The following is a 41,168-nucleotide window of genomic DNA, read 5'->3' as shown; positions in this document are numbered from 1 at the left end:
TTGGTAACCCGTTGTTATCGTCGTGGGGCAAGCTTGGTCGCGATTATTTTGAGCAATTGGTGCAGCTGGATGCCCGTTGGATTGATGGCTTTATAGATGAATTTGACAATACGCTATTAGGCCAAGTACAAAGCGAAATTTATCAATTGGCCTTTAAAGGTGAATCACTAACCGATAACAAAGCGTGGTTTATCAACGACGAAGGCAAACTGCCGGTGAGCGCAACCGACAGCAGTATTACCTTAAGCGATTGCCACACACCGCTGAGAGAAGTCGAACGCTTGCACGACTATTTACTTAATTTATTTAATCAAAACCCGGCGCTTACCCCCAAAGATATTATTGTGATGATGCCCGATGTAGGCAGCTACAGCCCTTATATTGAGGCGGTGTTTGGCGGCGCGCAAGGCAGTCGTTATATTCCTTATGCACTGGCCGATTTAGCCATAGAGCAAGAAAAGCCCGTGCTCAGCTCATTCGCCAGTTTAGCCAATTTGCCGTTTTCGCGTTTTGGTGTGTCTGATATTCTCGATTTGTTACAAGTTAGCCAAATTGCCGAAAAGTTTGCTCTAGAGCCTCACGAGTACGAGCAAATACAGTATTGGCTAGAGCGCGTTGGGGTTAAATGGGGGTTAAACGCTGAACATAAACAGCATTTTGACTTGCCAGCTATCGAATTAAATACCTGGCAACATGGCTTAAACCGCTTATTACTCGGTATCGCACAGCGCGACGAACAGTGCCCGTTTAACGGCATTTATAGCGCGGATGAAGTCGAGGGCATGGCGCTGGATACACTCAATAAGCTGGTGCATTTTATTGATGTACTACAGCACTTTAAAGCGCAATTGACTCCCGATGATACGCTGGTGAATAAAGCGCATATTTTAGGCGAGTTACTCAATGCCATTTACAGCAGCGAAAGCGACGACAGCTGGGATTTACTGGTACTGCAAAATGTACTTGAAGACCTACAAAAACACCATGAAAATGGCGATTACCGCCAACCGGTGTCGCAGCGCATAGTGAGCTATTTAATTAAACAGGGGATTCAAGAAAAAGGTGTAGGGCAACGCTTTTTGGTGGGGCAAGTTAACTTTTGTACCCTAATGCCGATGCGCGCGGTGCCTTTTAAAGTGGTGTGTATGTTAGGGCTAAACGATGCCGACTACCCAAGAACCGTGCAACCGATTGGTTTTGATTTAGTGCCGCACTCTAAAAAACAAAAAGGTGACCGGTCACGTAAATTAGATGACCGTTACCTGTTTTTAGAAGCGCTACTCAGTGCCCGCGACAATTTGTACATCAGTTACATAGGTCGCTCCTGCTTTGACAACCAGCCGCGTATGCCATCAACGTTAGTTAGTGAGTTACTTGAGTATATTGGCCGCAGCTTTACCCTTGAAGGTGATACCAGCAAAAAACTGCCACACTGTTTGATACATCAACAGCATTTACAGCCGTTTAATCAGCGTTATTATTTGGCCGATGCACAAAACCAAGGGCAAGTAAGCGATCACAGTTACAACCCAATTTGGTTGCCGCGCACAGCGATAGCGCCGTTACCAACCACTGAACTAGACGTGGCGGCACCTACACAATTAGAACTTGATGTGTTGATACGCAGCGTATGCCACGCACAAGAGAGTTTTTATCAGCAAACACTCGGGTTACGTTTGCCACAATTTAACGAAGTGGCCAAAGATGAAGAACCCTTTAGCCTAGATGCGCTACGACGCTATTTTTACCTTGATGAAATACTTGAAGCTAACATTAATCAGCACGCCATAAGTAGTGAACAACTGCTGCAACGCGGCGAGCTGCCGCAAGCCAATGTCGGCAGCTTAATTTACGAGACGATGCAGCACCGCGTTGATGCGCTAGCAGGGCAAGTAAAAGAGCATATTAAAGGCGGAAAAAGCGAGCCATTCGAGGTGGCCTTGGTCATTGAAAACACTAAAATAGAGGGTTGGTTAAATCATTTATATTTACACAAACAAGTGTTTTACCGCAGTGCCAGTATTAAAGCGAAAGACTTAATTAAAGGCTTTATTTATCATTTAGCCGCACAAAGTTGTGGGCAACAAATAGACACCCTGATATTGGGGCTGGATAAACAAGTTAGCTTTGCAGCGATGAGTAAAGCCGATGCCGATTTACTCCTCGCCGATTGGTTTGCGTTATACCGAGCACTACGCAAACAGCCCGTGGCGTTTTTTCCGGTTAGTGGCTACGAATACATTAAAACTGGTGGCGATATGGCAAAAGCAATCAGTAAGTTTAGCCCGCAATACATAGGGCGCGGCGAGGGGGAAGACCCTTACATTCGTTTAACAACCGAGTCGCTACTTGATTGCCAAGACGAATTTATAAGCTGGAGCGAGACATTGCTCGCGCCGCTATTGGCACACGCAAAGGAGAGCAGTTATGCAAGCGCTTGATCCACTCATTATGTCACTCACTGGGCAAAGCTTAATTGAAGCCAGCGCCGGTACCGGTAAAACCTACACCATCACCGGTTTATATTTACGTTATTTATTAGGCATGCAGCTACCCGAAGAGCCAACTGCAGCAGCGAATACGCCGCTGAGTGTGGAGCAAATACTGGTGGTGACCTTTACCGATGCCGCCACGCAAGAAATAAAAGATCGAGTGCGAAGCCGAATCATAGCCGCACGCGATGCACTGCTTGGGCAACAGCCAAACGATGAGTTAATTGCAAGCGTGATAGCGGCAGTTAAAGATAAACATCGCGCCTTTGACTTACTCGATGCAGCGGCTAAATCAATGGACGAAGCGGCCATATTTACTATTCATGGCTTTTGTCAGAGGATGCTAAAACAGCACGCGTTTGAATCGGGTGTTGCGTTTAATCTAGAGTTTATTTTAGATGAGCGCGACATATTACTCGACACCATTAAAGACTTTTGGCGTACATTTGTATACCCACTAGATAAACAAAAAACGGCGGCGGTTTTAGAGGTATTTGCTGCCCCCGAAGCACTTTTTAGCCATGTGGCAAGTATATTAAATAAAGCCAATGCGCAGATAACGCCGCAAATAAATTTAGCCGACGTCTGGCAAGCGCGCGATGACTATTTAATGCGGGTGCCTAAATTTAAACAAGCCTGTATAGAGCAAGAGTTTATAGCAGCAGTGCAAGCCTCGGGGTTGAGTGGCGCTAAAACCCCTGGGCGTAAGGGGAGTCTTGCCGCGCTTGAAGCGTTTTGTTACGGCAGCGATGCATTTTTTGAATTTGGCACCAATAAATACTCGTTTGAAGTATGGAGCAGTGACAGCTTAACTGATGTCAGTAATTATAAAAAAAATCAGCCATTATTTAGTCACCCATTAATTAGTGAATTTGATCAACTAGCAGCACTCAATAACACGCTTAATCGCGGCCTTAAAATTGCCCTAGTGCAACACGCCGCGCGTTGGGTAAAACAGGCCATAGTAAAGCGTAAGCAAGAGCAAAGTGTGATCACCCCCGACGACTTACTACGCAATTTGCACAGCGCGCTTAACAGCGAGCAAGGTGACGTGCTGGCGCAAAAAATAGCGCAGTTATTTCCGGTCGCGATGATAGATGAATTTCAAGATACCGATCCTGTTCAGTACGGTATTTTTAGTAAAATTTACCGCCAAACCAATACCACATTAGCCATGATTGGCGACCCTAAACAAGCTATTTATGGCTTTCGCGGCGCGGATATTTTTACTTATATTGGCGCCAAAGAGGCGGTGCAAAAACAGCAGCAGTTTACCTTAGGCACTAACTTTCGCTCCAGTAGCGATGTGGTTAATTGCGTCAATAGTCTATTTGCCAAACACGACAATAGCTTTATTTATAACGAAGCGATTCCCTTTAATGCGGTGGCGGCAAAAGGCAAAAAAGCCGATGCTGCCTTTTTAATTGATGGACAACCTGCCACAGCGTTAGAGTTTAGTGTATTTGTTGATGAACCAGCCGATGAAGAAAATAAGCCTACCAGTAAAGGCGTGGGGCAAGCACAGTTAGCCACTCATTTTGCTAATAAAGTGGTGCAGTTATTAGAAAAAGCCGACAACGGCCGCGCGTGTATTGGCAGTACTCCCGTCACCGCTGCTGATATTTGTATTTTGGTACGCGACCGAATAGAAGCGCAATTGATGAAAAAAGCACTCAGTGCAGCCAATATTGCCAGTGTGTATTTATCGCGCGACAGCGTGTTTAGCCAAGAGTTAAGCCATCACCTGCTTAATTTTTTAACCGCGTTGCATGGGCAATATAATGAAGCGTATTTGCGCGGCGTTTTGGCCGGGCCGTTATTTTGTTTAACCCATAACGAAATATATGCTTTAGCCGATGATGAAGCACAATGGCAAGAATACCTGAACTTTTTTGCCCAGCTTAGCCATATATGGCACAAGCAAGGCGCTATGGCGATGTTAGAGCGCTTAATGAGCCACAATCAACTGAGTGCAAAATGGCAGGGGTTAGGCTATAACGTCGAGCGTTGGTTGACCGATTTTAGACACTTAGGTGAAATATTACAGCAAAAACAAATAGAGCTTGAGGGCACACTGCGATTATTACGTTGGTTTGCACAAAAGGTGAGCCAACAAGATGGCGAAACCGTGCAAGTACGCTTAGAAAGTGATGCTAACTTAGTGAAAATAGTAACTATGCATGCGTCTAAGGGGCTGGAATACCCGTTGGTATTTATGCCGTTTGCCAGTGGCTATCGCGAAACCAAAGAAGCGCTGTACCATCACAACGGTGAACTTATTTACGATTTAACAAACAGTGAAGATGCACTGCAACAAGCAGAGCAAGAGCGCTTAGCCGAAGATTTACGCTTATTATATGTGGCACTTACGCGAGCAGTGCATTATTGCGCTTTGGGAATGTATAACATGGGGCAAGGGCAAAGCCGGCGGTTAGCAATACAAAGCAGCGCTTTAGGGCACGTGTTATTTGCAGGGCTGGAGATCACCAGTAGTCAAACGTGGCGAGCGCACCTAGCGGAGTTTTGTTTGCAGCATACAGCGATGCGCTACGAAAGCTTTACCGCAGCGCAGTTGCAAGACCAAGGTGTGCTTAACTTAACCAGTCACGAAAGCGCAGAGCAAGATTTAACAATTAATAAAGTCACCGCGCAAATTGAGCGCGACTGGCGGGCAACCAGCTTTAGTGCGTTAAGCTTTAAAAAACACAGCGAGCAATTAGCGCCTGGGCGCAGTGACGAAGATCACGATAAAGATGAATTTGCCGTACAACAAGACGAGTTGCCATCGCCGTACAGTTTTCCTAAAGGGGCAAAGCCGGGAAGTTGCTTACACGAAATTTTTGAGCAAATAGATTTTACCAGCCCAATCACGCACCCAACTAACGCGGAGCAAAATTTAGCACAAGTGGTGCAACGTTGCCTTGAAAAGTACCACATCAGCGAGCAGTGGCAACAGGTGACTGAGCAATGGGTGCTCGACGTATTGGCATGCTCGCTTGATGGTAATGAGCTCACTTTAAGTAAGCTTACCCCGCAAGACTGTTTAGTGGAAATGGAGTTTAATTTACCCCCTGCCAGCCTAAGCGCACCTCAGCTGAATGAAACCTTGGTCAAACACTTTGGCTTTACGCAAAGTCACTTGGATTTTTCACAGGTAAAAGGGCTATTAAAAGGCTTTATCGATTTAATATTTTGCTACCAAGGTAAATATTATATTTTAGATTATAAATCTAATTATTTAGGCAATCATGGCGCTGATTATCAGCCAGAGTCATTAGAGCAGGCAATGAGCAGCCATCAATACCACTTACAATATTTAATTTATACTGTGGCACTGCACCGCTTATTAAAACAACGGCTGGCAGATTACAGCATTGAAACGCATTTAGGTGGCGTGTATTACACCTTTTTGCGCGGCATGCCAGCAGGGCAAGGGGTGTTTTTCAATAAGTTGACGGCGCAACAAGTGATGATTTTAGATGGTTTGTTTAGCCAAGGAGCGATGGTATGAGTGACTTGAATCAGCAAGGCAATTTATTTGCAGGCTTGGACGATGAGGCCGGTAATGAGGTAACAGCACAAGAAGCTCACACGATAACGCACATACCGCTGCTTGAATATTTAGTGAATGAAAAACGCATACGCGTGGTAGATGTAAAGCTGGCAGAGCTATTATGTGCGAATCACCCTGAGCCAGCGCCAAATGCATTATTTTATATTATTTTACTTTTGTGTTCGGCTCAGCAAAGTCAGCATAGCTGCTTAACGTTACACGAGGTTGATTGGGCAAACCCGTTTAAGTTACGCCACAGTGATGTAAACAAAGCACAGGGTCAAGTGCCCGATTGCATAACCCCGTTTGCCGATGACTTTAGCGCCGAGCACGCGGCCCATTATTTACACACGCAACATTGTGTAGGCGCAGGGCAACCGCTGCAATTATTTAAGCAACGGCTGTACTTTGCGCGCTTAGCCGAATATGAACAGACACTGGCAATGCGTTTATTAGCGATGAGCGAACGTAAATTGAATATAGACAGTGAGTTACTGGCTGAACTACTTGATGGTTATTTTCCTACTAATAGCGCGCAGCACATTGATTGGCAAAAAGTGGCGTGTGCGATGGCGGCCACCAAAGGCTTTAGTGTGATCACGGGCGGTCCGGGCACCGGTAAAACGACCACAGTTACCAAGCTGCTGGCCATCTTACAATCGTTATATAAAACCGCACCACTGAACATTAAGCTGGTGGCACCCACAGGTAAAGCCGCGGCGCGTTTAAGCGAGTCTATTTTGGGGGCGAAAGCAAAACTGCATGATACTCCCGAAGCTATTAAAGCCTTGATCCCCGGTAGCGCGCAAACCATCCACCGCTTATTAGGGGTAAAGCCATTTACCAATAAGTTTCGCCATAATGCCGCAAACTTGCTGCACCTAGACGTGTTAATTATTGATGAAGCCTCGATGGTCGACTTATCATTAATGGCAAAGTTAATAGAAGCCTTACCCCAGCACGCACGATTAATTTTACTCGGTGATAAAGATCAGCTGGCATCGGTAGATACCGGCAGTGTGATGAGCGATTTATGTCAAGGTTTAGTGCTAGGGCAGACGCCTAACTACTCTGCCGCGCGTTGTGAACAATTAAATAACCTGTGTTTTAATGGTGAGGAAAAATTATCCGCTCAGCAAGGTAGTGCGTTTAAATTAGCCGATTGCATTGCTTTTTTACAGCACAGTTACCGCTTTGATACCGCAAGTGGCATTGGCCAATTGGCGTTGGCGGTAAATACCAATAACACTGGCTTGTTACATTACGTGGAGCAAGAAAGTCGCGAAGGGCGCTTTAACGACCTAGTGTTAGATTATGACTTGGTAGCGACCCCCATTGAAAAGCTGGTTAATAGTGCGGCTGCTAAATACACTGCGTATTTAACCTTAATTCAGCAAAAATCCAGTGTAGCCGAGGTACACAAAGCGTTTGCCAGTTATCAGCTATTGGCCGCGGTGCGCGAAGGCGATTACGGGGTGAATAGTTTAAACCAGCGCATAGAGCGCGCGTTACAGCGCCAAGGGCTGATAAGCGTTAGTCCAAACCAACGCCATTATGTGGGTATGCCGATTATGGTGAGTCAAAACGATTACCAGCTTAAACTGTTTAATGGTGATATTGGGATTTTAATGCCCGATGACAGTGGCCAACTTAAGGCGATATTTATCGATGAGCAGGGCAAGCAGCGGGCCTTTTCGCCAGCGCGATTGCCCGCACACGATAAAGTATATGTGATGACGATACATAAATCCCAAGGCTCGGAGTTTAATTACACCGCCATGGTGTTACCGCCATTAAAACAGGCAAATGTGGGAGTAAATCGACAATTAGTGTATACCGGGATCACCCGCGCTAAACACACCTTTGAGCTGGTGGCAGATAAAAAAGTATTGTTACTGGCAATGAATAAAAGCGTGTCGCGGGCATCGGGGCTGCATGCACGTTTGCAGCAATAATTGCTAAAAACTGTGTGCTAGCAGTGCTTTTTCGTTCGCCATTAAAAAGGGTTTGCTGCTGCAAACCCTTGTTGCTTTGTAGGTTATTAAATCTAGTACAGTGTTCCTGTATTTAGCTAGCTTGGTCTATTTATTGATTAACCGGCGACCATGCAGGTAATGCTTTTTCCAGTGGTTTATGCAGTTTAGGAAAACTCTGCTTTGCAGCATACTGCACTTTACCGCCGACAACGGTTAACTCTGCTTCGGTTTTAAGGAGTTTGTTTTCTGCGACCGTTAAAATATCGTGGTTTAGCATAGCAAAGTCTGCGTACATACCCGCTGCAATTTGCCCTTTTAGCACTTCCTCACCTGAAAAATACGCACTGCCTTGAGTGAAAACCTGTAATGCGGTTAGCCTGTCTAGAGTATTGGTTTTATCGTACAGGGTATAACCGCCAACTGTTTTACCCGATACCGCCCAATAATACGTCGCCCATGGATTAAAGCTAGCAACGCGGGTACCATCAGTGCCAAAACCTACTGGTATGCCCATAGCGAGCATTTTTTTAATCGGAGGGGTACGTTTAGTTTGTTGTTTACCATACCGTTTGGCAAAGTCTTCCCCTGCAAACGCCATACGGCCTTGCACTGCAATAGCACCGCCTAATTTTTTGATCCGCGCGAGATTTTTATCTGACACCGTTTCGGCATGATCAATAATCCAGCGCACTTTATTCAAGGGCTGTGTTTTATTAATTTTTTCAAATACGGTTAACATGCGATCAATTGATTGATCGTAGGTAGCATGAATTCTAAACGGCCAACCTTTGCAATAGGTGTAAACGTACTACATCTTCTAATTCAGCTTCTGCATCGGCTGCAAGCTCAGGGCGCCCAGATGTGAAGTTTTCATAATCAGAGGCACTCCAAGCCAGTAGCTCACCACCGCCTTCAATAACATAGCCATTATCCATGTGCGCGTGTAGATCTTGATCCGCGTTATAATTGCTCATCCATTGCGTAAAGCTTTGAATTTCTTTGTTTGGCGTTTGCGGAAATAAATAGTTAGATACGCGAATAGGTAGCTCACCGGTAACCGCTAACGCGGTAGACGCTTGGTAATTTTCAGGGAAAGTGTGACCACCGCCGCCGGCATCAATCACGCTGGTAACGCCTAAGCTTAATAACTTATTGTAAAAGTGTTTACTGGAGTTTAGTTGCTCGGCGGCTGATAACTGCGGTAATGCAGCAATCGTTTTATATAAAATCATTGGATTAGGATCAGCGACTAAGCGCCCAGTGAGCTCACCGTTGGCGTCTTTTTCATAGTAACTGCCTTTCGGTGCAACGCTATCTTTAGTGATGCCTAATACCTCCATGGCTTTTTGATTTAGTACGCCACCAGAGTATAAGTGCAAGACAAATACAGGGGTATTGGGTGCTGCTGCGGTTAATTCAGCTGAGGTTGGCAAACGCTTTTCTTTAAATTGGTACGGGCTCCAGCCGCCAATAACACGTACCCATTGGCCTTTAGGCGTTACTTTTGCATTTTGCTTTATCATTTCCAGGCCAGTGGCCAAAGAGTCTATCCCTTCCCAGCGGGTTTCTAAGTTATAAAATCGGCCACCACGTACCACATGTAAATGTGAGTCGTTAAGACCTGGGATAATACGACGACCTTGCGCGTCAATAACCAGCGTGTCGGCGGTTTTATCTTTTAACAAAGCATCTTTATCATTAGTTAATTTTTCAAAGCGGCCATCAGTAACCGAAAAAGCACTGAATTTTTTACCGTCATATGTATCAATTTTACTATTGTAAACAATCATGTCGGCGGCAAGTGTATTAAAAGCGATAGTTGAACCAAGAGCGACTGAAAGTAAACTTTTAATTAGTTTCATATCGTATTCCTTACGTTAAATTATTGCTGTGAGCCGGCATTACGCCCAGCTTGGGATGAATAAAACAGTGCTAAATCTTTAATATCTTGATCTGATAGAGCACTGGCATTGGCGCGCATAATAAAAGCCATTCCGCCTTTACGTTCGCCGCCACGATACGCTTTTAATGCGTATTCAAGGTACTCAGCATTTTGTCCGGCTAGGTTTGGGTTGCTAGTAATGGGTGCAATACCAAATTCGCCATGGCAGCCCATACATTGTTGGGACAATTGCTTTGCTCTTGCTAGGCTTTGTGCTTGTGCCGTGGTACTCACTTCCTCACTGGCATAAAGAGAAGATGAGAGAACTAATGCTAATAATGGAATGATTTTCATGCTGCTCTCCAAACAAAAGGCCACATAAGTGGCCTTTAATAATTGATAAAACTAGTGACCTTCTTTTGCATTAAACATCTCAGTTGCGTAAATAAGGCCTAAACCGTAACCACCTGCATGGTCTTTAGCGATATTGGTTACGTCAGCATAGGTACCTGTGCGTGCCCAGTCACGTTGGAGTTCTAGCATATATTGTAGCCACGTGATTGGTTTTGCACCTGCTTGAACCATACGTAATACTGCCATGTCGTGCGCTTCTTTACTTACACCGCCCGATGCATCGGTTACAAAAAACACTTCATAGCCTTCATCAATTGCAGAGAGTACAGGGCCTACACCACATACTTCGGTCCATAATGCAGAGATAACAATTTTATTTTTCTTAAACGATTTTACTTTGTCAGTTACGCGTTTATCTTCCCACGTGTTCATTGTTGTACGATCGATCGGTGTTTGATTAGGGAATACCGCTTGTACTTCTGGAAAAATTGGCCCACTGAAAGACTTTGCCGCAACGGTTGTTAAAATAGTAGGTACGTTAAATGCCTTAGCAGCTTTAGCTAAACCCGTTACATTGTTACGTACGCTTTCAACGGTGTGCGAGCGTGTAGCAAATGCCATTTGTGGTTGATGGTCAATTAAAATTAACGAGTGGTTGTCTGGCGTTAACATGCTTTTTGATGGCTCACCAGCAAAAGCTGAAGTGCACGTTGCTGCAACTAAACTTAGGCCCACAGCTAGCGTTTTTAATGCTTTATTAATATTTAACATAACTTTTTCCTATTCATTGGTTGATAACAGAGTGTCACTTTGTTTTGACATTTAAATAATAGGTTCACTTTTAACTATTGTACATTTGTAAGATTCGCATTATTCATTCTTAAAAATAGAATGTTATGTATATAGCCAAGAATAATGTCTGTGAGTGACGAGTGCATAGTTAAATAAGAATGTTCACTATAGCGCAGCTGGATAAAAGAATATGTGATTAGCTGCAAGCGGGTGAAGGGCTGCTAAGGAGTGATTAATTGTTACTGGGAAAGGGTTTGCAAGCTGACAAACCCTTTATGGTGCTGTGCGTGACTAGCTTAAGTTAATAGTAACGACGTCTGCGCTGGCGTCTTCGTCTTGCTGCGCATTTAGTGGCACTTTTGGAATGTCGGGTTTATCAAGGGCAATATCGCCTCCATCAATCACTTCACCGGTTTGCAGGTTAGCAAAATCAAATAACTGATTATCAGCTAAGTGTGATGGCACCACATTTTGTAACGCAGTAAAAATACTTTCGATACGTCCAGGGTGCTCTTTATCCCAGGTAGCCAGCATCGCTTTAGTATGTTTACGCTGTAGGTTTTCTTGTGAGCCGCATAAATTACACGGAATAATAGGGTAGCCTTGTGAAAACGCGTATTGACTGATATCGGCTTCTTTACAATAAGCTAATGGGCGAATCACCATGTGTTCACCATTATCGCTCATTAATTTTGCCGGCATACTTTTTAATTTGCCGCCGTAAAACATGTTTAAAAACAAGGTTTCTATCATGTCGTCGCGGTGATGGCCTAAGGCAATTTTAGTCGCGCCTAGCTCTTTAGCGGTGCGGTACAAAATACCACGACGTAAGCGTGAACACAGGGAACAGGTTGTTTTACCCTCAGGTATAATATCGGTAACTATGCTGTAGGTGTCTTCTTCAACAATTTTATATTCAACACCTAGATTATCTAAGTATTCAGGTAAAACATGGTCTGGAAAACCAGGTTGCTTTTGATCGAGATTAACCACAAACAGGTCAAACTTAATTGGGGCAACGCGTTTTAAATGTTGCAACATATCGAGCATGGTATAGCTATCTTTACCGCCCGAGAGGCACACCATAATACGATCGCCTTCTTCAATCATGTTAAAGTCCATGACTGCTTGACCCGTTTGGCGGCGTAAACGCTTTTGTAGCTTATTTGCGTTAAATTGAGCTTTAGCTTGATCTGAGTGTGACAATTACGCCCCCTAATAAAACAATACAGCAAAGTTATTTGCTAAAAATAAAGGGGCGTATTATACCCGAACTACCTGAAGATGCGAGTTTAGGGTGTAATAAAAAGCCGATTTAACCCCCAGCGGTTTAATATTTTAACGGCTGTGGTCGATTGCTTTGTTACTCTTTAGCCAGTGGGCTTTTATAGCCATCGGGTTTGAGTGCCAGTACATCACAATCTAGGCTGTCAATCACGTGCTCTGCCGTATTGCCTACTAGCGCAGCGCTTAACCCAGTGCGTCCTACGGTGCCAATAACCACTAACTCGCTGTTTAAGCGCTTAGCCACATCGGGGATCACATCTTCTGGCAGACCTTCTTCAATGAAACATTGCTGCTCAGTTAAGTTAAACTCATGGCCTAATGCATGGGTGGATTCTATATGGTGTTTTTTTACAGATTCGTTATAGAGCCCAGGGTTAAACTCAGGGATTTCTATAGCAATATTAACCGGTGTGGCTGGGTAGGCGTTCACTAAGTTTAGCTGCGCGTTTGCCAGCTCGGCGATAAATTGTGCGTCTTTGATAATGCGTTTGTTGAGTGCTAAATGCTGCTCGTTCTCGCTCACGGCATTAACCGCGGCTAAAATATTCCCTTGTTCTGGCCAGCTCATTTGTTTTACAAACAGGACTGGGCTTGGACATTTACGCACTAAGTGCCAATCAGTGGGGGTAAAAATTACCGATTTGAGGGTGCCGTGCGGGTGAGTGCCTTTTATCACTAAATCGAACTGTTGTTCTATAACGGTATTAATGATTGCTTCGTAAGGGCGGTTATGCCAAATAACTTGTGTCTCTATTGTGATGTTTTTATAGGGAGAGACTAAATCTTTTAGCCAGAGCTGGCGATCGTTAAGCACTGCTTTACGCATAGCCTCGCGCTCGTCGCTCGACAGCATAGTGGTCATTTCATAAGAAAAATCGTACACCGTCATAAAGGCGGTAATAGTGGCGCCTGACTTTTTAGCTAAATCAATAGAGCGCGCTAAACCGTGTTGATCATCTTTTGTGGGATCAATAACCGCCAGAATGCGTTTAATAGTATTCATGTGATACTCCATTTTTATAACAGGTCCACTTTGAGTGTAACCTAAATACAAAACAGTGAAAGAAATAGCACAAAAATTGTTGTTCTAAATCAAATTATTTAATTCAACTTAGTTGATGTAACAGGTTTTATTAAATTGCAGTGATCAACGCGGTTTAACAATGGCCGCGGCTTTAGCCAGCGCTTCGTTATTTAAAATAGTAATCAGCTTACCTTCTACTTTAATTAACTCTGCTTTTTGAAAGCGGCTTAATAACCGACTTATGGTTTCTACAGTGAGGCCTAAGTAATTACCTATTTCGCCGCGGGTCATGGTAAAGCGAAATTCTTTACGGGAAAAACCACGCTCAGCAAAGCGTTCAGAGAGGTTATAAATAAAGCTTGCAAGGCGCTGCTCGGCTGACTTTTTATTCAGCAATAAGAGCATTTCCTGATCATAGGAAATTTCGCTGCTCATTAAACGCATTATTTGTTTGCGCAGTTTGGGCAATTTACCGGCGAGTTCGTCAAGGGTATCAAATGGGATTTCGCACACCATGGAGGTTTCTAATGCTTGAGAAAAGCTTTGATGAGTTTGGGTGTTGATAGCATCAAAGCCCACCAAATCACCGGCTAAATGAAACCCAGTTACTTGCTCTTCACCTTGCTCAGATAAAGTATAGGATTTAAACGAGCCAGAGCGTACAGCATAAATAGCGTTTAAGGGGGTGCCCAGTTCAAATAAATAGTCGCCTTTGTGCAGCGGCTTTTTACGCTCAATAATTTCGTCAAGTGTATCCATTTCTTGACCATTAAGTGAAAAGGGTAAACACAACTGACTGATACTACAGTTGGTACAGCTTATGGCACAGTCAGTTTTAGTACGACCTTGAAAAAAGCTCATTTATTCAATCCATTAAAATTTTAAGCCAGGGAACGATCTGTATTATTGCACTAGCTTATCGGTTGCAATGATCAGTAAATAGATAGCATACCAAATAATCAGGCTGCCTAACACCAGTCGCGTCCAGGGGTGATTAAATAAAGTGGTTAACTTTTGCGCCGCGATGCCGACGGTGATCATTGCTGGAAATGTGCCCAAGGCAAAACACAGCATCACTAATGCGCCATCGAGTGCATTAGCACTGGTCATTGCCCATGTTAATGCAGAATAGACTAAACCACAGGGCAACCAGCCCCATAACGCGCCATAACCTAACGCTTTAAAAGGGGAATTAATCGGCATTAAATATTTATTTAGCTTAACTAAGTGCTGCCATACGAGTGTTTTACCCAGGCGTTCGAGCCACTGTAAGCTGGCCGCTAAGCGCATAATATAAATGCCGACCAATAGCATAAAAATACCCGCCATAAAGGACAAGGCTAAAGAAAAGCTCGAGTTTTGTTTGGCAAACTGGCTGCTAATACCCGCTACTAGCGCACCGGCAAGCATATAACTGCTGGCTCGGCCTATATTATAGGCAAACGAATAACTGAAGGTGCGGCGTTTATTGCTCGCCAATTGCAATGAGCTGGCAATGCCACCACACATGGCGATACAGTGGCCGCTGCCAAGTAACCCCATTAAAAAGGCACTGATAAAAATAGGCTCAATCATTACTGTTTTTATGTTGCTCTTTATCGTCTTCAAACAAAATGCTGTGGCCTTGTTTGTTTAGATCAGAAAATTGCTCGCCTTTCACGGCCCAAAAAAATACCCCAATCGCAATCAGCACAAATAAAATAGCTATAGGGACTAAAATGTAAATTATGCTCATAACTTTAATAGCCTTAGTGAATTACAAATCACAATAATAGAGCTTGCCGACATACCGATTGCGGCCATCCACGGGGCAACTAAGCCCATTGCCGCCAGCGGTAATATAGATCCATTATAGAGCAAAGAAAGCGTTAAGTTTTGCTTAATAATACGCCGAGTTTTTTTAGCCACCGTGAGTAACTGTTCAATAGAGGCCAAATCGCTATTAAGTAACACCACATCGGCACTATTTTTTGAAATGTCGGCGCCGGTTTCCATGGCAATGGATAGGTGGGCACTGGCAAATACCGGGCTATCGTTAACACCATCGCCGACCATAGCTACTACCTCACCTTGTGCTGCCCATTGCTCTACCGCGGTTTGTTTGTCTTGCGGGCTACAACTTGACTGTACGCTGTGTAATTTCAGTTTTTGGGCAATACGTTGTCCAGCATCTGAGGCATCACCCGTTAGCATATGGCACCTTAAATTCTGGCTGTGTAACTTATTGATCACGGTGCTTGCATCCGCTTTTATTTTATCAACAAAGTAAAAGCGCGCCACGGCTTGCTGGTTAATATACAAGGTGGCTTGCGCATTGGTTTTTTTACTATTAAACCAACCACTTTTGCCAATTGCGTAGTGAGTACCGTTGTGCTCTGCACTGATCCCTCGCCCTGGGTGTAATTGAATGTTGTCGAGTTTATGGCCAGGGACTTTGTAATCACTAAATGCACGCGCGATTGGGTGTTCCGAATAGCTTTCGAGTTGGGCGGCAATTTCAAGTACTTGAGTTTTTGTGTATGCATCGTTAAGCACATCAACAGCATCTAAACTGAACCGCCCCTGGGTGAGGGTACCGGTTTTATCAAACGCAAATAACGTAATTTTTGAGAGTGTTTCAAGTACATGCGCTTGTTTTATCAAAATACCTTTACGGGTTAGGTTTGCCACCGCGCAGGTTAAGGCTGTAGGAATGGCTAAACTTAATGCACACGGGCAGGTGGCTACGAGCACTGATATTGTGATCCAAAATGCTTGCTCAGGTGCAATTTGGTACCAACCAAACGCGGTGATAGAGGCAAATAGCAGTAATATCGCGACAAACCATTGTGCCACTTTATCGGTAATTTCTACCAGTTTAGGACGCTTGGTTAATGCAGTATGCTGCAAACGAATAATTTGATTGAGCAGGGTGCTCTGACCGATTTTATTGATTTTAATTTCAATAATACCGTCGTGGTTGACCGTACCGGCAAACACACTGTGGTTGATAAATTTGTTAACCGGTAAATGCTCACCGGTCATCATGGATTCATCCACGGTGGTTTTACCTTTAATTAAAATACCGTCGGCGGGGATTGTTTCGCCCGCTTTAATCAAAATGGTATCGTTTAACTTAAGCTTTTTAGCCGCAATAATATGTTCTTGGCCATGTTCATCTATGGTACGCGCAGTCAGTGGTAATAGCTTTTGTAAGTTGGCGGTGTATTCACTGGCTTTTAATCGTGCTCTAAACTCTAAATATTTACCTAATAATAATAAAAAGGTAAACATACAAATAGATTCAAAATACACTTCGCCCACGCCCATTACTGTGGCATAGCAGCTAGCCAAGTAGGCGCCAAAAATAGCCAGCGAGACGGGTAAGTCCATGTTTAACTGTTTAGCTTTTAGGCCGTGAATGGCATTGGTTAAAAATGGTAAGGCGCTGTATAAAATAACCGGCGAGGCCAACACTAGACTGATCCAGCGAAAGTACTGTTCAAAATTACTTTCCATACCGGAAAACATGCCAAAATACATAGCAAACGCAAACATCATCACTTGCATGGTCATTAACCCTGCCACACCTAAGCGGCGAACATAGGCTTTTGCTGTGTGTTGTTTTTGTTGTGCTTCTAAATCGGATTGAAAGGGGTAAGCTTTGTAGCCAACTTTAGCCAGTGCGGTAATGATTTCACTGAGCGCTGTCACTGACTTATCCCATTGGATCATGGCGCGATTGGTTGAGGTATTTACATCGACGCGTTTAATACTCTGCAGGTTTAATAATTGTTTTTCAATTAGCCACGCACATGCCGCGCAGGTTATGCCTTCTACGCTCAGTAATACCTCAGAAATATCATTACTGGTGCTAATGAATTCGTCTTGAATATCTGCATTATCGTAACTTTTGATAAAAGCTAGTTGCTCAGGCACTAACTGCTCTACTTTACCGGCCTCTACGGTGCGGTATTTGTAATAGTCGGTCATGCCTTGAGCAATAATATTTTGTGCCACAGCCTGACAGCCAATACAACACATTGGCTGTTGCGTGTTATCAATTACCACATGGGCGTTAAACCCGTTAGGTACACTTTCAAGGCAATGAAAGCAACGTATAGACATACTTAATACTACTTATAATTAGGCGTAACTAAAACAGCAAGGGAGGTGGGTAAGGTAATGTTTTCTTTTAGCTTCCAGCTTCCATCTATGGGCTCTATAAATACCGAGTACGCGCCGTCGGTGAAGCCGTCTAGCAAAGCGGTAAACTCTTGCTTCGCATTAGGCGTTAACGTGGCGCTAAAGTCATGCGCTTTTATGGTGCGATGATAAAACGACAGTTTTAATGCATGGATATTACTGCTATCGCCTTTGGTGAATCTAAAACTAACACGCTCAGCGGTGACGTTCAGTTCACCGTGTAAATATAACGCTTTGGCTTTATTGAACTTAGTAAGCTCTAAGTTAATGGCTTTGCCTTTTTTATAGTAATCGTCAACGACCATGTCCGGGCCATTACCAATCGCGGTAATAAATAAAGAAATACAACCAATAATCGCGACTAGCGGGAAAAAGATTAAAACCCAAGGCCAGAAATTTTTATACCACGGAGTTGCTTGCATAATGACTCTAAACTTAATGTTGGTGGCGCTATATTATAATAAATATAACCAAAAGACTAAAAAAAAGCCTCCGACTGGAGGCTTTTTTGATTTGGATTAATCTATTGATATTAAAAGATTAAATATTCGTTAACGGGTTACTGTTTTGCTTGTGATAAGTTGTAAACGTAAGCCGTTAGTAAGTGAATTTTATCTTCACCTAAAATATCTTTCCATGCTGGCATCACACCGGCACGACCGTTTATAAGGGTTTCTTCAACAGCACGTTGCGAACCACCATATAACCAGATGTTGTCGGTTAGGTTAGGTGCGCCAAACGGTAAGTTATGCGCAACAGATCCTTTACCGTCGGCACCATGACACGCGGCACACATAGCAAACTTAGCAGCGCCTGCAGCAGCATCTTTTTGGTTAACGGTACGCCCTGATAGACTAAGTACGTGAGCGGTCATCTCTTTAACACCTTGCTCACCTAATGCATCACCCCAAGGTGGCATTGCGGCTACGCGGCCATAAAGTAATGTTTCTTTAATTTTATCGGGTGTACCACCATATAACCAATCATCATCAGTTAGGTTAGGGAACCCCGTACCACCACGTGCGTCTGAACCATGACACTGTGCACAGTTTTGTGCGAACAAGCGTTGGCCAATTTCAATCGCTAATTGACCTTGTGTTTGCTCATGTTTTTCGCCATTACTCAGTGCTACTTGCTGTGCAGCATCACCCGCTAATTTAGACTCAACTAAGTCTAATACAGGTATTTGCGCAAGTTCATTGAAGATAGGGCCAAAACGCTCTTCTGCCGCGCGATATTCAGCGTCTAGCTTAACGAAGCGACCTTCTTCTTGAGCCTGCTCAACTGCTTTTTTAGATTCAGCTAAAGAGGTAATACCTTGGTTAGAGCTAGTCCATTTACCTAAGCCTTCCCAGTTACCTAAACCAGGGTAGGCCGCTAAATAGTACACTGACCAAATAAACGTTGCGAAGAACATATAAGTCCACCATTTAGGCAGTGGGTTATTTAGTTCTGTAATGCCATCATATTCATGTCCGCAGTCTTCACCTTCAGGCACACCCGCGTAGTTTTTTAAATTCCACACTAGCAAACCGAATAAAATGAAAAGACATGCTAGGGTTAATACAATAACCCAAATACTCCAAAAGCTAGTCATTTTTCAGACTCCTTTTCCTCGTTAGAGAGTGTGTTGTTGTGTTTTTTTTCATCTTCAAAAATGACATTAGCAGCGTCTTTAAAACGTGTTTTACTCCGTTTGCTGTACGCCCATGCAACAATCACAATAAATAGTACTAAAATTACCAGAGTCAAAATGCCTCTGTATGTTCCGTAATCCATAATTAATTACTTCAAGTGGGTGCCAAGTTGTTGCAAATAAGCGATAAGGGCTTGCATTTCTGTTGCACCTTTACCGTCATTCATTGCTTCAACTTTAGCAACATCAGCGATTAGTTCTTCATCGCTGCCATACCCTAAACCATTGTAACGGTCAGTACGGCTGTCGATGCCAAATTTATCACGGAAAATTTTAAGTTTATCTAGAGTCAAGCTAGTGTCTAGCGTGTTCTCTGCTAACCAAGGAAAACCAGGCATGTTTGACTCAGGAACCACAGCGCGTGGGTCTACTAAGTGCGCATAGTGCCAATCGTCAGAGTAACGGTTACCAACACGGGCAAGATCAGGACCAGTACGTTTTGAGCCCCAAAGGAAAGGGTGATCCCAAACAGACTCGCCAGCAACAGAGTAATGACCGTAACGCTCAACTTCGTCGCGGAATGGGCGGATCATCTGTGAGTGACAGTTAGAACAGCCTTCACGCACGTAAATGTCTCGGCCTTCCATTTCCAGCGCTGTTAATGGGCGCAGCCCATCAACAGGTTTTGTTGTATCGTCTTGGAACATTAGTGGTGTAATTTCAACTAGTGCGCCAAAGCTGATTGCGAACACAGTTAAGATGGCCATTAAGCCGATATTCTTCTCAACTATTTCGTGTTTATTTTGTGAATTTTTATTGCTCATTATCTCACTCCGTTACGCTAATTGTGCTTGTTCGTCTAGTTGCAACGAATCATTTTTCGCTGCCACTGTACGATAAACGTTATAAGCCATAACTAGCATACCTGTTACGATGAATACACCGCCTAAGAAGCGCATAACATAGAAAGGATGAGAAGCCTCTAAAGACTGTACAAAGCTATACATTAATGTGCCATCAGAGTTAACTGCACGCCACATTAGACCTTGCATAACACCTGAAATCCACATTGCGACTATGTATAAAACAACACCAACTGTGTGTAACCAGAAGTGGGTATTGACTAATTTAATGCTGTACATACGGCCTTGTGAGAATAACGCCGGAATTAAGTGGTAAATGGCACCAATAGAAATCATGGCAACCCAACCTAATGCACCCGAGTGTACGTGGCCAACAGTCCAGTCAGTGTAGTGCGAAAGCGCGTTTACAGATTTAATTGCCATCATTGGACCTTCAAAGGTAGACATACCGTAGAAAGATAATGAAACAACTAAGAAACGTAGTACCGGATCAGTACGTAGCTTATGCCATGCACCCGATAAAGTCATAATCCCGTTGATCATGCCACCCCAAGATGGAACGAATAGGATAATTGACATAACCATACCTAAACTTTGCGTCCAATCAGGCAACGCAGTGTAATGTAGGTGGTGAGGACCTGCCCAAATATAAAGAGAAATAAGTGCCCAAAAGTGCACCACAGATAAACGGTAAGAATAAACCGGACGACCCGCTTGCTTAGGAACAAAGTAATACATCATACCCAAGAAACCAGCGGTTAGTAGGAAACCAACGGCATTATGTCCGTACCACCACTGTACCATGGCATCAACCGCACCAGCATAAATAGAGTACGACTTTGTTAACGACACCGGCACTGCCATGCTATTTACAATGTGTAAAATGGCAACCGTAATGATAAAGCCAGCATAGAACCAGTTTGCTACATAAATATGCGACACTTTACGCTTTGCAATTGTGCCCATAAAGACTATTGCATAGGTTATCCATACTACGGCGATTAAAATATCAATCGGCCACTCAAGCTCTGCATATTCTTTAGAGCTGGTATAGCCTAAAGGCAGTGTAATAACGGCAAGTACAATTACCAACTGCCAGCCCCAAAAAGTAAAGGCGGCGAGTTTGTCAGAGAGAAGACGCGTTTGACAGGTACGTTGTACGACATAATACGATGTCGCAAAAAGTGCACTGGTGCCAAATGCGAAAATTACGGCGTTCGTGTGTAACGGACGTAGTCGAGAGTATGTTAACCATGGTGTATCAAAGTTTAGTGCTGGCCAAGCTAGTTGGGCAGCAATCAGAACCCCAATACTCATGCCAACGATGCCCCAAATCACTGTCATAATAGCGAATTGGCGTACAACCTTATAGTTGTACTCAGTTTGTGATGCTACTGTTTGGCTCATTTTCTGGCTTCCGCTGCAATAAATGCGTTTAGAAATGAATTACCCACTTAAAAAAGTGGGGCCTACTATTATTTTAAGAGAGTGCGACCTAAAACGCTCAAAACGTGATTGTTTTAGAAAACAGACTCAAAAAACCCTTATTTTTTTTGCGGTGGAAATGATAAAATTTTTGGCTTTAAAAAGATAGGTCAATTACATAATATTATGACATCAATCAAACTTTGGCGACTAGTTGTTCACTTTTTGACGGGGTTTGCTTTTTATTTGTAGCAAAATTGTAATTATATGGTTGTGGGTCTTTAAAACAGCCTAAGCTGTGTTTTTTTCATGTTTGAGTGGTGCTATGGTGCGTTTTAAGTTGGCTTTGCTGTTTTTACTTTGTCTTTTAATGGGCTGTGATCAATTAAGCGCCACTGATGAGCCGTTGCCAAAAAACAGCGCGTGTGCAGCCGGCGCCCCGTGTACTTTTAGCAATGGTGTTAAAGTGTGGTTGAGTGATGCCGCACTGTCCCCAGAAACCCCTTTTTCTATTTTTGCTAAACTGCCTGCAGGTTTCGTTATTACCGATGCTAAATTGGAAGGGGTGACCATGTATATGGGTTTTATTCCGCAGCAATTTAAACGCCAAGGTAATGTGTGGCAAAGCGATACTATGGTGGGAATTTGCGCCGAAAACAACATGCTGTGGAAATTAGCGCTCACCATAACTAATAACACCTCACTGCAAAGCAGCACAGTCTATTATTATTTTTACGTCAATTATTAATGCTATGAACTTTTAGTCGCCTTTGTTAAAGGCTGCTGTATGGGTGACTCTGTGCTCACTAACCCTTGCCAGTGGCCAACCAAGACTTGGGTTGTGGCGCTGTGTAATTAGTTGTATGCCCGTAAAACCTTCCTTTTCAACCTCCTTTCACTGTTTTGCAGGCATTCGCTGCGACCCGCTGGCAGTGTGTTACCTCAAACGAGATCTAGCGTAGCTGGCCCTTAGTCGATTGTTTGTATAAACACATCATGGCGGCTTGCTTATTTGCAGTTATTGCAATACGCGTTAGCAATAAGTGAGCGGCAAGCTGCTTTATAAACGCATCCATCCAAACAGCTACACTCTATTATATGACTGGTTTATAGCAGTCAAAATACGTCAGCATAGACAGATTCATTAATCTACTTATATAACAGCTATTTCAAACATCTTTCCATTAACAGCCATAAATACACTAAATCAGACTGGTTAGTTACACCAGCTGCATAAATATAGTTATCAATTAACAGCGAGTTTTACAGTTTTAATAACCTGCTGTGATTAAGATGTTAATTTGCCTGATATAGGTACAAAATCCCGCTAATTACATTAAGTTACAAAGTTGCTTGGTTTGGTTTCAGTTGTGCTTTTAATGTAACAGTTGTTTGTTATTATTCTGTTTTTGTTGTGTTTTTTATAATTAACACTGAAACAATGCGTAACGTTTGTACCTGTTTTAGTGTGGTGATATTTTTGCTGTTTTATCAATAAACAGGTGTTAAGTTTTCGTTCAGTTTAATGCGCCTAAGTTGCGGTTGCTGACTCACTATTCATATAAAAGTGAGCATTACCATTTAGGTAAATTTTCAACAAGTAGGGTTCATCCATGAAAAAAACAACTCTTGGCTTAGCTGTAATTGCAGCAATCCCAATGTTCTCAAGTGTACAAGTGTTAGCGGCAGACGAAGCGGCTACATCAATTGAAAAGATTCAAGTAACGGGTTCTCGCATTAAGCGCGCAGATATGGAAACCGCTAGCCCAGTTACTATCATTGGTGCAGATGATATTGCTTCAACTGGCGCAGTGTCAGTTGATGCAGTATTGCAAAAAATGACCGCTACTGGCGGTGCAATGACTAACCCTGGCATTAATAATGGTTCTGGTGGCAACGCATCTATTGATTTACGTGGTTTAGGCTCGCAGCGTACTTTGGTACTGGTAAATGGTCGTCGTATGATCAATTCAGGTACTGGCGCAGCCTCAACGGTTGATTTAAATACTATTCCTGTTTCAATGATTAAGCACATTGAAGTGTTAAAAGATGGCGCGTCAGCGGTATACGGTACCGATGCGGTGGCAGGTGTTGTAAACATTATTCTAAAAGACAACTTTGAAGGTTTAGATTTAAACCTTAAGTCGGCTATTACCACAGAAGGTGATGCAGATGAAACGTCTTTTGATATCACAATGGGCGGCAGCTTCGGCCGTGGTAATGTTGTAGTTGGTTTACAATACACAGACCGTGGTGAAGCTTCTCAAGCAGATCGTTCTTTCTCAGAATGTCCTTTATCTGAGACAGAAGACGGCAGTGCGTTATACTGTTCTGGTTCTTCTTACACACCTAATGGACATGTGTGGTCTGGTGATGAATCGTTACAAGGTGAAGCGGGTAACGGTTGGCATGACTTTAGTGCCGCAGATCGTTACAACTACTCAAAAGACAGCTATTTGTACACCCCTATGCGCCGTTTGAACTTAACAGGGCTAGGTAGTTTCGATTTAACAGACGAAACACGCCTTTACTCAGAGTTCACTTATTCAAAGCGTTGGTCACAACAACAAATGGCACCACAGCCAGTCTGGTTTGATTTCACGTACCAACCTTGGATGGGAGATTCACTACTTAGCCATAATGTAAATTATGGGGATGATGTATCTTACGGCCGTCGTATGACAGATACCGGCACGCGTGATTTTTCGCAAGTTGTCGATACTGTTCGTACCGTTGTAGGCGCTGTTGGTTACCTAGATAATGGCTTTGAGTGGGATACTTCGGTGATCTTTGGTCGTAATGACTCTGTAGATCGTTTGAGCAACTTACACAATATGGGCTCTATCCAAGGTGCAATTGAAACTGAAGAGTTCAATCCATTAGCGCAAAAATCTTGGTCAGGTACTGAGTTTAATAATTATATCTACACTGAGCAAAATTCAGGCGGCAGCCAGTTGTTAATGTTCACAGCATCACTTGCTGGTGAACTAATGGAAGTGCCTGCGGGTTATGTAGGTTTTGCTGCAGGCTTAGAACGTCGTGAAGAAAAAGCATGGTACATCCCTGATTCAATTACATCACAAGGTTTAGCAAACGATCCTCGTGTTGAACCAACAGGTGGCCGTTTTGATGTAAACGAAGCTTATTTAGAGTTAGCGATTCCGTTGCTCAGTGATGCGTTCTTAGCGCAAAATGTTGAGCTAAGCACTGCAATTCGTGCATTCGATTACAGCACTTTTGGTTCAGATGAAACATGGAAGTTAGGTTTAACATGGCGTGTAAACGAAGAACTGATGCTTCGTGGTGTACGTTCAACAGCATTCAGAGCTCCTACGGTAGCCGAGTTGTATTCAGGTGACTCACCTTCATATGAGCAGGTAAGCTTCCCTAATGCACAAGACCAAGCTGAAGTCACAGTGGGTGGTAACCAAGCATTAACTCCTGAACTTGCAAGCACAGTGACGGTAGGTTTTGTATACGAGCCAGAATGGTTCGAAGGCTTTTCAATGACGCTAGATTACTACGACATTGAAATTGAAAATGCTATTGCAACTGTAAATAATCAATTTATCGTAGATTCTTGTTTAGTATCACCGTCAGGTGAATTAGCCAACCAAGACACCACCTTGTGTCAGTCTGCTAATATCAATTTTAACGAAAATACTGGCCGAATTACGTTTAACAACCAATTACAAAACGTTGGTTTTGAACAAACTAAAGGGTACGATTTAAACTTAAACTATACCTTTGATGCAGCTGGACTTGCGTGGAATACATCTTTAGACGTCACATATTTAGATGAGTACACGGTTGATGTTGTTGAGTCGAGCATCGACTACGCAGGGTTAATTACATCTGGAATAGGTGGGTATGCAGATGTTAAAGCAAACTTTGAACTGAGTGTTAAAGGTGATGCGTGGACGGCTAACTATAAAGCACGTTACATTGCCGGAATGGATAGCTACAGCTGTTTAGATAGTGAAGCGTGTTATGCACCAACAACGCCATCAGTTGTGTACCATGACATCAGCGGTTCTTACATCATCAATGACACTGTTTCTGTATCTGCAGGGGTTAACAACTTATTTGATAAGCAACCTCCGTACTACTCAGGTAACAACGACTCAAACACTGACCCGTACACTTATGACGTGTTAGGTCGTCGTTTATTTGCCGGTGTAAACGTTAAGTTTTAATTAGCAACTAAACCGTTACTAAGGCCTAGTTTTTACTAGGCCTTTTTTATTGAACAAAATGCAGCGGACACGTACACTTAGGAGGTTAATTACAAGGAGATTTAATTGTTAAAGCAAGATGAGAATTTATCTTTTGTTATTGAACCGCAGTTGAGCCAACGCTCAGAGCAGCGCCTTGATTTATACTTTTCTATTCCCAACGAAATGGGCGTAAATGCACAAACACTCAGTGAAGAATCCTATTTTAATAATCAATTTAAATCGTATTTAGCCTATAACGCTATTAATATTCACTTACCATTGGTACGTAGCCGTTTTGTAAGTAAAAACAAAGGTGAGCAACAAGATTATCGCTTAAACCTTAATTTATATTGTTACCAAGTACGGCTTGCGATTGATGCGGATATTAAAGAAACCCTGAAAATAGCCGACAGCAACGAATTTTATCAGCGCGCTGGTGAACTGTGCGAGCAAAGCCAAAGTCTATTAAGAAAACTAAGACGTTATACTCCAGAAGATGAAAAACTGATCTCATTTTACACCAATGCCGACAACTACTTAAGTTGGCAAATAGAGCAGTCGTTTTTAAAGTTACTGGATGAAGGGCCGCGTAGCAGCGATCATGCTAAAGAGCGCAGCGATCTGATTAATTTTTGCAAAGCAGAAAACAGTTATCGTGAAGAGCAAAAATACAACTCAGAATCAACGCTAAAAGATGCCAATCGCATCACCAACAAAATGCGGTTATTACAACGTTTAATTGAACATGGTGTTATTTTACAACGTCAAACACGTTACCTAAACAGCTATTTAAAACGCTTAGTAAAGGGCTCGGTTACAGCGGTGATCATGGCTCTGGTGATGGTGGTTATACTCAATGCGCGCGCTACATTTACTGAGGTCACGGCGACATTAATCCTCATTTTAGGGGTGATCTACGGTCTGCGGGAAATATTTAAAGAAGACATTACGCGTATTATTTGGCGCGCAATCGTACGGGGACGACCCAAGTGGCGCTTTATATTTCGTAATAGCGTGACTAAAGATAAAGTGGCCAGTCAGTTTATTTGGTTAGAGTACATTCGCTTTAAAAATATTCCCAAAGAGGTGCGGGCTATTTTTTCTAAGCGCCGCCAACAAAATAAACTGGCTGCACAGTGGTTACATTTTGCTAGTGAAACTCGCGTCAATGCCAAAGAGTTTTTACCCGGTTACGACAGTTTGCACCAAACCTTGCACTTTAGTATGGCGCCTTTTTCACGCTATCTAAAAAAAGGGGAAGGTAAGCTCTATCATTTAGAAAGCAATAAAGTCTCGAAACAAGCTGTGGAGCGCCGCTATCAATTAAACATGGTGCTGGTGCAGACTGATCGCGATAACAAGCTCTACCAACGTTATAAAATAACTATGAACCGCAGTAAAATCGTCAATATAGAGCTTATTTACAGTAGTGATAAAGTAACAAAGGAGTGATACAGTCGCTGTATTACTCCTTGGGAACAGCCATTTAGTTAGTTTTTAGCTAAGCCTTTTTTACTATATAAGGTGACCTTGTCAGATACTAGGGTAATTTCAATATTTTTACTGTCATCGCCCCAAATGCAGTTGGTATGTAAGGTTTTTTCTATGCAGTTGTCAGGGCTGCCTAAAAAGGTTTCTACCTCAGCTTTATCCATACCCACTTTGATTTTATCGTAGTTTTCAAGGTTTACTTTAGAGCAGGCCGCAAGGCTTAATGCAGCAGCAATAATCAGTAATTTTTTCATTATTATTCCCTATTAGTGTGTGTTTAATGATTGAATTTACGTATTTGTACTATCATCCCCATACGTGGATGATCTAAATAGTGTACTTCGCCACTAATAACACGCCTAAACTGTGAAAAGCGGGCAGACTCTATCTCGCCATTTTCAAGTTGTTGACTAATGTCAAAACTAGCGGTAATAAATAAGTAATGGCGCAAATGAATTTTAAATAACCCCTCTAACTCCCATTTACTTAGTGGCTCAGCAGGTTGTTCAAAATAGTTATTTTTTGTGGCCACTAAACTAATAAAGTCTGGGTTTTCATAACTGCTAGGCGCTGTATTTAGCGCAGTTTTTATATTTTTGCCAGCGAACAAAACCATACTTGGGGCACGCGACTTACTTGCACCAGCAAATCGCCAGCCTGTATGTAATAGCGGTGTGAGGCCTTTGCGAACCAGCGCCTGACGCTGACTATTAAACTGTAATTGCTCTGCGGATAATAGGTAGGTTTGTTGCATTGATTCTTGGCTCGGCGCCAAAGGCGTTAGCGGCAGCGTGTCATAGCTTTGCATCAAGTCAGTACTGTTATTGCACACCCCAGACTGCGGATTAGTATTGACCAGCGAATCGGTGAAGGTCTGCTGTTGAAAGCGCTTATCGCCATCAATACAGGCTTGCATGGCTTGCTTAGTATACAGCGGGGTGAGTAAATCAAGGGTGTTTGTATCGGTTATAGCCGGTTGTTTTAAACTAAAGTCTTCTTGTAAGTAGGGGGCAGGGCGTTGCTTAAATATTAATACTTCGACCTCAAACCAGCGCTCTGCAAAGGCGGTGCTGCTAAATAAGCAGCATAAAATTATAAGCGTTTTTTTTAGCAACATTAATGGCTAACCTTTTTTTCGAAATCTGCAATCATTGCAGTGACCATTTTTAAGCGTTCGCGGGCATTTGCCTCACTAATAACAAAGCGCAATTTATTTGCGCCATCCATTTTGTACACCTGCGGTGCACTTTGTATCAAGCCGATGATGAAGCTAGGATTAACCTTGGTATTTTGGCTAAATTCAAAGTAGCCCCCTTTTGGGTTAGCCTCAATTTTAGTAATGCCTAAATGACTCGCTTGTAACTTAAGTTGCTGCAAGCTAAATAAGTTTTTCGCGGCATCAGGTAATAGCCCAAAACGGTCTATAAGCTCGACCTGCAGTTCGTCCATATCAGCAAGACTAGCACAACTTGCAATGCGCTTGTACATACCTAATCGTGCATTAACATCGTGTATGTAATCATCGGGCAATAACGCGGGTAGTTTTAAATCTACCTCAGTTTGTTTTTGTAACAGATTATCTAGGGTAGGCTCTTTGCCATTGCGTAGTGCGTTAACCGCTTGTTCTAGCATTTCCATATATAAACTAAAGCCAATGGTTTGCATTTGCCCCGATTGATCGTCGCCAAGTAGCTCACCGGCACCCCGAATTTCTAAATCGTGCGTCGCTAAGGCAAACCCTGCACCTAAATCTTCTAACGATTCAATGGCTTCTAGACGTTTCAAGGCGTCTTTAGACAGCGCTTTAGGATCGCCGGTTAATAAGTACGCGTACGCTTGGTGATGGCTGCGACCTACGCGGCCACGTAATTGGTGCAACTGGGCTAAGCCAAGCTTATCGGCTCTGTCCATAATAATGGTATTGGCGGTGGGCACGTCAATGCCGGTTTCTATTATGGTGGTGCACACCAACACATTGTATTTTTGATGATAAAAGTCGGTCATTATTTGCTCAAGCTCTTGCTCGCGCATTTGCCCATGTGCACTGGTGACACTGGCTTCAGGTACCCATTCACTAATTTCTTGGGCGACACGCTCAATGGTGTCAACATTATTATGTAAAAAGTAAACCTGACCACCGCGTTTAATTTCTCGCAGTACTGCTTCACGTATTAATTCTTCATCGCGCTGGCGGACAAAGGTTTTAACCGCTAAGCGTTTCGCCGGCGGTGTGGCTATTATCGATAAGTCGCGCATGCCGCTCATTGCCATATTTAAGGTACGCGGAATAGGGGTGGCAGTGAGCGTGAGAATATCAACATCGGCGCGCAGTGCTTTAATTTTTTCTTTTTGACGCACCCCAAAGCGGTGTTCTTCATCAACTATGAGTAAGCCTAAGTCTTTAAAGTGAATGTCTTTTTGAATCAGCTTATGGGTACCGATAACAATATCAAGCTTGCCATTAGCCATATTTTCTAAGGTATCTTTTTGCTCTTTAGGCGAATTAAAACGCGACAACACGCCCACTTCGATAGGAAAATCTGCAAAGCGGTCTTTAAAGTTTTCAAAGTGTTGTTGCGCAAGTAGCGTAGTAGGCACCAATACCGCGACTTGTTTATTGTCATTTACCGCAACAAATGCAGCGCGCATGGCCACTTCGGTTTTACCAAACCCCACATCGCCACAGACTAACCTATCCATTGCCAGTTTTGATTGCATGTCACCTAAGACAGCGTCGATGGCGTTACGTTGATCGTCGGTTTCTTCAAACGGAAAGCTGTCACTAAACTGACGGTACGCGGGGGCATCTAAGGCAAATTTGTTACCGGGCTTGGCTTGGCGCTGCGCGTAGATATCAAGCAGTTCAGCGGCCACATCGCGGACTTTTTCGGCGGCGCGTTTTTTGGCTTTTTCCCATGCATCGGAGCCTAATTTGTGCAGTGGGGCACTGGCTTCTTCACCGCCCGAATAGCGGCTCAGCATATGCAGCGCCGATACGGGCACATAAAGCTTTGCCTCGCCGGCGTAGGTTATGGTAACAAATTCTGTCACTACTCCGGCCGCGTCTATGGTTTGTAACCCTTGATAACGCCCCACACCGTGGTCGAGATGCACCACAGGTTGGCCTGCTTTGAGCTCGGCTAAATTACGAATTAATGCATCTTGGCTGGCTTCATATTTGTGTTTACGGCGCCGGCGCTGCGATACCTTTATACCTAGCAACTCTTGCTCGGTGATAATAGACAAACTCGGCTTAGTGCCAAGCACCACACTTTGCTCAAGAGGGCTTACAATTAAGCCTACATCACTGTCACTTTGCGTAAACTGCGCAAAGCTGGCAAATTCTTTAAATTTTAAACCGCTTGGCTTTAAAATACTGAGTAATGACTCACGCCGACCATCCGATTCAACACTGAGTAGAATGCGGCCTTGTTGCTTTTTTTGTGCCGCAACGTAATTAATAAATGCGCCATACGGTTCATGCAGCTTATGATCGATGCGAACGCTAGGAAGCTCGCTCACGGTTAAATTTTTATTGCCTGCTTTGGTGCCTAATTTGGCTTGAGATAAGCGAATACGCGCATAATTGCCTAAATTAGAAAACAGCTCATTAATGGGCTGATACAGCTCAGCAGGAGGCAGTAATGGACGCAGTGGGTCGACGCGACGATTTTCATAACGCACATTGACATCGTGCCAAAAGCCCTCGGCTGCATGCTCTAAATCACCCAGTTGCATGACTGTGGTTGATTCCGGCAAGTAATCAAAAATGGTGGCTAACTGCTCAAAAAATAGCGGCATGTAATACTCAATACCCGCTGGCCAATTTCCTTTACTGACTTGCATGTAAACTGAGTCTTGCTGCGCGCTGGCACCAAACTTTTCGCGGTACGCTATTCTAAAGCGTTCAATATCGGCGTCGTTAGTGGGAAATTCATGGGCAGGCAGGAGTTCAATTTTTGCAACTTTTTCGTCTGAACGCTGCGTTTCTACATCAAACAAGCGAATGCTGTCGAGTTCATCATCAAAAAAGTCTAATCGAAACGGATGTGGGCTGCCCATCGGGTATAAGTCGACTATAGAGCCGCGTATGGCATATTCGCCATGCTCCATCACTTGCTGAACATTTAAATAGCCAGCTTGTTGTAAATTATTACGAAAGTTATGGGTATCGAGTTTGTCGCCTACTTTAAAATTGATGGTAGAGCCGTATATAAACGATGCAGGCGCGGTGCGCAGCATCAAGGTAGATACCGGCACAATTAACACACTGTGTTGTTCTTTTTTTAGCGTATTTAAAGTGGCTAATCGCGCAGAGATAATATCTTGATGGGGTGAAAAATGGTCGTAAGGCAACGTTTCCCAATCGGGGAACACCATCACCGGGTTGTCAGGAAGTAAATAGTCCAGCTCGGTTTCTAGCCGCAGGGCGCTTGGCGTGTCAGGGGTGACAATTAATACTAAGTTATCTTGCTGTTTAACACCCTCAGCGATAGCAATACTTAAACCACTGCCACTGAGCTGCCCCCATTGAATTTTATCTTTTTGAGATTTTACCCAAGGCAAGGCTGCCCATTGCTCAAACGCCATTCATTACTCCATTTATTAATAGCCCCTGCATCTACAGGGGCGGTATTAGTATTACCTAAGCTGCGTATTTAGTCGCGGTATATTTTAGTGAGGTCTTGGTAATGATCAATGCGACGGTCGCGTAAATATGGCCAAATACGCCTTACATTTTCGCTGCGCTGCTGATCAAGCTCTACCACTAAAACTTGCTCGTCATGGTTATTTGCTTCACTGAGCATTTCGCCTTGAGGGCCGGCAATAAATGAGTTGCCCCAAAATTGAATGCCTGCGCTTTGTCCGCTTGGATCCACCTCGTGGCCAACGCGGTTACAACTAATGACCGGTACGCCGTTTGCGACCGCATGGGCACGCTGGCTAATCACCCAGGCATCCTTTTGACGGGTTTGTTCGCCATTATCATCGCGTGGATCCCAGCCAATAGCAGTCGGGTATATAAGTAACTCAGCACCCGCCATCGCCATTAAACGTGCGGCTTCAGGAAACCATTGATCCCAACACACCAGTACACCTAATTTCCCCACCGACGTTTGAATGGGCTCAAACCCTAAATCACCGGGTGTAAAGTAAAACTTTTCGTAAAAGCCCGGATCATCAGGAATGTGCATTTTACGGTATTTACCGGCAATGCTGCCGTCATTTTCCAACACCACAGCGGTATTGTGGTAAAGGCCTGTAGCACGCTTTTCAAATAATGAGGCAACAATGACGATGCCAAGTTCTTTTGCAAGCTCACCGAGAGTGGTGGTGCTAGGCCCTGGAATGGTTTCCGCTAAGTCAAACACGTCAACGTCTTCGGTTTGACAAAAGTACAGGCTACAGTGCAGCTCTTGTAGCACCACAAGCTGTGCGCCTTGCGCTGCAGCGCTACGAATGGCAGTGATTGATTTTGCCATATTGTGCGCAGTATCATCACTGTTGCTTTGTTGCACTAAAGCAACGCTTAATTGTGCCGGGCTAGTCATTGAGCTGCTCCAGTTAAAAATCCACGAGGCAGTTGCATCGTAATACAATGCAAGCTACCAAATTGTTCAATAATAGGTAGGCAATTAACGCCAATTATCGTGTGTTCAGGGTATGCTTTTTGTACTTGCGCTAACGCCAGCTCGTCGTTGCTATCGTTATAAACAGGGACGAGAACCGCGTTATTGATGATTAAATAGTTAGCGTAAGTGGCCGGTAAACGGGTATTTTCATCGTCGTACACCGCTTTTGTCCAAGGTAAAGCAATTAATCTATATGGGGTGTTATCGGCTGTTTTAAAGCGTTGCAGTTGTGTTTCCATCGCCTTTAACGCACTAAAATGCTCATCGTTTTCATCATCGCATTGCACGTATACTAAGGTATTATTTGGCGCAAAGCGCACTAAAGTATCAATGTGGCTGTCGGTATCATCACCGGCTAAGTAGCCATGGTCGACCCATAAAAAGTCAGTGGCGCCTAAATGGTTTTGCAGCACCGCTTCAATTTCAGTTTGACTTAAATTGGGGTTACGGTTTTTATTAAGCAAACACTCACGGGTGGTTAGCAGCACACCGTGCTCGTTTATTTCGATGCCGCCGCCCTCAAGCACCATATCCAGCGCTTGATACTGGTTTTTAGCAGCGCTCAGCGCAGTTACTAAACTAGCATTAATTTGATTATCGAGGTGACTGGCAAACTTATTGCCCCAGCCATTAAAGGTAAAATCATAAATTTTAAGCTGGTTGGGGTCATCGATAGCCGCGCAAGTCAATGGGCCGTGATCGCGTGCCCAGGTATCGTTACTTGGTGTGACGACAAAATGAACGCGATTTAAATTGACATCGTAGTCGCCAAGTAGGCTCACAATATGAGTTTTAAGCGCGTCATTGTGAGCAACAATTACCAATTGTTGCTGTGCAGTAATGTGCTGTGCAAGTTCACAATAAACAGGCTCAACTCGTGCTAAATTATCGGCCCAATCGGTGTTTTTATGTGGCCACGTAAGCATAACAGCGTCTTGCTCGGCCCATTCAGGTAAAAGTCTAAAGTTCATGAGTCATTGATACAAATTAAGGTGGTGGTAGTTTAGCAGTTTGACGCAACTCAAGTCACTCGGAAATACGCGTTTTAGCGCTAAATCACAGTGACTGTTTATCACCACTTAAAGTTAATTATCACGCTGCGTATCATCAAGTTGTTCTGGCTGTTGACGCTTTTTTAGCTGGCGTGTTTGAGCATGTAAACTCGCTCTGACTATCAGTTCTTGATCACTGTCTCTAATGGCTGTAAATAACAGGGTATACTGATAATGCTCATTATCTTTTTTTTCTACCGCAACCACTTCACAGTAACAGTAAACCGCCGATGCTTCATAATGGAGAAATAATTTTGTTCTAAACGCTTGGCCAATGGCGTATACCTCTGAGGAGGTAAAACGAATCCCCCCTCCACCATAGCTGTCGCATTCAATGGCGTTATCTTGTGCTTGCTCAGAAGCTAAAATATGACTCATTATTAAATCTATTTTACGTGATTGCGCTTGTAAGAACGCCGCCAGTTCTTGCGCCATATCACCTAAGTTACGCAGTGGCCGTAACGAGCTTTGTTCCAGTTCACTTACTTCATTGGCCAGTTTAAACAGCGGTGGAATATCATTTTCAAGCGCTAATTGAGTGTTGGGTACGTGTTCCTCGCTTACGGCACATAAGTTTACGCGAATACTTTCATCAATTTGAAAGTATTGTTCAAACTCACTTAATCTTTGGCTCTTCATACTCTTCTCCACAACGCTTTATCATTAATAATAGCGCTGATAGTGTTAAATTACTAGCATCTACACTGTGGCGTATAGCGATAAAAACTTTGTTTATATTCGCTTTTTTTTAGTTTATAAACGCATAACATGGCCACGCATTTATTAAAAGTTGTGGGCGGGAACCATAGTTATTAATAGCTAAACTTGATAGTTACACTGTTTGTTTGAGTATCGTGTACTTTTAATAATGCGTGATCATCACTCGCGCAGGCAGATTGTAGGCGGCTGACAGCAAACGCGTCAGCGGCGAATGCTCAGTAGCGTAATGTTACGCTACTGAGGTAACTAATAAGTAACTATAAATTAACAAATTAGCTTGTAATTAATGTGAAAATTAGTCATCTTTACACACTTATGTTGACATGATCATAACAAGGGATGAAGTTAAGATGGCACGAGGACTAAAGTTAGCCACCACATTTACAGAGTTGTCTTCACAGTTACGGCGGTTCGTTTCGCGCATTGTGTTACCCGATGATGTAGAAGACATTTTACAAGAAACCTTTGTTAAGAGTTATGAAGCGGGTTTAAAGCAAGATATTCAATTTACGCGAGGCTACATGCTTAAAACGGCAAAGCACCTTGCGCTTAATCATATCGCTAAATGGGACAACAAGTTTAGCGATTCACTTTGTCACGATAGTGAACTCCCTCAGTTACTCAAATCGATGCAATTAGAAGATGAATACACCTCTAAAGAGCGGTTTTTATTGTTTTGCCGTGCCACTGAGCAACTAACCAGTACAGTGCGTAAATGTTTTATATTAAAGAAAGTATATGGCATGAGCCAAAAAGAAATCGCCCAGCAAGTTAATTTGAGTCAAAGTACTGTTGAAAAGCATATTGCCAAAGGCTTATTACATACCATGTTATATATGCGAGAGCACACTCATTGCGATATAACGCAGCAACATCAGCAGGCAGTGAATGAGCAAAAGCCAGCAACTATGAGGGCTGTAAAATGAGTAATATTCATCAATTTAGCTCAAAAGAGTTAATTTTAAAAACAGCTGCAGAGTGGGTAAGCGCCATAGATCGCGGCTTGAGTGCACCAGAGCAAGAGCAATTTAAATTGTGGATGTTACAAAGTAGTGCCCATCAAGATGCGGTGTATGAGCTTGCACAATTATGGGATGAGCTCAGCGTACTGGAAGAATTAAGCGCTTTATTTCCCAATAAAGCTAAAAGTCAGGCTAACAGCAGATGGGCTCTATCGTATGGTATTGCAGCAAGTTTATTTGCCGCGTTTATGCTGTGTAGTTATTTATTGTTTAACTTAGAAAGTGGTTATCATCAGGCGCAAGCCAAGGTTAATTACAGCAAAATATATAAAACTAAAGTGGGTGAGCAAGCCACTTATGTATTGCCCGATGGCACCATAGTACAGCTAAATACCAATAGTTTATTAGAAGTGGCCTATAGCAAAGGGCGACGCCAACTCATTTTAAGCCGCGGGGAAGGGCGCTTTAATGTGGCTAAGGATGCGTTGCGACCATTTAGTGTGATAGCGGGCGATAAAAGCTTTACCGCGCTTGGCACGGTATTTAATGTGCAGCGCACCAGCGACTCAGATTTAGAGTTGGTGGTTACCGAAGGTAAAGTGATGATCACCGCCCCTAATGTTGCGGTGCAAGCGAACGACTTTGAGAGTTACCAATTAGCCGATAATAACACGCAAAAAGTGCGCCAAATCAATGCTAATATCGTGATTTCAGGCGAAAAAGCGGTGATTAAAAAAAGTGTTACCGCGCCGATAAAACGCTTGTCAGCGGATGATGTGCAGCGCGATTTAGCATGGCAAAATGGCATGCTTATTTTTAGCGGCGAACATTTAAGTGAGGCACTTAATGAGGTTAGCCGCTACACCGCAACACGGTTTGAGCTTTCAAACACAGAGCTGGCTAATATTAAAGTGGCAGGGGTGTTTAAGGCTGGTGATGTTGCTGGGTTACTTGAGAGTTTAAAAACAAATTTTTCAATTGATCATGAACGCTTAGGCGAGCATGTTGTGAGCCTAAAACGACAAAGCAAGTCATAACGCAGCAATGCAGACTCTGCTAATACTGAATTAAGTTGCAATCATGAGTGTTAAGTGTAAAAAAAATATTAATAAAAAAAGTCAACGTAATAGCGGATTTATGTTTGCCAACTGTTTATATAAGTTGCGCAGTAACCAAATGCATTTATTGTGTGGTTTGAGTGTGCTTACCTTAGCTTTTTTTAGTTTGAGTGTGCACGCCAATAAGCAGACCACCGGGCAAATGGTGCAATTTGATATTGAAGCGCAACGAGCAGACAAAGCGTTAATTGAATTTGCCAAGCAAACCAAGCAAACCGTGATGTTTTCTTACGAGTTGGCTAAACAGTATGATGCAAATTCAGTGTATGGCTTTTACACCCAATTACATGCTCTGGAGGCATTGTTGGACGGTACAGGGCTCGATGCGGTGATGGATCAAAATGGTTTACTGAGTATAAAACTCAAACAAATCAATAGGAAAAACAACAACATGATGAAGCTTTCAGGCGTTAGTGCAGCAATATTGCCAGCACTACTTGCAGTAAACACACAAGGCGTCAATGCCGCTGAAGTGGTTGCAGATGAAAAGATAGAAAAAATTGCCATTGTGGGTAGTCGTGTCGCAGGGCGTTCTGTAGAAGACTTACCGGTGCCGGTTGATATTTTAAGCGCTGAAGCACTCGAAAATACCGGTCAAACCGAAGTCGGTAGAATGCTGCAAGCGATTGCACCCTCGTTTAACTTTTCAAGCTCTTCTATTAGTGACGGCACCGATGCGCTGCGCCCTGCAACGCTACGCGGCTTAGGACCGGATCAAACCTTAGTGCTTATTAATGGTAAACGCCGCCATCAAGCGAGCATCATACATATTAATACATCGGTAGGCCGCGGCACGGCGGGCACCGATATGAATGCGATTCCAGCCTCAGCAATTAAACGTATTGAAGTGCTGCGCGATGGCGCGGCAGCACAATATGGCTCTGATGCCATTGCCGGTGTGATAAACATTGTGCTTAAAGATGGCAGTGAAGGCGGTAAGGCAGCTATCAATTATGGTGAGTACTCAGAAGGTGATGGCGAAACCGTTAATATTGATTTTAATAAAGGCTTTGCATTAGGTGATAACGGCTACGTTAATACCACACTAAACTATCGTGACCGCGCACCGACTAACCGCGCAGGCTTACATGGCTCGTGTCAGTTTTACGGCTGTACCGAGCAAAGCGATGGTACGCTACTGGCCGGTGATCCACGAGAATTAACCGCACCCCGCGATACCTTTAGAATTGGTGATGCCGACTCGCAGCAATTTGGTTTAACGGTGAATACCGGTTATGAACTCGGTAATGGTGAGCTGTATGGCTTTATTACTTATTCAACGCGAGATAACGAGTCGGCAGCGTTTTTCCGTCATAACGCCAATGCTGGCGGTAACCCGGTACTGCAAGATAATGATGCCACTATTAAAGCCGGCTTCTTACCGAAAATAAATACCACTATCGACGATATTTCGTATAACTTTGGTTATAAAACGTTATTTGATAACGATGCGAGCTTAGATTTATCGTATACCTACGGTGAAAACAGCATAGATTACACCACCAGCGATACTATTAACGCGTCGTACGCGAACTTTTTACGTTATGACCAAGGCTTAACTGCAGCCGATATTCGTGCAACCATTCCGCGTGAAGCCTATGCCTATGGTATGGAGCTGTCGCTACAAACAATTAATTTAGATTTTACACAAAACTTTGATGACTACTCACTGGCGATGGGCGCGGAAATTCGCACTGATGAATACCGTATATTAGAGGGCAGTGAATATGCTTATCGTGATTACGACACTAACAATGGTGTTAACATTTATGCTGGTCAAAGTGGCGGTGTAGGCAGTGAAAATGCCTCGGGCGGTACGCAAGGCTTTGGTGGGTCATCTCCGGCTTCTTCGGTGGATGAGTCGCGCGATGTGATTTCGTTTTACTTAGATGCTGAAACTTACCTGATTGATGATGTAATTATTTCCGGTGCATTACGCTACGATAACTACAAAGGCTTTGGCGATACGGTTAACTTTAAGCTTGCGGGTAATTGGTCGGTCACGGAAGATATTTCCCTGCGTGGAGCGCTGAGTTCAGGTTTTAGAGCACCGTCAATGCAACAGTTGTACTTTAATAATATTAGTACACAGTTTGTGGTTAACGATGCAGGCAACTTAGTGGCAGAAGAGGTGGGAACGTTTAGAAATGACTCAACCTTGGCACAAAGTTTAGGTATTCCAAAACTAACCGAAGAAAAATCGCAAAACCGCAGCTTAGGTATTGTGTATAACGTAACCGATAACATTAACCTGACGGTAGATTATTACGCGATTGATATTGACGACCGTATTGTTATTAGTAATCGCTTAGGCAAAGGGTTGTCATCTAGCCTGGATGCTGCATTACTCAGCTCGGGGGCCGGTGCAGGGCAGTTTTTCCTAAATGGGGCTGATACCGAAACCGAAGGCGTTGATATTGTTGCTACCTGGAACACCGAAGGCTTAGGTGGCACACTCGACTTTACCTTTGCAGCGAACTTTACTAAAACCGATGTGGTGTCGTTATTCACCCCTGCAGGTTCAGGTTTAGAAACTGTACCGGTTGAGGACGTATTCTCTGATCAAGAAATTTCAATAATCGAAGAATGGCAACCTGAAGACCGCATTAACTTAAGTGCGCTATACCAGCGTGATAACTGGACTGTGAACCTGTCGCTTAACCGCTTTGGTGAATACACAGTAGAAGACGGTGGTCGCCAGACCTACGGTGCAGAAATTTTAACCGATGTTAAAGTGAATTACTTTGTTACTGACAATTTATCGGTGAATATTGGTGCCAATAACTTATTTGATGTGTACCCAGATGAAAACACTATAGGTAACTCACGCACGGGTACCATAGTCGATGGCGATGGTAATGTGGTTGTTAGCAGCCCAGGTGTATTTAAATACTCGCGTCGTTCAGCGCCATTTGGCTTTAACGGCGCGTACTACTACCTAGGTGCCGAGTACCGTTTTTAATATATAACACTCCCATTTGTTATTTTTAAGGGCCGCTAGGCCCTTTTTTTATGCCGCAGTAAAGTGGCTTGTCATAAAAGCTTCACTGTTTTTAATGGCCAAAATCATCAATAATATCTGGACTAGACCAGATTAAGTGAGATGATTAATGACTAACTATTTACTATTAACGCCGGGCCCTTTAACCACCACTGACACCGTCAAGCAGGCGATGCTTAAAGATTGGTGTACCTGGGATGATGATTATAATCGTGACATAGTGCAAACTATTCGTAGCAAATTGGTATCGCTTGCAACATCCCAGCCCGGTTACACCAGTGTGCTAATGCAAGGCAGTGGCACTGCTAGCGTAGAATCGGCATTGGGAAGCCTTATTCCAACCTCGGGTAAATTGCTGGTGATTAATAATGGCGCTTACGGTAAGCGGATGGCTGAAATTGCCGCCTATTTAGCAATTGACTGTCATGTTTTAAATTACCCAGAAACAGCACTGCCAGATGTTGATGATATTGACACTATTTTAACCAACGACCCTACTATTAGCCATATTGCCATGGTGCACTGTGAAACCACCACCGGCATGCTCAATCCGATTCAAGCAATAGGGCAGCTTGCTAAAAAGCATCAAAAGGTGTTTATAGTGGATGCAATGAGCAGTTTTGGCGGTATTCCATTTGATTTAGCCGATTGGCACATAGATGTAATGATAAGCTCTGCGAATAAATGTATTCAGGGGGTACCTGGTTTTGGCTTTGTGGTGTGTAAACAAAGTATTATTGAACAAAGTGCAGGCATTGCGCGCTCATTATCACTGGATTTATATCAACAGTGGTTATGCATGGAGCAACACAGCGGTAAATGGCGTTTCACCTCACCGACTCATGTGGTACGGGCATTTTATCAGGCATTACAGGAGCTTGATGAAGAAGGGGGGATCGCAGCGCGCTATAAACGATACACGCAAAGCCAAAAAGCACTCGTGGCGGGGATGAAAAAACGTGGCTTTGAGCCGCTATTAAATGAGCAATTACATTCACCCATTATTACTTCATTTTTTTCACCTAGCGCTGAGCATTATGATTTTAAGTCTTTTTATACCGCATTAAAGCGCGAAGGCTTTGTTATTTATCCGGGTAAAGTATCTAATGCGGATTGCTTTCGCATCGGCAATATTGGCGCAGTGAATGAAGCCGATATACAGCGTTTACTTGAGGCGGTGGCAAAAAACCAATATTGGCAAAATTAAAGTTAATCTGTTCACCCGTGCAAGCGCTGTTCAACGTGCATTGAACAGCGCTTTTTTATTGCCCCTCTACCACCATCTCAATGGCATTATGTAACCAGTACTCAATGTTATAATCGACTAACAGCGAGTGCTCATCAAAACGTTGGCGGATCACTTTTAAGCATGGGGTACCGCTGTTTTTTTCCAGTAAGTTGCTCACCTCATCAGGTAATACCGTCACACTAATAATACTTTTTTCGTTAACGACATTAGTGGCGTACTGCGTGGCCATAATCTCGGTTATCGAGCTATCTAACGG

Annotated in this window: 32 protein-coding genes; 10 read left to right on the top strand and 22 right to left on the bottom strand. The window is 43.4% G+C overall.

The window, feature by feature from the left end; translation table 11 throughout:
- The 3 genes from recC to recD form a co-directional block, all read left to right on the top strand.
- Positions 1–2,441: exodeoxyribonuclease V subunit gamma (gene recC / locus ABYB02_RS02470; RefSeq protein ID WP_372760733.1), on the top strand; the 2,441-nt coding region annotated here is incomplete at its 5' end.
- The gene (gene recB / locus ABYB02_RS02465) at positions 2,428–6,003 is read left to right on the top strand and encodes an exodeoxyribonuclease V subunit beta (RefSeq protein ID WP_372760731.1); all 3,576 of its coding nucleotides are present in this window, start codon (positions 2,428–2,430) and stop codon (positions 6,001–6,003) included. The genes recC and recB, both read left to right, overlap by 14 nt.
- Entirely contained in the window at positions 6,000–8,000 is a 2,001-nt protein-coding gene (gene recD / locus ABYB02_RS02460; protein WP_372760729.1) for an exodeoxyribonuclease V subunit alpha, read from the top strand. The genes recB and recD overlap by 4 nt, the downstream gene beginning before the upstream one ends.
- A 130-nt stretch (positions 8,001–8,130) precedes the next feature.
- Here the strand turns inward: recD and ABYB02_RS02455 are convergent, their stop codons facing one another.
- The 15 genes from ABYB02_RS02455 to ccoN form a co-directional block, all read right to left on the bottom strand.
- The gene (locus ABYB02_RS02455; protein ID WP_372760727.1) at positions 8,131–8,760 is read right to left on the bottom strand and encodes an amidohydrolase family protein; all 630 of its coding nucleotides are present in this window, start codon (positions 8,758–8,760) and stop codon (positions 8,131–8,133) included.
- 34 nt (positions 8,761–8,794) lie between these two features.
- Entirely contained in the window at positions 8,795–9,883 is a 1,089-nt protein-coding gene (locus ABYB02_RS02450) for an amidohydrolase family protein (RefSeq protein WP_372760725.1), read from the bottom strand.
- 20 nt (positions 9,884–9,903) lie between these two features.
- A complete protein-coding gene (locus tag ABYB02_RS02445; RefSeq protein ID WP_372760723.1) occupies positions 9,904–10,257 on the bottom strand; it encodes a cytochrome c in 354 nt (117 codons plus the stop codon).
- 51 nt (positions 10,258–10,308) lie between these two features.
- Positions 10,309–11,028, bottom strand: coding sequence for a hydrolase (locus tag ABYB02_RS02440; protein WP_372760721.1), 720 nt, complete (start codon positions 11,026–11,028; stop codon positions 10,309–10,311).
- Between the two features lie 312 nt (positions 11,029–11,340).
- Positions 11,341–12,255: a tRNA 2-thiocytidine(32) synthetase TtcA gene (gene ttcA, locus ABYB02_RS02435; protein ID WP_372760719.1), complete on the bottom strand. Its 915-nt coding sequence runs from the start codon at positions 12,253–12,255 to the stop codon at positions 11,341–11,343.
- Between the two features lie 157 nt (positions 12,256–12,412).
- A complete protein-coding gene (gene uspE, locus ABYB02_RS02430) occupies positions 12,413–13,339 on the bottom strand; it encodes a universal stress protein UspE (RefSeq protein ID WP_372760717.1) in 927 nt (308 codons plus the stop codon).
- Between the two features lie 144 nt (positions 13,340–13,483).
- Entirely contained in the window at positions 13,484–14,221 is a 738-nt protein-coding gene (locus tag ABYB02_RS02425) for an FNR family transcription factor (protein WP_372760715.1), read from the bottom strand.
- Positions 14,222–14,263: 42 nt separating this feature from the next.
- A complete protein-coding gene (locus ABYB02_RS02420) occupies positions 14,264–14,935 on the bottom strand; it encodes a sulfite exporter TauE/SafE family protein (protein ID WP_372760713.1) in 672 nt (223 codons plus the stop codon).
- Positions 14,928–15,095, bottom strand: a complete 168-nt coding sequence (ccoS, locus tag ABYB02_RS02415) for a cbb3-type cytochrome oxidase assembly protein CcoS (RefSeq protein WP_372760711.1) — start codon at positions 15,093–15,095, stop codon at positions 14,928–14,930. Before ccoS ends, ABYB02_RS02420 begins: the two co-directional genes overlap by 8 nt.
- Positions 15,092–17,467: a heavy metal translocating P-type ATPase gene (locus ABYB02_RS02410; RefSeq protein ID WP_372760709.1), complete on the bottom strand. Its 2,376-nt coding sequence runs from the start codon at positions 17,465–17,467 to the stop codon at positions 15,092–15,094. The genes ccoS and ABYB02_RS02410 overlap by 4 nt, the downstream gene beginning before the upstream one ends.
- Before the next feature lie 8 nt (positions 17,468–17,475).
- Entirely contained in the window at positions 17,476–17,967 is a 492-nt protein-coding gene (locus tag ABYB02_RS02405) for a FixH family protein (RefSeq protein ID WP_372760707.1), read from the bottom strand.
- A 137-nt stretch (positions 17,968–18,104) separates the two neighbouring features.
- Complete coding sequence (gene ccoP / locus ABYB02_RS02400; protein WP_372760705.1) at positions 18,105–19,142, bottom strand: cytochrome-c oxidase, cbb3-type subunit III; 1,038 nt, start codon at positions 19,140–19,142, stop codon at positions 18,105–18,107.
- Complete coding sequence (locus ABYB02_RS02395) at positions 19,139–19,324, bottom strand: cbb3-type cytochrome oxidase subunit 3 (RefSeq protein WP_372760703.1); 186 nt, start codon at positions 19,322–19,324, stop codon at positions 19,139–19,141. Before ABYB02_RS02395 ends, ccoP begins: the two co-directional genes overlap by 4 nt.
- Before the next feature lie 6 nt (positions 19,325–19,330).
- Positions 19,331–20,005: a cytochrome-c oxidase, cbb3-type subunit II gene (gene ccoO, locus ABYB02_RS02390; RefSeq protein WP_372760701.1), complete on the bottom strand. Its 675-nt coding sequence runs from the start codon at positions 20,003–20,005 to the stop codon at positions 19,331–19,333.
- 12 nt (positions 20,006–20,017) lie between these two features.
- Positions 20,018–21,451 carry a cytochrome-c oxidase, cbb3-type subunit I gene (gene ccoN / locus ABYB02_RS02385; protein WP_372760699.1) on the bottom strand — a complete coding sequence of 478 codons (1,434 nt, stop codon included), beginning with the start codon at positions 21,449–21,451 and terminating at the stop codon, positions 20,018–20,020.
- Between the two features lie 343 nt (positions 21,452–21,794).
- Here ccoN and ABYB02_RS02380 point away from each other — a divergent pair, with 343 nt between their 5' ends.
- The 3 genes from ABYB02_RS02380 (at position 21,795) to ABYB02_RS02370 (ending at position 27,138) form a co-directional block, all read left to right on the top strand.
- A complete protein-coding gene (locus tag ABYB02_RS02380) occupies positions 21,795–22,217 on the top strand; it encodes a hypothetical protein (protein WP_372760697.1) in 423 nt (140 codons plus the stop codon).
- An 865-nt stretch (positions 22,218–23,082) separates the two neighbouring features.
- A complete protein-coding gene (locus tag ABYB02_RS02375) occupies positions 23,083–25,665 on the top strand; it encodes a TonB-dependent receptor (RefSeq protein ID WP_372760695.1) in 2,583 nt (860 codons plus the stop codon).
- 105 nt (positions 25,666–25,770) lie between these two features.
- Positions 25,771–27,138 (top strand): hypothetical protein, encoded by a 1,368-nt coding sequence (locus ABYB02_RS02370; protein WP_372760693.1) that lies wholly within the window; start codon positions 25,771–25,773, stop codon positions 27,136–27,138.
- Between the two features lie 38 nt (positions 27,139–27,176).
- Here ABYB02_RS02370 and ABYB02_RS02365 read toward each other — a convergent pair whose 3' ends face one another.
- From ABYB02_RS02365 to ABYB02_RS02340, 6 genes are all read right to left on the bottom strand, one after another.
- Positions 27,177–27,431, bottom strand: a complete 255-nt coding sequence (locus ABYB02_RS02365) for a DUF3862 domain-containing protein (RefSeq protein WP_372760691.1) — start codon at positions 27,429–27,431, stop codon at positions 27,177–27,179.
- A gap of 23 nt (positions 27,432–27,454) precedes the next feature.
- Positions 27,455–28,294 carry a peptidoglycan binding protein CsiV gene (locus ABYB02_RS02360; RefSeq protein ID WP_372760689.1) on the bottom strand — a complete coding sequence of 280 codons (840 nt, stop codon included), beginning with the start codon at positions 28,292–28,294 and terminating at the stop codon, positions 27,455–27,457.
- Entirely contained in the window at positions 28,294–31,767 is a 3,474-nt protein-coding gene (gene mfd, locus ABYB02_RS02355) for a transcription-repair coupling factor (RefSeq protein ID WP_372760687.1), read from the bottom strand. The genes ABYB02_RS02360 and mfd overlap by 1 nt, the downstream gene beginning before the upstream one ends.
- A 68-nt stretch (positions 31,768–31,835) precedes the next feature.
- The gene (locus tag ABYB02_RS02350) at positions 31,836–32,729 is read right to left on the bottom strand and encodes a carbon-nitrogen hydrolase (protein WP_372760685.1); all 894 of its coding nucleotides are present in this window, start codon (positions 32,727–32,729) and stop codon (positions 31,836–31,838) included.
- The gene (locus ABYB02_RS02345; RefSeq protein ID WP_372760683.1) at positions 32,726–33,781 is read right to left on the bottom strand and encodes an agmatine/peptidylarginine deiminase; all 1,056 of its coding nucleotides are present in this window, start codon (positions 33,779–33,781) and stop codon (positions 32,726–32,728) included. Before ABYB02_RS02345 ends, ABYB02_RS02350 begins: the two co-directional genes overlap by 4 nt.
- A gap of 114 nt (positions 33,782–33,895) precedes the next feature.
- On the bottom strand, positions 33,896–34,501 hold the full coding sequence (locus tag ABYB02_RS02340; RefSeq protein ID WP_372760681.1) for a PilZ domain-containing protein: 606 nt from the start codon (positions 34,499–34,501) through the stop codon (positions 33,896–33,898).
- A gap of 431 nt (positions 34,502–34,932) precedes the next feature.
- Between ABYB02_RS02340 and ABYB02_RS02335 the strand changes: the two genes are divergently transcribed.
- The 4 genes from ABYB02_RS02335 (at position 34,933) to phnW (ending at position 40,870) form a co-directional block, all read left to right on the top strand.
- On the top strand, positions 34,933–35,508 hold the full coding sequence (locus ABYB02_RS02335) for an RNA polymerase sigma factor (protein ID WP_372760679.1): 576 nt from the start codon (positions 34,933–34,935) through the stop codon (positions 35,506–35,508).
- Complete coding sequence (locus ABYB02_RS02330) at positions 35,505–36,581, top strand: FecR family protein (RefSeq protein ID WP_372760677.1); 1,077 nt, start codon at positions 35,505–35,507, stop codon at positions 36,579–36,581. Before ABYB02_RS02335 ends, ABYB02_RS02330 begins: the two co-directional genes overlap by 4 nt.
- Positions 36,582–36,681: 100 nt before the next feature.
- Positions 36,682–39,624: a TonB-dependent receptor plug domain-containing protein gene (locus ABYB02_RS02325; RefSeq protein ID WP_372760735.1), complete on the top strand. Its 2,943-nt coding sequence runs from the start codon at positions 36,682–36,684 to the stop codon at positions 39,622–39,624.
- 148 nt (positions 39,625–39,772) lie between these two features.
- Positions 39,773–40,870: a 2-aminoethylphosphonate--pyruvate transaminase gene (phnW, locus tag ABYB02_RS02320; RefSeq protein ID WP_372760675.1), complete on the top strand. Its 1,098-nt coding sequence runs from the start codon at positions 39,773–39,775 to the stop codon at positions 40,868–40,870.
- 55 nt (positions 40,871–40,925) lie between these two features.
- Here phnW and ABYB02_RS02315 read toward each other — a convergent pair.
- Positions 40,926–41,168: UTRA domain-containing protein (locus ABYB02_RS02315; RefSeq protein WP_372760673.1), on the bottom strand; the 243-nt coding region annotated here is incomplete at its 5' end.

Source organism: Pseudoalteromonas sp., from assembly GCF_041613455.1.
Taxonomy (GTDB): Bacteria; Pseudomonadota; Gammaproteobacteria; order Enterobacterales; family Alteromonadaceae; genus Pseudoalteromonas.
This window is presented reverse-complemented; position numbering and strand designations above follow the sequence as displayed.

What these genes read in the sequence shown, in the direction of transcription:
- ABYB02_RS02365 (WP_372760691.1), bottom strand. Translation starts at nt 27,431, where the DNA reads ATGAAAAAATTACTGATTATTGCTGCTGCATTAAGCCTTGCGGCCTGC.
- ABYB02_RS02410 (WP_372760709.1), bottom strand. Translation starts at nt 17,467, where the DNA reads ATGTCTATACGTTGCTTTCATTGCCTTGAAAGTGTACCTAACGGGTTT.
- ABYB02_RS02350 (WP_372760685.1), bottom strand. Translation starts at nt 32,729, where the DNA reads ATGACTAGCCCGGCACAATTAAGCGTTGCTTTAGTGCAACAAAGCAAC.
- ccoO (WP_372760701.1), bottom strand. Translation starts at nt 20,005, where the DNA reads ATGAGCAATAAAAATTCACAAAATAAACACGAAATAGTTGAGAAGAAT.
- ABYB02_RS02440 (WP_372760721.1), bottom strand. Translation starts at nt 11,028, where the DNA reads ATGTTAAATATTAATAAAGCATTAAAAACGCTAGCTGTGGGCCTAAGT.
- ABYB02_RS02405 (WP_372760707.1), bottom strand. Translation starts at nt 17,967, where the DNA reads ATGCAAGCAACTCCGTGGTATAAAAATTTCTGGCCTTGGGTTTTAATC.
- ABYB02_RS02380 (WP_372760697.1), top strand. Translation starts at nt 21,795, where the DNA reads ATGGTGCGTTTTAAGTTGGCTTTGCTGTTTTTACTTTGTCTTTTAATG.
- ABYB02_RS02330 (WP_372760677.1), top strand. Translation starts at nt 35,505, where the DNA reads ATGAGTAATATTCATCAATTTAGCTCAAAAGAGTTAATTTTAAAAACA.
- ccoP (WP_372760705.1), bottom strand. Translation starts at nt 19,142, where the DNA reads ATGACTAGCTTTTGGAGTATTTGGGTTATTGTATTAACCCTAGCATGT.
- recB (WP_372760731.1), top strand. Translation starts at nt 2,428, where the DNA reads ATGCAAGCGCTTGATCCACTCATTATGTCACTCACTGGGCAAAGCTTA.
- ABYB02_RS02395 (WP_372760703.1), bottom strand. Translation starts at nt 19,324, where the DNA reads ATGGATTACGGAACATACAGAGGCATTTTGACTCTGGTAATTTTAGTA.
- ABYB02_RS02360 (WP_372760689.1), bottom strand. Translation starts at nt 28,294, where the DNA reads ATGTTGCTAAAAAAAACGCTTATAATTTTATGCTGCTTATTTAGCAGC.
- recD (WP_372760729.1), top strand. Translation starts at nt 6,000, where the DNA reads ATGAGTGACTTGAATCAGCAAGGCAATTTATTTGCAGGCTTGGACGAT.
- ABYB02_RS02425 (WP_372760715.1), bottom strand. Translation starts at nt 14,221, where the DNA reads ATGAGCTTTTTTCAAGGTCGTACTAAAACTGACTGTGCCATAAGCTGT.
- ABYB02_RS02345 (WP_372760683.1), bottom strand. Translation starts at nt 33,781, where the DNA reads ATGAACTTTAGACTTTTACCTGAATGGGCCGAGCAAGACGCTGTTATG.
- ccoS (WP_372760711.1), bottom strand. Translation starts at nt 15,095, where the DNA reads ATGAGCATAATTTACATTTTAGTCCCTATAGCTATTTTATTTGTGCTG.
- ABYB02_RS02340 (WP_372760681.1), bottom strand. Translation starts at nt 34,501, where the DNA reads ATGAAGAGCCAAAGATTAAGTGAGTTTGAACAATACTTTCAAATTGAT.
- ABYB02_RS02420 (WP_372760713.1), bottom strand. Translation starts at nt 14,935, where the DNA reads ATGATTGAGCCTATTTTTATCAGTGCCTTTTTAATGGGGTTACTTGGC.
- ccoN (WP_372760699.1), bottom strand. Translation starts at nt 21,451, where the DNA reads ATGAGCCAAACAGTAGCATCACAAACTGAGTACAACTATAAGGTTGTA.
- uspE (WP_372760717.1), bottom strand. Translation starts at nt 13,339, where the DNA reads ATGAATACTATTAAACGCATTCTGGCGGTTATTGATCCCACAAAAGAT.
- ABYB02_RS02450 (WP_372760725.1), bottom strand. Translation starts at nt 9,883, where the DNA reads ATGAAACTAATTAAAAGTTTACTTTCAGTCGCTCTTGGTTCAACTATC.
- phnW (WP_372760675.1), top strand. Translation starts at nt 39,773, where the DNA reads ATGACTAACTATTTACTATTAACGCCGGGCCCTTTAACCACCACTGAC.
- ABYB02_RS02455 (WP_372760727.1), bottom strand. Translation starts at nt 8,760, where the DNA reads ATGTTAACCGTATTTGAAAAAATTAATAAAACACAGCCCTTGAATAAA.
- ABYB02_RS02335 (WP_372760679.1), top strand. Translation starts at nt 34,933, where the DNA reads ATGGCACGAGGACTAAAGTTAGCCACCACATTTACAGAGTTGTCTTCA.
- ABYB02_RS02375 (WP_372760695.1), top strand. Translation starts at nt 23,083, where the DNA reads ATGAAAAAAACAACTCTTGGCTTAGCTGTAATTGCAGCAATCCCAATG.
- mfd (WP_372760687.1), bottom strand. Translation starts at nt 31,767, where the DNA reads ATGGCGTTTGAGCAATGGGCAGCCTTGCCTTGGGTAAAATCTCAAAAA.
- ABYB02_RS02325 (WP_372760735.1), top strand. Translation starts at nt 36,682, where the DNA reads ATGTTTGCCAACTGTTTATATAAGTTGCGCAGTAACCAAATGCATTTA.
- ABYB02_RS02445 (WP_372760723.1), bottom strand. Translation starts at nt 10,257, where the DNA reads ATGAAAATCATTCCATTATTAGCATTAGTTCTCTCATCTTCTCTTTAT.